The organism is Mesorhizobium sp. WSM4828 (assembly GCF_055811175.1).
The window spans coordinates 112,072-167,674 of the sequence record NZ_JBVVQK010000006.1 but is presented as its reverse complement, the minus strand read 5'-3'; the positions used below and the strand labels follow the sequence as shown (position 1 = coordinate 167,674).

The window sequence follows — 55,603 nt, the reverse complement described above, 5'->3', positions numbered from 1 at the left end:
CAGCACGTACGTTAATGTGCACTACAGATTGTCGCTATAGGTGAGCGCCATGAGTGCTAGTGCGATAGAATTCTTGCAGGACTGGATCCACGAAAACGTTCATGTGCCGCCGCCTCCGATCAAGCTTGAAAAGGAGGCGGAAATCCTCGCCAAGGAATGCAAGGAAGAGGCTGCAGACGCCGGCGTACCCATCGAAGACATCGAGGAAGAGGTTGGCGACCTCAAGGATCTGCTCGTTGCCAAGCTTGAAGACGCAGCTGAGGACGAGGCCAGGCAACTCAATGGTAAGGGGCGCGACATGAATGGGACGGATGTAGCCAACGGGCCGGCGAGCCTGCAGAACAATCTGTGACTCAGGGCGGGCCGAACGAATGCGCCGCTGAGGGAGCCGCAATCTCCCAGGCTTTTCAGCGAGTCCGTACTGCAGCCGGTGCCGTGGGTTAGACTCCGCACGATCCACCCGGGCTCAAGGAATGACGTGGTCGCATAAACCTTTTCGCCGGACACGCGTTGTTGGGTTTCAAGCCAGGGAGATGACCATGCAGATGAAATCGGAAATCGCCGGCGAGGCCGCCAAGCAGCGGCACATCCAGCGCCGCATCGACGAGAGGGACAAGTCCAAGTCCAATGGCAAGCAAAAAGGTGCCATGCAGGCCGGTGCCCGCAAATATCCCGAGCCGCCCTTCCCCGAGCAGCACCAGCCGAAGCCGGGGCATGAATGGGCGATCGAGCCGGCGCCGCTTTACGATGCGCCGTACTATATCGGATCGAAAAAGCTCGATGGCAAAGTGGCCGTCATTACCGGCGGCGATTCGGGCATCGGCCGTGCGGTTGCCGTGCTCTATGCGCGTGAAGGCGCCGATGTGGCGATCGTCTACCTCTCGGAGGACAAGGACGCCGAAGAGACCAAAAGGGCCGTCGAAGCGGAAGGCCGGCGCTGCATCCTGATCAAGGCCGACGTCAGCGAACGCGACCACTGCCACAACGCGGTGGCTGAGATCGTACAGGAGTTTGGGCGGATCGACGTGCTGGTCAACAACGCCGCTTTCCAGATCCACTCCAGCGATTTCAGCGAGCTGACCGAGGAGCATTTCGACACGACGCTGAAGACCAACCTCTACGGCTATTTCCACATGGCGCAGGAGGCCGTGCCGCACATGAAACCCGGTTCGGCGATCATCAACACCGGTTCAGTGACCGGCATCGAGGGCTCGAAACAACTGGTCGATTACTCCATGACCAAGGGTGGCATTCATGCCTTCACCCGCGCGCTCTCGGGCAATCTTGTCGAGAAGGGCATAAGGGTCAACGCCGTGGCGCCAGGCCCGGTTTGGACGCCGCTCAACCCCTCGGACAAGGAAGCCGGCGATGTTTCGAAATTTGGCGCTGATACGCCGATGAAGCGGCCGGCGCAGCCGGAAGAGATCGCGCCGGCCTACGTGTTCCTCGCCTCGCCGCACTGCTCGAGCTACATCACCGGCGAGATATTGCCGATCGTGGGCGGCTACTGACGGCATGTATTTCATTGCCCTGGCCACTGACTACGACGGCACGCTGGCGCATGAAGGGGTCGTTGCCGAGAAGACGCTTGCGGCGCTTGAACGCTTCAAGAAGAGCGGCCGCAAACTCATTCTCGTCACCGGGCGCGAGCTGCCCGACCTCAAACGCGTCTTTCCCGAAGTCGCGATCTTCGACAAGGTGGTCGCGGAAAACGGGGCGCTGATCTACACGCCGGCCAGCGAGGAGGAGCGGACGATATCTCCGCCGCCCGCCCCCGAGTTCATCGCCAAACTCAGGAAACGCGGTGTCAAACCGCTTTCGGTCGGACGCTCGATCGTCGCAACCTGGGAACCGCATCAGGCTACCGCGCTCGAGGTCATCAAGAAATTGGGGCTGGAGCTGGAAATCATCTTCAACAAGGGTGCGGTGATGATCCTGCCCAGCGGCATCAACAAGGCGACGGGGCTGACAGCCGCGCTTCAGGACCTCAGATTGTCACCGCACAACGTCGTCGGTGTCGGCGACGCCGAAAACGACCATGCCTTCCTGCGCGCCTGCGGCTTCAGCGTCGCCGTCGACAACGCGCTGCCGGCAGTCAAGGATACTGCGGATCTCGTGACACGCGGCGCGCGCGGAAAAGGCGTCGAGGAACTGATCGCCAAGGTCGTCGAGCGCGATCGCGAGCTTGTGCCGAACCGCGACGGCATTGTGCTTGGCTCGGAGGACGGAAAGGACGTGTATCTGTCGCCAACCGATACGGTGCTGATCGCCGGCAGCTCCGGCATCGGCAAATCGACCCTGGCGACCGCACTGACGGAGCGCTTCGTCGAGAGAAAGTTCCAGTTCTGCATCTTCGATCCGGAAGGCGACTATGACGGCCTCGAAGGTGCCGTCCGGCTTGGCGACGGCTCCAACGCGCCGACGAAGACGCAACTGCTCGATCTCCTGGAGAAGCCGGACAACAATCTTGTCGTCAACGGCCTGGCGCTGCGCGTCAACGAGCGGCCGGACTTCTTTGCCGACCTGCTGCCGGGCCTTGGCAGTGTTCGCTTCCGCACGGCACGACCACACTGGCTGATCATCGACGAGGCGCATCACCTGTTGCCGAAGCGGCGCGACGACACGCCAATGGTGCTGGCCATGGAATTGCCGGGCACGATCCTGATCACGGTTCATCCGGACGCGATCTCAACCGAGGCATTGCGGCTGGTCACCGCCGTCATCGCACTCGGCCCCAAGGCGAAAAAGGTCATCAAGACGTTCTGTCGCGAGACCGGCACCGAACCGCCAAAGGACAAGGACCTGAACTCTCCAAAAGACGAGCGCGTGCTGTTCTGGCGGCCGCGGGGGCGCAAGAAGCCTTGCATGGTCGAGCCGATCGAACCGCGGCAGTCACTCAAGCGCCACAGCCGCAAATATGCCGAGGGCCAGCTCGACGAGAAGGGCAGCTTCTATTTCCGCGGCCCCGACAATGCGATGAACCTCCGCGCCCACAATCTGATGATTTTCGCCCAGATCGCCGAAGGTATCGACGACAAGACCTGGGAACATCATTTGCGCGCCGGCGACTATTCCGAATGGTTTCGCCAGCAGATCAGGGACAAGGAACTGGCGCGCGAAACCGCCGAAGCGGAGAAAGACGGCACACTTTCGGCGCAGGAGAGCCGCAACCACGTCCTCGACGCGGTGCGCCGCCGCTATACCGCGCCCGCGACCGCGCCGAAGGAATAGATGCAGACGGTGCCCAGCCGTGGAACCTCATCCGCCAAACGAGATTGTGTCCTATCGGGCGCCAGATTCATTCAATGCCGAATAATAGCCCCGGAAGGAGACGATGGATGAGCAGTGCCCGGGACGAGAATGGTCCCGTCTTTTCGGCGGAGCAGGCGCGGCAGGGCGAGATCATCCTGCGGACGCGGGCGCGCCGGATCATTTTCATCGCCGGCCTGGTGGGTCTCGTCTTGCTGGCATGGCTGGTGTGGTGGATTTGAATTCCTGACGGCTGGAGCGAAATCATGAAATCACAGCTTGTTGCCGAAAGCGCCGGACAGAGAACGTTCGTCGTTGTGCTTGATTCCGGCGAAGAGGCGTTTGCGCAGCTGACGTCATTTGCGGTCGACCGTGGCGTCGGCGGTGCGTCGCTGACCGCGCTCGGCGCTTTCGAAAGGGCAACCGTCGGCTGGTTCGACCCTGGAGAAAAGGCCTGCCGGAAAATCCCCATCCGGGAACAGTGCGAAGTGCTGAGCGCGATCGGCGATGTTGCCATCGGCGACGACGGCAGGCCCAGCCTGCACGTCCACGCAGTCCTTGGATTGAGTGACGGCACCACGAGGGGCGGTCATCTGCTGGACGGCATCGTGCGGCCGACGCTCGAGGTCACATTGGTGGAGACGCCTGGCCATCTGCGCCGCAGGCACCGTCCCGAACTCGGCGTCGCCCTGATCGACTTGGAGGCTTGATCCGACCCGATCACTTCGCTGATTTAACTGCGGCTTTCTCGGGGGCGCCTTCCCAACCGAAAACGCTGCGGCCGCCGAGCAGATGCGATTGCTCGAACTCCCCGGCGACGATTTCCTTCAGGCTTGGACCGGTGACATAGCGCTCCACCTGCCGCGACTGGTCGTCCAGCCGCCGCAACGCACCGATCTCTTCCTCACGGCCGAGCCTGGCCTTCTGGACAGCCGACTTCAGTACGCCGATGGTCTCGTCATAGACCTTCAGCGGCACGGGGAACGGGTGCCTGTCCTTGCCGCCATGCGCCAGCGAGAAACGCCCTGGATCGGAAAACCGGCACGGCGCGCCATGCACGACTTCGGCGACCAGCGCCAGCGCCCGCACCGTGCGTGCGCCGACATTGGGCACCAGGAGAAGCCCGGCGAAATCTGTCGGGCCGCGCTCGGCCGCCGCCGCGATGTTGCCGTGCAGGCGGCGCATGACGACATCGCTTTCGCGTACATCGTGGTGCGCCGGCATCACCAGATGCGGCAGCAGCTTTTGTGCCGGCTCCGACGCTGGCGCCGAACCTCGCTCCAAAGCGGCAAGCTCCCTCACGATGCGATCCGGTCCAAGATCGTGAAGAAGGTCCAGTTGTCCCTGGCGCGACGCTTCGGCGCGGCGGTCGGTCAGGTTGACAATCTCGCCCTGGTTGGCGCCCTCGATGGCAGCATGCGGCTGGTCGACAAAGCTCTTCAGGCCCTCGGACAGCCAGTGATAGCGGCGCGCCACCTTGCTGTCGCCGTTCATGCCTTGCTGCACGACCACCCACTTGGCGTCGTCGGTGACGATAAAGCCGTGCAGATAGAGATCGAAACCGTCCTGGACCGCGGCGCTGTCCACCTTGGCGACAAGCCGGCTGGCAGTCGCGAGGCCTTGCCCGTCGAGGCCGACACGCTCGCCGATCAGGGCAAGCTCATGCGGGGTCTTGCGCGAATGCGCGCCGCGGCCGCCGCAAACGTGGATGCCGAGCTCGCCGGAAAGCGGCGACAGGCCGCGCTTCAACGCTCCGACGACGCTGGTGGTGATGCCGGAAGAGTGCCAGTCCATCCCCATCACGGCGCCAAAGGACTGGAACCAGAACGGATGCGCCAGCCGGCGCAGCAGTTCATCGCGGCCGTAATGGTGGATGATCGCTTCGCACATGACCGCGCCAAGCCGCGTCATGCGGTCGCCGAGCCATTTCGGTACGTGCCCGCCGTGAAGTGGAAGATCAGCACTTCCCGATCGCTGTGCCACGCTCTTTTGCTTGCTCCTTGAGTCCTGCCTCGACAGATAGGTATCGAAAGCGGTGTGGAGAAGCGATGGCCTGATTCAGGCCGCGAGCCGCTAGAGCAATTCCAGGAAAAGTGTGAAACGGTTTTCCGTCCGGAATTGCGTCAAAACAAAGAGATAGAGCGGTTCGGCGTTTCCGTGAAACGATGAACCGCTCTATCGGGCAGGTTCGCTGAGGAGATCAAACTTCTGGATCTCGCAATGCTCGCCCACCGATTCCAGCAGATCCGTTGGCGGTGCGCCAGTGTCTGGCCGCCTCCAACTGATCTCGAACGAGAATACGGGGTCCTTGATATCCGGGCGCCTCTCTATCGCGACGAGGCGTGCCCGGTAGCCAAGCGGCCCGATCATCGTATCGAGTTCCTGTCGGGCTGCGGCCTTCCACGTCACCGCCAACTGGGCGTGGTGTTCGCGCGACATTCGAAGATCCACCCATTTCAGGACCAGCAAGGTGGCCAGCGTCAGCGCCGTGCCGGCCGCGCCCAAGCCGTATTGGCCACCACCGAAAGCCAATCCGATTGCCGTCATCACCCACAACGTGGCCGCCGTGGTGACGCCGCTGACAAGATTGCCGCGGCGAAGAATGGCGCCACCGCCGATAAAGCCGACGCCGGTCAGCACGCCCAGCGGAAAGCGCAAGACGTCCATCGATGCAAACGAATCCGGATGCTTGCCTACGGTCCCCAGCAGAATGCTGGCCTGGATCATTGCGATGGCGGCGGCCAACCCGACCAGCACAGTGGTGCGTAGCCCGGCCGCGTGCCCGCGCGCCTCCCGGTTGAGGCCTATCAACAGGCCGGCGAGCGCGGTCAGAAGCAGTCGTGCCGCGATGTCCTGCCAAACCGGAACAACGAGGACCATCGCGGTCACCCGTCAGGCCAAGCGCGGCTGGCCAGGAATAGCGCCATGGTCAAAGCGAACAAGGGCAAGAGCGTCTTCATCGCAAATTCTTTTCGTCGATAAGCAACAAACGATGCGCCTGGATTTTGGTTGCGCCGCCGACGATTCACCCCGGCGATGGGCAGCGGCGGAACAAAACCTTCGGCCTGCGGGTTGGTGGGTTCACGCCAACGAAGGATTTGCAGTCATGGTCCGCTTGCTGCTTGCCGGAGCCGTCGCTTATCTGGCCTATCGCATCACCATGGAGATCAGTGGGGCCGGCGAGGTCTATCCGCGGTCACCTTCACCCGACCAAACCGGCGGCAAGGCGCCGAAGCGGGAAAGTGGGGCGCAGAGGGATGGCCGACGGCGGTAGCGAATGCCTTAGCGGGGCGCGGACCAGCCATGACCGCATTTCCGTTGCCGCTCGACCTTCGTCCGATGGAAGCCAAAGCCGCCGACGCAATTCCTGGCGGCGACGGGCTTTGGCAGTACGAACCGAAATGGGACGGGTTTCGCTGCCTCGTGTTCAAGGGCGACGATGCCGTCGATCTGCGTGCAAAATCGGGCAAGCCGCTTGGCCGCTATTTTCCCGAACTGGTCGCGGTGCTGCGCGATGTGAGCTCGCGACGGTTTGTTGCCGACGGCGAGATCGTCATCGAGGTCGACGGATCGTCGTCATTCGAGGCCCTGCAAATGCGCCTTCATCCAGCCGAGAGCAGGATCCGCAAGTTGAGCCTGGAGACGCCTGCCATGCTGGTCCTGTTCGACATGCTGGCCGAACCCGGCGGCAGGATCATCATCGAAGAGCCTCTCACCACCAGGAGGCAGGTAATCGAGACCTTTGTCGCGTCGGCGGCACGGCCCGAACTGCACCTGTCCAGATATACGCACGACGCCGCCACCGCCGAGCGCTGGCTGCAGGGCGCCGGCCACGGCTCCACCGACGGTGTCGTTGCAAAAATGATCGCCGAGCCATACCGGCCCGGCGAGCGCGCCATGGTCAAGGTCAAGCGGCTACGCACCGCGGATTGCGTGGTCGGCGGCTTTCGCTGTCTCGCCGGCAGCAACGAAGTCGGATCCCTGCTGCTCGGGCTCTACAACAACGAAGGCAAGCTGGACCATGTCGGCTTCACCTCGACCATCGGCAAGGACGACAGGGCGGCGCTGACCACACGGCTGGAAAAACTGCGGGCCAAGCCGGGTTTTACCGGCAAGGCGCCGGGCGGACCAAGCCGCTGGAGCACGGAGCGCAGCGGACAATGGGAACCGATAAAGCCTGAACTGGTGGTCGAGGTTCGTTTCGACCATGTGACAGGCGACCGGTTCCGGCACGGAACCAAGCTGTTGCGCTGGCGGCCGGACAAGGAACCCCGGCAATGTACGTTCGAGCAGATCGAGTAAGTCCGTCCGAGGCTCCGCTTCAAGCTCTTGCTGCCCCGTAGTGCCGACGACGGCGGAACCAATGCAGAATTCGCTGGTTCGCCGCACTAGCCGAGCCTCGGCAATCCATTGCCGAGGCTCGGAGGCGATCTGCTAGATCAAGCGGCTTCTTGCATTGCGCGTTCGTTGACACCGCTTTCGCCGAGCTTGGAAAGCGCTTCGTCGGTCGCGACCTCTTCCTTGAGAGTTGCCCTGAGCAGTTCGACAACGTCGCTCTTGCCGAGTTCTTCCGCCCACGCGATCAAAGTGCCGTAGCGAGCGATCTCATAATGCTCGACAGCTTGCGCTGCACCGACAAGCCCGGCGTCGAGCGCGGGAGCACCGTTATACTCCTCGAGCACTTCCGAGCCCTCTTCGATGATGCCGTCGATCGCCGGACAGGTCTTGCCGCGGGCCGGCTTGCCGAATTTCTCGAACACCTCCTCGAGGCGGTCGACATGTCCTTCGGTTTCCATGCGGTGTTTCTCAAAGGCGGCGGTCACTTCTTCCGATTCCGCGCCCTTGGCCATTTTGGGCAGCGTTTTCAGTATCTTCTTCTCGGCGTAGTAGAGGTCTTTGAGCCCGTCGAGGAACAGATCCTCAAGGCCCTTGCTTGCCGCCTTCGCGGCCTTTTTCGTGGTCGCCATGATCCTCTCCCGAATGGTTGGTGCCGCCTCGCAAAGTAGAGGCGTCCCATAACCCTCCGACGGGAAACAAGTTCCCTGACGGTCCGGGAGCTTTGAAAATTTTTTCGGACCCGCTGTGTAGTGCCGCAACGGGCTTCGACCTGCCGCAGCAAGCGGCGAGGAAAGCGTCGTCAGCGCTCGCCGATATGCTCGACCAGGCGGGTATATTCGGCCTCGGCCAGGCCGTAGCCGCCATCGGCCAGTGCGACGAGACCATCGCGATCGCGGATGATAATTTCGCCGCGGCGGGACCGGATGAGCCCTCGACCCTCGAGCAGCTGGAGCGCGACCGTGACACCCGGACGCCTTACGCCGAGCATGATCGACAGGAATTCGTGAGTGATCGCCAGCCGGTCGCCGGCCACCCGATCGTCACACATGAGCAGCCAGCGCGCCAGCCGGTCTTCAAGTTTCGATCGCGCGTTGACCAGCGCGGTATAGCCGGTCTGGACATGCAGACATTGCACGTAGCGCAGCAAGAACAGCCGCAGCGTCGGGCTTTGCGTCAGCGCCGCCTTGAACGGCTCGGCGTCGATCCTGGCGGCCTCTCCCGCCAGCTGCACATAGCAATCATGGACCGTACGGTCGTCGCCCATTATCAGGGCCGAGCCGGTCATACCTTCCAAGCCGACCAGGCCAACTTCCGCATCGCTGCCGTTCGGCATTTTCGCAACCACCGAACCGATGCCGTCCTCGAGGAAATAAATGGCCTCGATCGGCGATCCGGACACTTCGAGCGATTGCCGTAACTCCAGCGAACAGCGCTCGATGTGCGGCTCGAGAGATGCGAAATCGTCGGCGCTCATCCGGCGCAACAGCTTGTTTCTGTATAGAGTTCTATCGGAAATTGCTGGATCAGACATAGCTGGGCCCAAAACAGGGCAAGAGCTTTTTTATCTCCCAGCCGTCCGCGCCCGGTATAACCTGCGGACGATAACGCTTATATAAGCACTCGAAGGTATGGAGCCTACTAAATAAAAAAATGAATCGATGCACGGCAGTTTCTCCTGCCGCTTGCCTACGAAAACATCCGACTGAAAGTTAGAGTTGGAAACGTACCAAAGACGGTTTGGTACGAAAACGACAATTGAGACCATCGGGCGCGAAAGAGCCCGTCGCGAGGGATGCAACGGGCTCCATTCGGGCGTCGTGGGCTACGCCCAGTGATCCAAATGAGGGGTGGGTTGGATCGCAGCAACAATGCAGATGCAAGGCAGTCGTTCCCAAACTGTCTGCTTGGTAATTTCCGTACATTGAGTTTGGACGAGAGCGGCGCTAATTGAATTGGAGTCGTCCACACAGACATGGCGAGTGGACGCTTGAAAGACGCTTCGCGCTTTCGCCCTTTTCAAGGGAGGATGGCATGTCGATGCAAGGTGCAGCAACCCCAGCCGAACTGACCGTGCTGAAAAAAGCGCTCGACGACTGCTGCCGCGAGTTGGGTGTTGCGGACGACAGTCCTGTCCGCGAGCGGTTGGCCGCCCGTATCATGTCGCTGTTCAACGAGGGTGTGCTCAGCGCCGATCTGAAAGAAGCGCTGGCCGCCGATCGCCAACACTAAGCTGCTGCTATGGTGGTGTCCTCGGTGCCGAAAGCTTCGGCACCGGGTCGCCCTTTTTAGCCAGGATCCTGGTTGGCCAAGGATCTTGGAAATCTTGTCTCGTCACGACAAAACGCCCGGCGCTTGTTACCAAGCGGCAGGCGTTTGGTTGTGAGCGTGACGCGCGTCGCGTTCGACCGGCCTCATGCGATGCGCTTTAGGTTCTTGTTTTATGCGTGTCGTTATCACAAAACCGCTGCACACCCTCGGGTCAAGCCCGAGGGCATGCTTTTGCGCGCCATGCATCAAATGCGCCCAAGCAGGACCAGGATAATGACGATAAGCAGCACCAGGCCGAGGCCGCCACCACCGTAATAGCCGGTGCCATAGAACGGTCCGCCGCCCAAGCCGCTGAAGCCGCCAAGCAAGGCAAGGACCAAGATAATGATGAGAATGGTTCCAAGGCCCATGATGTCTGCTCTCCTTGTTTGCGCTGCCGCCATTCGCATCAGCGCGTCGCATTGTACAAAGGTATGAACGTACAAAGGTATGAACTCACAAGGAGCATTCCTGTTCCGGCGGGACGTAAGGCGTACGCTCATGCGGCGAGCAAAATACCGGGCTGTGCCGTCAGAAAAGTCCACAGAAGCATGCCAGCCGAGAATGGCATGGCGGCCGCGTTGAACACCTGAGAACATGCTGAATTTCATGGGGAATTTGTCGGAACCTTCGCCCGCCCGAACGGTTGTTTTCGTAGTCGCAACGCGACGACCCTCGTAAAAAGGAGAAGCATCATGCTCACGAAAATTCTCGCAGCTTCGGCGCTTACGATCGGTCTGGCCACGTCAGCGATGGCCCAGAACGTCGGCGACCCCTCCGGAGCCGCTGCCGACGGGAGCGGGCGGACGGTCGTAGTGCCGGATAATGGCGGCCCTGACACCGGCACGGATTCGACCATCACCAACAGCATTCGCGATTTCTCAACGACGAATTCGAATGCCGACCGGAATTGCCCGCCGGGCCCGCAGGGGGCTATGCCCGATGCGACCGGCAAGGCTCCGGGCACGATGGCGCCGACGGTGAACGACAACCACTGCGGCAAGTAAGCGCCCGGTGATCACAGCCTCACGAGGCCGTGGAGCATAGGCTCCGCGGCCTCGTCAGTTTGCCGCAAAATCAGCCGCCTAGAGCAATTCCAGGAAAAGAGTGAAACGGTTTTCCGTCCGGAATTGCTTCAAAACAAAGCCATAGAGCGTTTCAGCGTTTCCGTGAAACGATGAACCGCTCTAACCGCCGCGGTGGTCGAAGCTGACCGCGATCTCCCGACCATCCAGCGCCCGGACGATGAAGCCAACCAGCTCCTCGTCGGTTTGCCGGAACCAGGGAAAGCGCTTGCGCAAATCGGCTATGACGACGGTGGTCGAGAGAATATCGCCCGAATGGTAGTCGGCCATGACGGTATGGACGGCTTTGTCGGTATCAATACCGATTCCAAGCGGCGACTTGATCTGCCCCACGGAAGCCTCCACCCATCTCTCCCGGCCAACGATAGCAAGACTGCGGCAAAGCGAAAGAGCTTGTACGATTCCGTACGATCCCGTGGCTTGCGTTACACTTTGCAGGACGCAGCCGGCGTCTTTTGTTTTGCGTTTCCAAACCCTTGTTTGGCGTCGCGGCGGCTCTGGCCGCCGCGATCAAGGCAACCTCGCCGCAGCTTCCGCGTTGAGCCATCGGAGGGATGACATCGGCCTCGGAGAACTCCCATGAAAACACTTCTATCCATCACTGCGGCAGCGCTGATGGCTGGCGCATCTTTGGCTGCTTTTGCTCAATCGGCGACGCTGACGCCTCTGACGACCGACACCATGAGCAAGGTTGACACCGCGACGTTCGTCAAGACCGTGCCCATCGCCAATACATTCGAAATCGAATCGAGCCGGCTTGCGCAGACGCAGGCGACTGCCGACGACGTGAAGGCATTCGCGGCGCAAATGGTCACGGACCACACCAAGGCCGGCGAGGACTTCAAGGCGGCGCTCAGCAGGGGTCAGACGACTTCGGCCACCGCGCCAGCCGGCCCGTCGCTGGACACCAAGCACCAGGCGCTGCTCGACCAACTCAAGGAGACCAGCGGGGACAGCTTCCAATCGAAATATATCGACATGCAGACCCAGGCACATAAGGAAGCGGTGGCGCTGTTTTCCGCCTACGCAAATTCCGGCGACGATCCGGCGATGAAGGAGTTTGCCAAGAAGACGCTGCCGGTGCTGCAAATGCACGAACGTCACGTGAAGGATCTCGCTGCCGCGCATCAATGAGGGCGAAGACCGTGCGGCTTCGCCAACGGAAACGCCCCGGCATGAATGAAGCGGCTGTCGTCGGGCCGGGAACAAAGCACCGAGAGTGCCGTTATTCACCCTTATTCCGCGGAATATCCAATGGAAGGCGGCATTCGCGAGGCCTCAAGGATAGTAGCGCCGGCTTTCGGCGCCGTCCTGGTCGCCGCTGTCACAGGCTGAAATCGCTTTCCGAACGGGACAGGCTGCCTACATGCGGTACGGCGAGATATTTGCAAATGTGACGGCACTTATGTTGCTGGCCTTGATGATTGGCGGCGTCTTCGTCCTGTTTGGAGAACCGCTGTGGCCGCGGCACTACGCGCGAATGGTGCTGGTTACGGATATCGATGGCATGACCACCGGGTCAGTCCGAACAAGCTGCGTGCCCGGTCCATGCCTGCCCGACGCCATCGATCACACCGTGCTTACTCCTCGCCCCGAGGACGGACCGTGATCTGCGATTTGCAGCACACGCGGAGCGAGGAGATGAGGAAAGGCCCGCCACGCGACCTGCGCGACGGACCCTTTGTTCAATCAAACCGTCTGGCCACAACTAGGTCAGGATAACCACGATCTTGTAGGTATTCGGGTCGACGATGACGATCCGGCCGTCGGCGAGCACGAAATACTCATAGCCTTCGTAAGCCGGAACGATCTTGACGATGCGCGCCGGCAGGCGATGCAGCCGGACCTTCTTTCGCGGAACCTCGACACCGACGGAGATGTCGAAATCGACGCTGGAAACGGGTTGGACGTTCGTTTCCTTGATGACCTGCGTGATCTCCGTCTTCTGTTCAACGGTCACATTGCTGATGGAAGCGGTCGAACTCTGGTCTTGCGTCTGCGTCGAGGCATTGCCCTGAGTCTGCTCGGTGGTCGTGGTCCCAGTCTTGCCCTGCGCCTGCTCCTCGGTCTTCATTTTTGTGTTGCCTTGGGCCTGCTCGGTAGTGGTGGTTCCGGCCTTACCTTGGGCTTGCTCGTCGGTCTTCATTTTGGTGCTGCCCGTGGCCTGCTGTTCAGTCGTAGCGCCAGCCTTGCCTTGGGCTTGCTCGTCGGTCTTCAGCTTCGGTTTGCCCTGCGCCTGTTGATCAGTCGCAGCGCCGGCCTTGCCTTGAGCCTGCTCGCCCATCTTGGCGCCGTTTGGGCAATTGGCGGTGCCGGCTGCACAATTGGCGCCGGACTGGTCGTCGGTCGACTGCTGCGTCTGGGCAAGTGCAGCCCCGCAGCTGACGCTGATTGCTAGCATGCTGGTGATCAGAACGCCTTTCATGAGAGATCTCCTTGGAAAATGCGTCCCTTCACCGCGTAAAACTGCGGCTAAAAAACTTTGTTCCAAATTTATGGAGCGAAGCGGCAAGCGATCCGAGTGGCGGAACAAGCTCCACCTGATGACGTTACCGGCCTATAGCGACCCCGCTGCGAACAGCATGACGCGGCGCAGCGCAGAGGTGGCTCACGACGAAAGGAGACGATCATGAGAATGCATCTTTCGGCAGCCGCGGCTGGGTTCTTGCTGCTTGCGGGTGTTGGCGCCGCTGCCGCTCAGGACGTGATCATCGAACCGCAGCAGGAGACGATCGTACGCGAGTATGTGAAAAAGCAGCCTCTGGCGTCCGTCCAGCTTCCCGGCGTGGAACTCAATGTCGGCTCGACCCTGCCCGATACCGTCGAGCTTCATGAAGTTCCCAACGTCAAATACCGCTACGTCGTCGTCGACAACCAGACCGTCCTGGTCGATCCGGGCACACGCAGGATCGTGAAGGTCATCCAGTGAGCAATGCGCGTCGTTTTTTGAAGGGACATGCGGCGCGTCCTGCATTGTCGACATCCCAAACTGCTGCCCGTGCTGGGCAATTCGAATGCAGAAAGGCCCGCCGTTCCGATGCATGGCGGGCCTCGTAGCGGAGACGACGTCCGGACAATTTCCGAACCAGGATCGGCTTAGAACGCATGATCCCAGCACGCCCTGTGCTCGCCAGGCCCGAAACTTTGAGAGAATATTCCTGGCTTGGCATTTCGCGGGAAATACGGTGCTTTGATCCGACGGTCAGCATTCCCGATGATGCCGGGAAGGCTTGGCACTCCGCCTTGGCCGCAACGACTTCAGAAACCGACGGGATAGATCATGTCTGGGAACACCAACACTTTGCGCTCATTTCTCTCCGCAAGTATAAACCGGCGCGCCGGTCTGGCTCTACTTTTCGCGTCGGCGGTTGCGATTGTCGGCCTTGCTGCGCCGTCGTTCGCCGAAGACAAGACGGCGGTCAAGGTCGGCATCATGAGCGGCGAGGACGAGGATGTCTGGCGCGTTGTCACCGCCCAGGCGGCGGAGAGGGGGCTGACGGTCGAGACCGTGGTGTTCAACGACTACACCCAGCCGAATGAAGCGCTCGAGCGTGGCGAAATCGACGCCAACGCCTTCCAGCACAAGCCCTATCTCGACAACCAGATCAAGACGCAGGGCTATCACATCGTCCCGGTCGGCTATACCGGGGTCTGGCCGATCGGCCTTTATTCCAAGAAGTACACGAAGATTGCCGACCTGCCCGAAGGCGCGGTCATTGGCGTGCCGAACGACCCGTCCAATGAGGGCCGCGCACTGCGCGTCCTGCAGAGCGAGGGCCTAATCAAGCTCAGGGAAGGCACCGGCATTCTGGCGACGACCACCGACATCGCTGAAAACCCGAAGAAATTGGTCGTCAAGGAGCTTGACGCTGGCATTGTCGGGCGCTCGGTGGAAGATCTTGACGGGGCCGTGGTCAACACGGATTGGGCGCTTAAGAGCGGCCTAACACCGGAGAACCGCATCGCCCAGGAGGCGGTGGCCGACAATCCCTACCGCAACTTCATCGCGGTCAAGGCCGGCAACGAAAACCAGCCCTGGGTGAAGACATTGGTCGCTTCCTATCAGAACGAAAAGGTGAAGGCCGAATTCGACCGGGTCTACAAGGGAACCGGCATCAGCGCCTATTGATGCCGAGCCCGACTGGGCGCTGAAGCCCGGCATGATCACGCGGTCCGCGCTGCAACGCGGACCGTGATCGCGTTTGCGGGACACCAAAACAGGAATTTTCATGAACCAGCATTTCGCCCCGGTCGCCGAAGCCGTGCATCCCGCCGACAGCCGTCCCGCGGGACCGGACGATGTCGTACGCCTCATCGAGCTGAAGCGCCGCTTTGGCGCAACAGCGGCGCTGGACGGCGTATCGCTCAGCGTGCGCCAGGGCGAGATCCTCGGCATCATCGGCCGCAGCGGCGCCGGCAAGTCGACGCTGATACGCTGCCTGAACGGCCTGGAGCGGCCGGATACAGGACAGGTCTTCATCGAAGGCCGCGACATCAGCCGGCTCGGCGAGCGCGAATTGCAGCCGCTGCGCCGGCGCATCGGCATGATCTTCCAGCATTTCAACCTGCTGTCCGCCAAGACGGTCGAAGACAATGTAGCGCTGCCGCTCAAGATCGAAGGCCGGCCCAGGGCCGAACGCCTGGCGCGCGCTGCCGAGCTGCTGGAGCTCGTCGGCCTGTCGGAGAAGGCGAAAGCCTATCCGGCGTCGCTTTCGGGCGGGCAGAAGCAGCGCGTCGGCATTGCCCGGGCGCTTGCGGCGCGCCCGGCGCTGCTGCTGTCGGACGAAGCGACCTCGGCGCTGGACCCGGAGACGACGCGCTCCATCCTTGCCTTGCTCAGAGACATCAACCGGCAGCTTGGCCTGACCATTCTTCTCATCACCCATGAGATGGAGGTGATCCGTTCGATCGCCGATCGTGTCGCGGTGATCGACGCCGGACAAATCGTCGAGCAAGGGCCGGTGTGGCCGGTGTTTGCCGACCCGAAGTCGGCGATCACACAAAGCCTGCTCGGCGGCATCAGGCCACAATTGCCGGCGGAGATCGCAAGCCGGCTAACGCAGAACGCCGGCGTGGAGGCGATCCTCAGGATCGACGTGGCGGGTGAGGCCGCGCGAAGCCCGCTTTTGTCCGATCTTGCCGCGGCGGTTCCCGGCTCGTTCCGCCTCGTGCATGGCGGCATCGATCACGTCCAGCAGCAGCCTGTCGGGACGCTGTTCGTGGCGGTCGCCGGCAGCAATGAAGCTCACCTGGCAGAGGTGATCGCGTTCTTGAGAGCCCGCCAGGCGCGGGTGGAGGTGCTTGGCTATGTCGCCGGTTCTGTTTGAACTTCTCGTCCGTTCGATCTGGGAAACGATCCTGATGACGGCCGCCTCCGGCCTCATCTCGCTGGTTTTCGGGCTGCCGCTCGGCCTGGCGCTGGTCGCCACCGACCGCGGCGGCATCGCCGAAAGCCTGTGGGTGAACCGTGCGCTCGGCGCGGTCATCAACGGTTTCCGCTCGGTGCCTTTCATCATCCTGCTGGTTGCGCTGATCCCGGTGACGCGGCTGATCGTCGGCACCTCGATCGGCACCTGGGCAGCGATCGTGCCGCTGTCGATCGCCGCGACGCCCTACTATGCGCGGATCGCCGAAGTGTCGCTGCGCGAGGTTGACCACGGGCTGATCGAAGCGGCGCGCGCCATGGGCGGCAACCGCTGGACGATCATCCGCGAGGTGCTGGTGCCGGAAGCGCTGCCCGGCATCGTCGCCGGCTTCACGGTGACGCTGGTGACGCTGATCGGCGCCTCGGCCATGGCCGGCGCCATCGGCGCCGGCGGGCTCGGCGACCTCGCCATCCGCTACGGCTACCAACGCTTCGAGACGTCAGTCATGATCGCCGTGGTCATCGTCCTGATCGTCCTGGTCTGCGGCATCCAGTGGGCCGGCGACCGGCTGGTCGCAAGGCTGGATCACAGGGCATAGCTGTGCGCAGCGGTCTGGGCGATATGCCAGCACCAGGTGAGACCCTCACTGCCGGTCCGGCTCCTCCACCCCGCTCAGCGCCGCCAAGCCTTGTAGAGGCGGCTCTCCGGTTTGCAAATATAGCTGGATCAGTTGCTCGTCCTCTGCGCTTTTATAGGCTAACGGAATACCTCTGATTTGAGCGGGCATGTCCCAATCGAGCGGCCGATCCTCCGACGCGAACCACTTGCAGCGCCGAACCTCCACCCAATGCCGGCGAATTGACAAACAATTGCCGAGGCCGTCGTCTTCGTAGCCGAACTCCACTCCACAGCACGAACATATGATGTAGCTGGGTTCTTTGCCGTTCTCGCCCCATGGCAGATCGGGAGATTGATCGAGGCCGCAGACACGGCATTTGAATTTGTCTTGTGGATTCATTTGATCCCGAACATGTCCCTGGCTTGCTCGGCGGTATAGTACCCTAGCCTGACATCCCGAGCGACCAATTGCGGATCGCGCTGCCACGGGTCACCGTAGCCGCCGCCGCCCGGCGTGCCGACGCGTACGCGATCGCCTGCTTTCAACGCGATGTCCTGCTCCTTGGACAGATGCGGCGGCACATGTTCCTTGCCGTCGCGGAACACGGTCACCGTGTTGACCGCGCCGTCCTTGCCGCCGAGCGCGCCCTGTGGGCCGAAGCGGCCATGGTCCATGACGAAGGAGGCGCGGGCGTCGCCGCGCAGGATCTCGACCTCATAGGCAAGCCCGAAACCGCCGCGATGCTTGCCGGCGCCGCCCGAGCCTTCGCGCAGGGCGTAGTGGCGGTAGAGCACCGGGAAGGCCTGCTCCATGATTTCGACCGGTGGCGACTTGGAAATGCCGATGGTCGAGCAGCCATTGGTCAGGCCGTCGTGACCGGCATTGCCGCCATAGCCGCCGCCGGAGATCTGGTACATGACATAATCGCGGCCGCGGGCCGGATCGTTGCCGCCGAGTGCGAAATTGCCGCTGGAGCCGGCCGGAGCCGCCGTCACTTTGTCCGGCAGCGCCTGCACCATCGCCGCGAACACCGCCTCGGCAATGCGCTGCGAAACCTCGGCCGCGCAGCCCGACACCGGCCGCGGATATTTGGCGTCGAGGAAAGTGCCTTCCGGCCGCTTGACGATCAGCGGCTCGAAGGCGCCGGCGCTAATCGGCACATCGGGGAAAATATGGCGCATTGCGAGATAGACCGAGGACAAGGTCGTCGCCAGCACGCTGTTCATCGGCCCGGCACAAGGCTTCGACGAGCCCGAGAAGTCGAAGCTGAGCGTGTCGCCCTGTTTCTCCACAGCAAGCGCGATGGTCAGCGGCTCGTTCACCACCCCGTCGGAATCGACGAAGGCTTCGGAGCTGTAAATGCCATCGGGAATGGCCGATATGTTGGCGCGCATCTGTTCAGCGGCGCGGCGCCGCAATTCGGCGATCGCATCGACAACCGTTTCATTTCCGTAACGATCTAGAATGCCGTTGAGCCGGTCCTGGCCGATCAGCAGTGCTGCTGCCTGCGCCCGGATGTCCCCGATGCGCTGGTCGGCAACCCTGATGTTCGAGCAGATGATGGCGTAGATTTCGCGATCGAGCACGCCCTTCTTGAACAGCTTCACCGGCGGCAGCCGCAAACCTTCCTGCTCGACCGCCGTTGCCGAGGCGGAGAAGCCGCCCGGCACCGAACCGCCGATGTCGGGCCAGTGGCCGGTGTTCGACAGCCAACAGAATATTTTGCCGCCGCGATAGACCGGCATGGCGAAGCGCACATCCATCAGATGGGTGCCGCCGAGATAGGGATCGTTGACGATGTAGATATCGCCTGGCTCGGGCGGCAGGCAGCGGCCGTCGGCGATCATCTCGATCACCGTTTTGGTCGAATACTGCATGACGCCGACGAACACCGGCAGGCCTTGGCTGCCTTGCGCGATCAGCGAACCATCGAGCGCCGAATAGATACCGTCGGAGCGGTCATTGGCCTCGGCGATGACAGGCGAGAACGCGGCGCGCGAAAACGTCAGGTCCATTTCGTCGCAGACCTGCTGCAGGGCCGCCTGGATGACCGAAAGGGTGATGGCGTCGAGTTTTTCCATCTCAGGCCTCACCGATATCGATGATGATGTTGCCATCGGCATCCGATCGTGCCCGGTCGCCGGGCTCGAGCACGGTGGTCGCGTCCATCTGTTCGAGGATCGCTGGCCCCGCGATGACGGCGTCGAGCGGCAACTTTTCCCTGCTGTAGACCGGCGTGTCGTACCAGCGCCCGCCATACCAGACCGGCCGGATTTCGCGCCGCGCCTCGTCGAGCGTCTTGGCGCGGCTAGCCGGGTCGATCAGCCGGGACAGATCGATCGCCGCCCGCACGCCGGTGACCGAGGTGTTGAGGTTGACCAGATTGGCGCGGATTTCCGGCAACTCGACCTTGAAGCGCGCGAAATAGGCCTTCTCGAACAGTTGCTGCAGTACCTCGCGCGTCACCGCAGACGACGGCAGCGGCACGTTGATGATATGCGTCTGGCCGACGAACTGCATGTCGGCGGAATGCGTGACGCGGATCGTTTCCGGCTTCACCGCTTCCTTGCCGATCAGCTCTTCGCCTTCGTTTCGGTGCCGTTCCAATGTCGCGTGAAGCTGGGTTTCATCGAGACTGGCCACCGGCTGGTTGACCGTGTTGACGAAGTCGTGCCTGAGGTCGGCGACGACGCAGCCGAGCGCATTAGTGATGCCCGGCCGCGCCGGCACCAGCACCTTGGGCAGGCCGAGCTCGCGCGCCAGTGCCGTCGCATGCAGCGGCCCGGCGCCGCCGAAGGCGAACAGCGCGAAATCGCGCGGGTCGTGGCCGCGTGATACCGAAACCATGCGGATGGCGCCGGCCATCTTCACGTTGCCGAGCCGCAGCACCGCACCCGCGGCCTCGACGCCGGACAGGCCGGTGGCGCGGCCGATCCTGTCCTCGAATATGCCTGTGACGCGTTCGACGGTGACCGGGTTTTCCACCGCCAGCAGCTTTTTCGGCGCTAGCCTGCCGAGCACCAGATTGGCGTCGGTGATGGTCGGCTCCAAGCCGCCGCGTCCGTAGCAGATTGGCCCGGGATTGGCGCCGGCGCTTTCCGGGCCGATCTGGATCAGGCCGGCCGCGTCGACGCGGGCGATCGAGCCGCCGCCGGCGCCGACCGTATGCACCGCCACCATCGGCACATGGATCGGCATCGCATATTCGATCTCGATCTCGTTCGACACCGCCGGCTCGGCATTGCGGATCAGCGCCACGTCGGTCGAAGTACCGCCCATGTCGTAGGTGACCAGGTTTTCGAAGCCGGCGCGCTTGCCGGTGTAGGCGGCGGCAATGACGCCGGAGGCGGGTCCCGACATGACGGTCTTGGCCGACTCACGTGTGACAAAGCGGGCCGAGATCATGCCGCCGTTGCCGTTCATGATCAGGAAGTCGCGGGCGTAGCCCTTTGACGCCAGCTCCTTGCGCAGCCGTTCGACGTAGCGTTCGAGGATGGGCTGCACCGAGGCATTGACCGACGCGGTCACCCCGCGCTCGAATTCGCGCGCTTCCGAAAGCAGGGCGTGGCCTGTCGTGATGTAGCCGTTCGGCCAAAGCTCGGCGGCGATCTCGGCGGCGCGCCGCTCGTGCGCCGGATTGGCATAGGAATGCAGGAAATGGATGACGAGGGATTCGCAGCCGGCTTCGATCAGTTCTGAAATCGCTGCCCGCATCTCGGCCTCGTCGAGCGGGACGCGCACCGCGCCCGAGGCTTCGACCCGCTCCGACACTTCGAGCCGCAGATTGCGCGGAATGATCGGCACGAAGGTGCCTGTCATGCCGTAGGCTTGCGGCCGTGTCCGCCGGCCAAGCTCGATGACGTCGCGAAAGCCGCGCGTGGTGATCATGCCGGTCTTTGCCAGCCGGCGCTCCAGCACCGCGTTGGTCGTGGTCGTCGTGCCGTGCACGATAAGGTCGATGCCGTCGATCGGAAAGCCGGTGGCACCAAGCGCAGCAACGACGCCGAAAGCCTGGTTGTCGACCGTGGTCGGGGTCTTGGCGATATGCACCCGGCCACCGTTACGGCCGTCGATCAGAAGCAGGTCGGTAAAGGTGCCGCCGACATCGATGCCGGCGACGACACTGCCCGCCGAATCCAGAGCTTGCGCCGAAAAATTCTGTTCCATTGTCGAAACCCGAAATGCCCGAACTGCTTACATGCCTCAGTTTGGAAAGCTGTTTTACGGCGGCGTCTTGACGCAAATATCGTTTGTATACTAATAAATTCCGGACACAAGAGCTTACCGCTTCGGAGTGTGCAAACGGCACGCTGGAACCTGACCGGTTCGGGCGCGCAGGTGAAGATTTGGCGCGGGCGCTGAGCCGGCCCGGAAGGTTAGGTTTGATGAACACCACATCCGCGTTCAACACTGCCGGCGCCCGGCCGTTGCAGTTCCCGATACCGGCCAATGTCTATGCCGAAACCGTCGTCTCGGTGAAGCACTATACCGACCGGCTGTTTTCGTTCCGCATCACCCGGCCGCAGTCGCTGCGCTTCCGCTCCGGCGAGTTCGTCATGATCGGCCTGCCAAATGCCGAGAAGCCGGTGTTCCGCGCCTATTCGATCGCCAGCCCTGCCTGGGACGACGAACTCGAGTTCTTCTCGATCAAAGTGCCGGACGGCCCGCTCACTTCGGAGCTGCAGAAGATCCAGATCGGCGACACCGTCATCATGCGGCAGAAGTCGACCGGCACGCTGGTGGTCGACGCGCTGACGCCGGCCAAGCGCCTGTTCATGATCTCGACCGGCACCGGCATTGCGCCCTTCGCCAGCCTGCTGCGCGATCCCGACACCTATGAGAAGTTCGAGCAGGTGGTCCTGACCCATACCTGCCGCGACAATGCTGAACTCACCTACGGCCAGGAGTTGGTGGCGGCGCTGGAGAACGATCCGCTGATCGGCGAGCTGACCGGTGGCCGCGTCACGCTCTACAATTCAACGACGCGTGAGACCTCCGAGCGCATGGGCCGCATCACCGCGCTGATCGGCTCGGGCAAATTCTACACCGATCTCGGCATCGACAAGCTCGATCCCGAGACCGACCGCATCATGATCTGCGGCTCGATGCATATGCTGAAGGACGTCAAGGAGCTGGCTGAAAGCCACGGCTTCCAGGAAGGCTCGCTGCATCATCCGGCAAGCTTCGTCGTCGAGCGCGCCTTCGTCGGCTAGAGCCGCGGCAATTCAGCCACTGGTTTGCGACCCCGATTTTGATCATACGGTCAAAAATCGGCTGCCTTGACTGCCTTTTTCCGCTATGACCGCTTGAAGGACTCGTGAAGCGCTGCTTCACGGTCTATCTTCGGCATAAGTCGCTGAACAAGGGGCAGGAGATGAGCAGCACAATTCGCGAAACCGATCTCGGCACGTCCAAGATCACGCCGCTGCCGGCGCGGCCCGCCGCCAATGCGCCGATGCCGCAGGCCCATGGCATTGCTCGTAATCCCGGCATGAGGCTCGATCTCGGCTTCATGGAATCGATGCGCAGCGTCAACCGCTCGGCGCTGGAACGCCGCGTCGCCAGCCTGACCAAAAGACGCTCGATCAAGGCCGATAACCAGGCCGCCTGGCTGCTGCGCGCCGTCGCCTGCATGGACCTGACGACGCTGAACTCGAACGACACGGAAGAGCGCGTGCGCCGGCTCTGTGCCAAGGCGGTCAACCCGTTCCGCCGCGACATTGCCGAGGGGCTCGGCATTGCCAGTGAAAAGATCCGCCCGGCGGCGGTCTGCGTCTATCATCCCTTCGTCGCTACTGCCGTCGAGGCGCTGCGCGGCAGCGGCGTCCATGTCGCCGCCGTTTCCACGGCTTTCCCGCATGGCCTTGCACCGCTTTCGACACGTCTGCAGGAGATCGAAGCATCGGTCCGCGACGGCGCCGACGAGATCGACGTCGTCATCCCGCGCGGCCTGGTATTCGGGGCGAAATGGCAGGAGCTCTATAACGAGATTGTCTCGATGCGCGCCGCTTGCGGCGAGGCGCATCTGAAGGTGATCCTCGGCACCGGCGACCTCGCGACGCTGCGCAACGTCATGCTCGCCTCGATGGTGGCGATGATGGCGGGTGCAGATTTCATCAAGACCTCGACCGGCAAGGAAAGCGTCAACGCGACGCTGCCGGTCGGCCTTGCCATGGTGCGCGCCATCCGCGCCTATTTCGAGGAAACCGGCTATCTCATCGGCTTCAAGCCGGCCGGCGGCATTTCCACGGCAAAAGCCTCGCTCGATTGGCTGGTGCTGATGAAAGAAGAACTGGGCCGGCCGTGGCTGGAGCCGGAGCTGTTCCGCTTCGGAGCATCGAGCCTTTTGACCGACATCGAGCGCCAGCTCGAGCATCATCTGACCGGCCACTACTCGGCCAATCATCGCCACGCGATGGCGTGATTCGGAGCGCTTCATGAACATTCTCGAACGCTATCACGCCATGGATTACGGGCCGGCGCCGGAAGCCCGCAACGAGGCCGATGGGTGGCTTGCCGCGCGGGATTTCGGCAAAGCGCTGTTCATCGGCGGCGACTGGAAGGCAGCCAGCGGAGGCAAAACCTTCGACACCAGCGAACCGTCCTCGGGAAAGCTGCTGGCCAAGGTGTCGGACGCTGGTGCCGCCGATATCGACGCGGCGGTTTCGGCCGCCACAAAAGCGCTGCCGAAATGGAGCGCCAGCACCGGCTACAGCCGAGCCAAAGTGCTCTATGCCATCGGCCGCGCCATGCAACGTCACCAACGGCTGTTCGCCGTGCTTGAGACAATCGACAATGGCAAGCCGATCCGCGAAAGCCGCGACATCGACGTGCCGCTGGCCATCCGCCATTTCATCCATCATGCCGGCTGGGCGCAGGCGCTGGACAGGGATTTTCCCGGCCATAAGGGCGTCGGCGTCGTCGGCCAGATCATCCCGTGGAATTTCCCGCTCTTGATGCTCGCCTGGAAGATCGCGCCGGCGCTCGCCGCGGGCTGCACCGTGGTGCTCAAACCCGCGGAATTCACGCCGCTCACCGCGATCCTCTTTGCCGAGATCTGCCGACGCGCCGGCGTGCCGAAAGGCGTCGTCAACATCGTCCAGGGCGGGCCGGAGGCGGGCGCGGCCATCGTCAACCATCCCGGCGTCCAGAAGATCGCCTTCACCGGTTCGTCCGAGGTCGGCAAGATCATCCGCAAGGCCACGGCCGGCTCGGGCAAGAAACTGTCGCTGGAGCTTGGCGGCAAGTCGGCCTTTATCGTTTTCGAGGATGCCGACCTCGACAGCGCAGTCGAAGGTCTGGTCGACGGCATCTGGTTCAACCAGGGCCAAGTGTGCTGTGCCGGCTCGCGCCTTCTGGTGCAGGAAGGCATCGCCGACGCCTTCATCGCCAAGGTCAAGACGCGGATGAGCCGGCTGCGGGTCGGCAGCCCGCTCGACAAGAACACCGATATCGGCCCGCTGGTCGACTTGACCCAGCTCGATCGCGTCAAGGGCCTGATCGCAGAAGGCGCCAAGCAGGGCGCGATCTGCTGGCAGCCGGACTCAGCGTTGCCCGCCTCGGGCTATTACCATCTGCCAACGCTGGCGACAGGTGTTTCGCCGGCTAACATTCTGGCACAGGAAGAGGTGTTCGGGCCGGTGCTGGCCACCATGACCTTCCGCAACACCGAGGAAGCGATCGAGCTCGCCAACAACACACGCTATGGCTTGGCCGCTTCAGTGTGGAGCGAGAACATCAATCTTGCCCTGCACGTCGCGCCGCAGCTGAAGGCCGGCGTCGTTTGGGTCAACGGCACCAATATGTTCGACGCCGCCTGCGGCTTCGGCGGCTATCGCGAGAGCGGCTTTGGCCGCGAAGGCGGGCGCGAGGGCATGTTCGAATATCTCTCGGCAAAACTGCCGCTTGGCCCGATCATCAAACCGGCAACGTCTTCGGCCCAACCGGTCGAGCAGGTGGAAGGTGGCGCCATCGACCGCACGGCAAAGCTGTTCATCGGCGGCAAACAGGTCCGGCCGGACGGAAATTATTCCTTCGCCGTCGCCACCGCCAAGGGCAAGCTTGCGGGCGACGTCGGGCTCGGCAACCGCAAGGATATCCGTGACGCCATCGCGGCCGCGCGCGCCTGCAAGGCCTGGCCGGAGGCGACCGCCTACAACCGCAGCCAGGTGCTCTACTACCTGGCCGAAAACCTTTCCGGCCGCGCCGACGAGTTTGCAGCCCGTTTGATCCAGCTCACCGGCGCGACCGCCAAGGCGGCGCGTGACGAGGTCGAGCTGTCGATCGAGCGCCTGTTCCTCTATGCCGGCTTGGCCGACAAATTCGAGGGCCGCGTCCACCAGCCGCCAGCCCGCGCCGTCACACTGGCACTGCACGAACCGGTCGGCGTCGTCGGTATCGTCGCGCCGGACAATGCGCCTTTGCTCGGCCTGATCTCGCTGGTGGCGCCTGCGCTCGCCATGGGCAACACCGTGGTCGCCGTGCCGTCCGAAAGATATCCGCTGCTTGCCACCGACCTCTACCAGGTCATCGAATATTCCGACGTTCCGGCCGGCGCCATCAATATCGTCACCGGCCGTAGCGCCGAGCTTGCCGGCGTATTGGCCAAGCATGACGATGTCGACGGGCTCTGGGTATTCGCCGATGCCGAGACTTGCGCCAAGGCCGAGGCCGAGTCCATCGGTAATCTCAAACGCGTCTGGACCGGCAACGGCCACAGCCTCGACTGGGCGTCAAACGAAGCAGCCGGCGATGCCCTGCTGCGCCGTGTGATCGAGGTCAAGAACGTCTGGGTGCCCTACGGCGACTGAGTGTCCGGGAGGGACGTCCGGGCTTGACGCGCCAAAAAATGTTCTTTACCGAGAAAAAACATTTGGCTGGCAGGCGAATTTCGAAACAGGCGGGATGGTAGTGCCCGTCTGGCACATTGCGCCCCGGCCTTGTGCCGGTAAAAAGCCGAACGACCACAGACGGGCGAGGAGAAAAGCATGGCGGATCTGACAGGCAAAATCGTTGTCGTCACGGCGGCGGCGCAAGGCATCGGCCGGGCGAGCGCGCTGGCGTTCGCCAAGGCCGGCGCCGTCGTCCATGCCACCGACATCAACGAGGTGGTGCTCGCCGATCTCGGCAAGACGCCCGGTATCAAGACCCGCAAGCTCGACGTGCTGAACGACGAGGCGGTGAACGCTGCTTTTGCCGAGATCGGCGCCGTCGACGTGCTGTTCAATTGCGCCGGCTTCGTCCATTCCGGCTCGATCCTCGAGATGAAGGACGGCGATCTCGACTTTGCCTATGATCTCAATGTTCGCTCGATGATCCGCACCATCCGCGCCGTGCTGCCCGGCATGCTGGAGCGCGGCGACGGCTCGATCATCAACATGGCGTCGCTGGCCAGTTCGACCAAGGGCGTGCCGAACCGCTTCGTCTATGGCCTGACCAAGGCAGCCGTCATCGGCCTGACCAAGTCGGTCGCCGCCGACTATGTCGGCAAGGGCATACGCTGCAATGCGATCTGCCCGGGTACGGTCGAAAGCCCGTCGCTGCAGGACCGCATGCATGCGCAGGGCGACTACGACGCAGCCCGCGCCGCCTTCATCGCCCGCCAGCCGATGGGCCGCCTCGGCACGCCAGAGGAAATCGCCGATCTCGCCGTCTATCTGGCCGGCGCCACCTATACGTCGGGGCAGGCTTATAATATCGACGGTGGCTGGTCGATCTAGGAGTCTGAAAATCCTATTCCGCCGGGCGCCTGACGCGGCGTCTGTGCTTGCCTAGGCTCACGTACTTTAAGTACGCTCCGCTCCGGTTCTCGAAACCCACGCCATTCGCCGCAGCGGAGCGAGTTTGCAAACGGCCTCTGGTCGCAACTGGGAGAAAACTGCATGAAACTGCTGCGCTATGGCGAGGCGGGGAGCGAACGCCCCGGCCTGCTCGATGCCGATGGAACGATCCGCGACCTCTCCGCCCATGTCACCGACATTGCCGGCAAGGCGCTTGACCCGGCATCGCTCGAGACATTATCGAAGCTCGATGTGAAATCGCTGCCGGCGGTTTCCGGCAAGCCGCGCATCGGCGCCTGCGTCGCCGGCACCGGCAAATTCATCTGCATCGGCCTCAACTATTCCGACCACGCCGCCGAAACCGGCGCCACCGTGCCGCCGGAGCCGATCATCTTCATGAAGGCAAGCTCGGCTATTGTCGGGCCTAACGACGACGTGCTGATCCCGCGCGGCTCGGTCAAGACCGATTGGGAAGTCGAGCTCGGCGTGGTCATCGGCAAGACCGCTAAATATGTCACCGAGGCCGAGGCGCTGGACTATGTCGCCGGTTACTGCATCGCGCATGACGTCTCCGAGCGCGCCTTCCAGGCCGAGCGCCAGGGCCAGTGGACCAAGGGCAAGTCCTGCGACACGTTCGGGCCGATCGGTCCGTGGCTGGTGACAAAGGACGAGGTCAAGGACCCGCAGAACATCCCGATGTGGCTGACGGTCAACGGCAAGACGATGCAGAACGGCTCGACCAAGACCATGGTCTTCGGCGTCGCTTATCTCGTCTCCTATCTCAGCCAGTTCATGTCGCTGCACCCCGGCGACATCATCTCGACCGGCACGCCGCCCGGCGTCGGCCTCGGCATGAAGCCGCCGGTGTTCCTGAAGCCCGGCGATGTGGTCGAGCTCGGTATCGAAGGGCTGGGTATCCAGAAGCAGACGTTCAAGGCGGATTTGTAGGCGCTCTTCCTTCTCCCCTTGTGGGAGAAGGTGTCGCCGAAGGCGACGGATGAGGGGTGTTCCAGCTTGGCACCGACGGCGATCCTTCCAACACCCCTCAACCGTCTTGGCGCTGCGCGCCAATCCACCTTCTCCCACAAGGGGAGAAGGAAGAGGGGCGCTACTTCATCACCTTCCCATCGGCTCCAAACCGGTATGTCTTCGCCGGATCCGGCGTCGCATAGAGCGTGGCACCAGGTTCGGCGTTATAGACGCCAAAAATGCGCACGGTGATCAAGCCGGCCTTCTCGCAGTCGAGATAGAGATTGGTGTCGGCGCCAAGGTGCTCGGCATGGACGACCGTGCCTTTCCAGGCGCCGGATTTGGGATCCACCGTCAAATGTTCGGGACGGACGCCGATGGTCTTTGCCGTTTCGCCAAGCCTGGCACCGTCGACGAAATTCATCTTTGGTGAGCCGATAAAGCCGGCCACGAACTCGTTAGCCGGCGAATTGTATAGCTCCATCGGGCCGCCGATCTGCTCGATCCTGCCCGCATTGAGGACGACGATCTTGTCGGCCAGCGTCATCGCCTCGACCTGGTCGTGGGTGACATAGATCATCGTGGCCTTCAGCCGGCGATGCAATTGCGCGATCTCCAGTCTGGTGTTGACGCGCAGCGCGGCATCGAGGTTCGACAATGGCTCGTCGAACAGAAAAAGCTTGGGCTCACGCACCACGGCGCGGCCGATGGCGACACGTTGGCGCTGGCCGCCGGACAATTCGGCCGGCCGCCTTTCGAGATAGGGCTCCAGCGACAGCATCGAGGAAGCGATGCCGATGCGGCGGTCGATCTCCGCCGCCGGCGTGCCGGCCTGCTTGAGGCCGAGACCCATATTGTTCTTCACCGTCAGATGCGGGTAAAGCGCATAGGTCTGGAACACCATGGCGATGCCGCGCTTGGCCGGCGGCGTTGCGGAGACGTCGTGGCCGTCGATGACCACGCGGCCTGAGGTCGAGTCCTCCAGCCCGGCAATAACCCTCAGCAGCGTCGATTTCCCGCAGCCGGATGGACCGACGAAGACGACGAACTCGCCATCCGTCACCTCGAGGTTGATACCCTTCAGCACCTCGACCGGCCCGAAGGCCTTTTTCACGTTCTCGATGTTCAGCGAGCCCACGGCTTAGTCCCTGTTCTAGAGTTTCACGGCGAGGCCGCTGCGCACGCTCTCGTCGGCTGCAAGGCAGACGGCGAGCGACTTCACCGCGTCGTCCATGTGGCGGGTCAAGTCCAGATCCTCGCGGATCGCCTTCAGCACAAACGCCTGTTCCAGGTCGCAGAGGTCCTGATGGCCGGGCTCGCCTTGCATTGACAGCATCTCGTCCGGCTTGGCGAACTTGCCGTCCGCGCCGGTCGCAGCGCTGTGCAGGCGGATGGTCGAGGTCTTGGTGTGGGTGTCGATGTCGTCGGACCTGGCGCCCTCCTTCATGACGATCGACACGCAGCCATTGGGCGAGATCACGTCTTTCACGAAGAAAGCCGTCTCCGAAATCATCGGCCCCCAGCCGGCCTCGTACCAGCCGACCGAACCGTCGTCGAACAGCACCTGCAGGTGCCCGTAATTGTACATCGACGGTGCGATCTCGTCGCTCAGCCGCAGCCCCATGCCGCGCACCTCGACCGGCCTGGCGTCGGTGATCTGCAGCATCACGTCGAGATAATGCACGCCGCAATCGACGATCGGCGACGTCGTTTGCATCAGCTGCTTATGCGTCTCCCAGGTATGGCCGGAGGATTGCTGGTTGAGGTTCATGCGGAACACGTAAGGGCCGCCGAGCTTCCGCGCCTCGGCGATCAGCCTGATCCAGGACGGGTGGTGGCGCAGGATGTAGCCGATCACCAGTTTCTTGCCGTTGGCCTTGGCTGCCGCGACGACGCGTTCCGCATCGGCGACCGTCGTTGCCAGCGGCTTTTCGACGAAGACATGGCAGCCGGCCTCGAATGCCCTGACCGCATAATCGGCATGGCTGTCGGAATAGGTGGCTATGCAAGCGACATCGGGCTTTTCGTCACGCAGCGCCTCGTCGAATGAACGCCGGATGGCGTAGGTCGAAAGCCCTTCCGCCAGCGGCACATCGGAGCGGTTGACCAGTGCGGCGATCTGGAATCCCGGATTGGTGTGATAGGCCAGCGCATGGCTACGCCCCATATTGCCGAGGCCGGCGACGACAACGCGAAGGGGCTGGTCCATTTCAGTTTGCCTTTTGTAGAGCGCAGGCTTTCAGGTCCATCCTAATACTCGATCCATACTCACTGGCGATCTGCAGAGCAGCCTTTTCGCTTTCACAACGTGCCAGAAGTCCGAACCCGTATGTATCGACACCCTCTTTGATCAGAGAAGACCTCCGGTCGTCCGGCAACGGACGATCCAGATCCAGCGCCTCGGTGAATGCCTTGGATTGCTCGCTAACCATCAGGGAGTTGACCCGCCAGATGATATGACAGTTGTATTCCTTCGGCCGACGCTCGATCCCGAACCGAGTCAGCCAGACAGCTGCATTGAGATAGAACTGCGGTCCCCAGGAAGACTTCTGAAGGTTGAGCACGCAGACCGTTTCCGGCCATTCGCGATAATAGTTTGTTTGGCGAACGCCGCGGAATCCATAGCGGCTTGCCGACTCGGTGAGGCCTCGAATGATCGCGTCCCGACCCTCACTCACTTGACCGCTCCCGAAGTGATGCCGCGGATCAGCTGCCGCGAAAAAATGACGTAGAGGATCAGCACCGGCATGATCGCCAGCGAAAGTGCGGCCAGGATGGCATTCCAGTTGGTGACGAACTGGCCGAGGAACAATTGCGCGCCCAGCGTCACCGTCTTGGTTTCCTCCGACGGCGCCAGGATCAACGGGAACCATAGATCGTTCCAGATCGGGATCATGGTGAAGACCGCGACCGTCGCCATCGATGGGCGCACAAGCGGCAGCACCAGCCGGAAAAAGATGGTGTATTCGGACAGGCCATCGATCCTGCCCGCATTCTTCAGATCGTCGGAGACCTGCTTCATGAATTCCGACAGGATGAAGACGGCGAGCGGCAGACCTTGCGCCGTGTAGACCAGGATCAGCGCCGTCAGTGTGTTGACCAGTCCGCTCGCCACCATCAGCTGCAGGATGGCGACGGTGCCGAGGCGGATCGGGATCATGATGCCGAGCGCGAGGTAAAGCCCCATCAGCGAATTGCCTCGGAAGCGGTATTCCGACAGCGCAAAGGCAGCCATGGCGCCGAACAAAAGCACGAAGAACAGCGAGGCGACGGTGACGACGAGGCTGTTCTGGAAATAGTGGATGAAATCGCCTTGGCCGATTACCGTGGTGTAGCCGATCAGGTCGAAGGTCCCTGGCGTCGGCGGCGTCAGCGGCGCGCCGAAGATACCGGCGCGTGATTTGAACGAATTCATTATCACGAGGATCACCGGAAACAGCGCGATCGCCGTGTAGGTCAGAAGGATCGCGTGGGCGCCTATGGTGCGGGGCAGCGAGCGGGTTGCGGTGCTCATGGTCACGCTCCCCTAAAACTGGTAGCGACGCAAGCGCGTCTGCACGAGGAACAGATAGACGCAGACGCCGCCGAGGATGATCAGGAACATCATGGTGGCGATCGCCGCGCCCATGTTGGGATCGCCGACCTGCAGCTGGAAGCCGAAGAAGGCGCGGTAGAGAAAGGTGCCGAGAATATCGGTCGAATAGTTCGGCCCGGCCAGCGCGCCTTGCGCGGTGTAGATCAGGTCGAAAGCGTTGAAATTGCCGACGAAGGTCAGGATCGAGATGATGCCGATCGACGGCAGGATGAGCGGCAGCTTGATCTTCCAGAATTGCGCCATGCCGGTGATCCCGTCGCATTCGGCCGCTTCGATCACCTCTTCGGGGATGGACAGCAATGCCGCATAGATCAGCATCATCGGGATGCCGACGAACTGCCAGACTGAAATCAGGCTGAGCGCGGTCAGCGCGTATTGCGCCTTGCCGAGCCAAGGCGTGAACAGGCTTTTCAGGCCGACAAGGTCCATCATATGCGGCGCCACGCCCCATAGCGGCGACAGGATCAGCTTCCAGGCGAAGCCGACGATGACGAAGGACAGGATCGTCGGCACGAAGATCGCCGTGCGGTAGAAGGCGGAAAACCGCAGCCTGGGGCTGGACAGAAGTGCTGCCAAAAGGACGCCGATCGGGTTCTGCACCAGCATATGGATGATGAAGAACCAGACATTGTTCCTGAGCGCGTTCCAGAAATTGACCGACCAGTTGGGATCACCGAACAGCATGCGGAAATTTTCCAGTCCGACGAAGACCTGCGACTGGTTGATGTTGCGGAACAAGGAAAGCTGCAGCGTGCCGGCCAGCGGCAGGATCATGATCGCCGTATAGACCAGCAACGCCGGCGCCAGGAAAACGCCGATATGCCAGCGGAACGGTCTTTTCGGTGCTGCGGCCATGCGTTCGGTCCCCGCCGATCAGGTCTTGCTATTGCCGTCAAAGGGCACGGCGCCTCCCTCCCCCTCGAGGGGAGGGTGCCTCGCGAAGCGAGGCGGGTGGGGTCGGCCGAGGCAGCGCGCCATCGTCGTTCGACCGCGCCTTTCAGCAACGATCAAGCCGCGGCCTGCCTCGACCGACCCCCTCTGTCGCCTTCGGCGACATCTCCCCCTCGAGGGGGGAGACAACGCTTCGCCGCGCTCTTACTTCGCCGGCTTGTACCAGCTGTCGAGGCCGTCCTGCAGCTTCTTGGCGGCAGCCTCCGGCGTGTCGGTGCCGTTGATGACGTTGGCCGATTCAACCCAAGTCTCGTTTTCGAGATTCGGCGTGCCGCGCGACAGGATCTGGTAGGTCGAGCGGATCGTCGACTTGCACTTGCCGCGCCAGGAGACGAATTCCTGGGCCAGCGGGTCTTCCATCTTCACCGGGGTGTTGTTCAGGCTGAAGAAGCCCGGCAGCGCGTTGGCGTAGATGGTGGCGAAATCCGGCGAGGCCACCCAGGACAGGAAGGTCTTGGCCGCATCCGCATTCTTCGAAGCCGCATTGAGACCCATGCCGATGTCGGTGTGGTCGGAGATGTAGCAGGTGTCGCCGGCCTTCTGCACCGGCGGCGGGAAGGCACCCATCTTGAACTGCGCCTGCGTGTTGAACAGGCCGATCTCCCACGAGCCGGCCGGGTAGATGGCGGCGCGGCCGAGCGTGAACAGGTTCTGGCTGTCCGGATAAGTCTGCGCCTCGAAGCCGTCGCCGAGATAGTCCTTCCACTTGGCCAGCTCCTTGAAGGGCTCGACCCACTGCGGATCGGTGAGCTTCTGCTCGCCCTTGATCAGCGCCAGGCGGCCTTCCTCGCCCTTCCAGTAGTTCGGGCCGATGTTCTGGTAGCCCATGGTCGCCGCTTCCCAGAGGTCCTTGGTGCCCATCGCCATCGGGATGTAGGTGCCGTCGGCCTTGATCTTGTCGAGCGCGGGGTAGAACTCCTCATTGGTCGTCGGCACCTTGATGCCGAGCTTGTCGAAGGCGTCCTTGTTGTAGATGAAGCCATGGATGACCGATGCCATCGGCACGCAGAAGCTCACCTTGCCGTCGTCGGTCTGCCAGGCCGCCTTGGCCACTGGCGAGAAGTTCTCCATGCCGGGCAGCGTCGAGATATCGGCAAGATTGCCCTTCTTGAACAGTTCCAGCGATTTGTCGAACGGGCGGCAGGTGATCAGGTCGCCGGCCGAGCCGGCGGCGAGCTTGGCACCGAGGGCGGCGTCATATTCGGTTGGCGCCGACGGCGCGAACACCACCTTGATGCCCGGGTTCTTGGCTTCGAAGGCCGGGATCAGCTTGTCCTTCCAGATGGCAAGGTCGTCGCCGCGCCAGCTTTCGATGTTGAGCGTTACGTCGTCGGCATAAGCCACCCCGGCGGAGCCGAGAATGCTGGTGCCGAAAAGAAGTGCCGTCAGTAGCTTCGTTGTCATGCTCAGTCTCCCTGTTGACCTTTTTCAGGTTCGGTTTTGATGAGAACAGAGGCATTGCGCCCCTTGCTCCCCTCGATCGCGGAAAGGGCTGGCCGCAGCTTGTGGCCGGTCCCTTCCAATATCTTCTCGGCCGCATCGGCGCTGGCGGCGCCGGCGGCGAGCAGAATGGCGGTCTTGACGACACCGCCGCTCTTTTCGAGCAGGCGCGCCGCCTCGTCCTTGTCGCGCCCGCTGACGGCGGCCACGATGCGTGCGGCGCGGTCGCGCAGCTTGATGTTGTCGGCCATCAGGTTGACCATGTAGCCGTCGTGGACATGGCCGAGATGGATAGCGGCCAGCGTCGACAGCATGTTGAGCGCGATCTTCTGGGCGGTGCCTGCGCCCATGCGCGTCGAGCCGGCGATCAGCTCCGGCGGCGTTTCGAGCAGGACGGCGATGTCGGCCAGCCGCAGCAGCGGCGCATCCCTGTTGTTGGCGATGGCAATGGTCGCCGCACCGCGGCGCCTGGCGTCCTCGATCGCCCTGACAGCATAAGGTGTCGAGCCGCTGGCCGAGACGGCGATCAGGCAGTCGCCCTTGCCGATGCGGGCAGCGGCGACCGATACCGAAGCTTCCTCGGTGTCGTCCTCCGGCCCGCCGGCCAGTGTCTTGAAGGCCTCGTCGCCGCCGGCGATCAGGATGGCGATACGGTCGCGCTGGATGCCGAAAGTGCCCGGCAGCTCAAGCGCATCGGCCAGTGCCATCAGGCCCGAACTGCCGGCAGCCGCATAGGCGAGCTTGCCGCCGCTTTTCAGTCTGCTTGCGATGATTTCGGCCGCCGCGGCAATGGCAGGAATGGCGCCATGCACGGCCTTGGCGGCCTCGATCTGTGCGTTGGCCAAAGAGGAAAGGACGGCTTCGGGGGCCTGGATATCCAGTCCCTCGGCATTCTGGTGAAGCGCTTCGGTGCGCGTTTCGGCCATCCGCTTTCCTCCAATCGAGAAAACCATACCAAAAAAATACCACTTGTCCACACGCATTAAATGAAATCCTTGCGGCGGTGCGGGCTTGCGAACGAAATTGGCTGATTTTCCAACAAACTACGCCTTAACTTTTTTGAAACGGAAATTAATCCCTTGGCTATTGGTATTTTATTGGTATTATCCGCCCGGAGGAGAAATCGCGTGAAATTCGTGCTCGGCATCGATGGCGGCGGCACCAGCTGCAGGGCGGCCCTTGCAACGGTCGACGGCATCGTCCTCGGCCGCGCCAAAAGCGGTGCCGCCAACATCCGCACCGATCTCACCGGCGCCAGGACGAATATCGTCGACGCGGCGCAGCAAGCCTTTGTCGCCGCGGGCAGAGATCCGGGACTGATCGCGCAAACTCCGGCCATTCTCGGCCTAGCCGGAGCCAATGTCGGCACCTACCGGCAGCAGCTCGAAGCGATCCTGCCGTTCCGCATCAGCCGTGTCGAGACCGACGCCGAGATCGCGCTGGAAGGCGCGGTTGGCTCCGGCGACGGCGCCATGGCCATACTAGGCACCGGCACCGCCTATATGGCACGCAAACAAGGCAAGTCGCGCGCCATCGGCGGCTGGGGGTTCCAGGTCGGTGACCAGGGCAGCGGCGCCCGCATCGGCCGCGACCTGCTCGAACAGACGCTGCTCGCCTATGACGGCATCCGCCAGGGATCGCCGCTGACGCAGGCCATGCTCGCCATCTTCCGCAACAATCCCGAGGATGTGGTCGAATTCACCACCAATGCCAAGCCCGGAGACTTCGGCGGCTTCGCGCCCAAGGTGTTCGAACATGCCGAAAAAGGCGACGTCGTCGCTATCTCGATCCTCGACAAGGCGGTCGCCGATGTCGAGGCAGCGCTTGGCGTGCTCGACCTCGGTGGCGACGATCCGCTCTGCCTGCTCGGCGGGCTGGCGCCGCTTTACGCGCCGCGCCTGTCGGCCCGCTATCGGGCGCTGCTGAAACCGCCGCTCGACGACGCGCTGGGCGGCGCGGTGCAGATGGCGGTTCGGATTTTCGCCAACACGGCGGAGACAGCGCGATGAGCGAAGCCGCCGACCAGATATTCGCGGCGCTGAGACAATCGTCGCAGAGCGGCGCGCCGCTCTATCTGCAGCTCAGGAAAAGCATCGAGGATGCGGTCAAACGCGGGCTGATCGGACCGGGCGATGCGCTGCCTTCCGAGCGCGACATCGCCAGCAAGGCCGATATTTCGCGCGTCACCGTGCGCAAGGCGGTGCAGGACCTGGTCAAGGGCGGCATCCTCGTCCAGCGCCATGGTTCCGGTACTTTCGTGGCGCCACGCATGGAGCGCGTCGAGCAGTCGCTGTCGATGCTGACCTCGTTTACCGAAGACATGGCGCGGCGCGGCATGGCTGTGCGTTCGGCCTGGCTCGACCGCGGCCTCTATCCGCCGTCGCCCGACGAGATGATGGTGCTCGGCCTGGCGTCGAACGAATTGGTGGCGCGCGTGGCGCGCCTTCGCATCGCCAACGACACGCCGCTGGCGATCGAGCGCGCCTCGCTATCGACAAGCGTGCTGCCCGATCCGGCGGCGATCGGTTCGTCGCTCTACGCGGCGCTGGAAAAGACCGGCAACAGGCCGGTGCGGGCGGTGCAGCGCATTTCCGCAACCAATCTTGGCGATAGCGACGCGCATCTGCTGGAAGTGCCGCCGGGCATTGCCGGCCTGCATATCGAGCGTATCTCCTATCTGGCGAGCGGCAAGGTGATCGAGTTCACCCGCTCCATCTACAGGGGCGACGCTTATGATTTCGTCGCCGAACTCCGGCTGAGCGGGCCGGGCGAAGAGGGCCGGCCATGAGCGCAACAACGACCCATATGCGGCGCGAGATCGAGGAGATCCCGGAGGCCACCGCCCGCCTGCTTGACGGCTCGGCCGCGGTGCTGACGGAGGCCGGACGCGGCATTCGCGAGCGCGACCCGAATTTCGTCGTCACCGTGGCGCGCGGCTCGTCCGACCATGCCGCGACCTTCATGAAATATGCCGTGGAGCTGACCGCGGGCCTGGCGGTTGCATCGGTCGGCCCGTCGATCGCCTCGATCTATGGCGCCAAGCTCAAGCTGGGCGGCTCGGCCTGCCTGGCCATCTCGCAGTCCGGCAAGAGCCCGGACATTGTTGCAATGGCGCAAGCGGCGCGGGCCGGCGGGTCGCTGACCGTCGCCATCACCAACACCGCCGATTCGCCGCTCGCGCGAGCCTCGGATTACGCCATCGATATCTTGGCCGGACCGGAGCTCAGCGTCGCGGCGACCAAGACCTTCGTCAATTCGGCGGTCGCCGGCCTCGCCTTGATGGCGCACAGCACCGGCGACGACAAGTTGCTCGCCGCACTCGCCCGCCTGCCGGAGCATTTTCGCAAGGCGATCGCTTGCGACTGGATGGCGCTGGCTGGGGCACTCGAGACGCAAAAATCGCTGTTCATCCTTGGCCGTGGCCCGTCGGCGGCGATCGCCAACGAGGCGGCGCTGAAATTCAAGGAAACCTGCGCCATGCATGCCGAGGCCTATAGCGCCGCCGAAGTCATGCACGGCCCGCTGGCGCTGGTCGGTACCGGCTTCCCGGTCCTGGCACTTGCCGCTCGCGATGCATCCGAACCGTCGGTGGCCGATGCCGCCGATAGCCTGGCCGGCAAGGGCGCCGCCGTCTTTGTGACGTCGGACAAGGCAAAGAGCGCGCGGCCGCTGCCGCATGTCGCCACCGGTCATCCGTTGACCGACCCGCTAACGCTGATCGTGTCGTTCTATGGTTTCGTCGAGGCCTTTGCCCGCCATCGCGGCCTCGACCCCGACACGCCGCCTAATCTGCGCAAGGTGACCGAAACCCTATGAGCGACCGTTTTGCCCTGACTGGCGCCCGGATTTTCGATGGCGACGACTGGCACGACGATGCGGCGCTTGTCGTGCGCGACGGCCTCGTCGAGGCCATTGTTGCCGCCGGCGCCATTCCATCCAATGTTGCGCGTATCGAGACCGGCGGCATGCTGGCGCCTGGCTTCGTCGATCTGCAGGTCAATGGCGGCGGCGGCGTCATGCTCAACGATCATCCCGACGTCGCCTCGATCGAGACCATCTGCCGGGCGCACGCGCCCTTCGGCACGGCGGCGCTGTTGCCGACGCTGATCACCGACACGTCCGACATTACCGCCGCGGCGGTTGCCGCCGGAGCCGCAGCGGCACAGAGGAAGGTGCCGGGCTTCCTGGGCCTGCATCTCGAAGGGCCGCATCTGTCGATCGCCCGCAAGGGCGCGCATGACCCGGCCCTGATCCGGCCGATGCTAGTTGCCGACCAGGCGATGCTGATCGCCGCACGGAAAAACCTGCCGGTGCTGCTGACGACGGTGGCGCCCGAATCCGTCGAGCCCCGTCAGGTGTCGGCGCTCAGCAAGGCCGGCATTGTCGTCAGCATCGGCCATTCCGATGCCGGCTATGCCACGGCTCGCACCTTTGCCGAGGCCGGCGCAACGGTGGTCACCCATCTGTTCAACGCGATGAGCCAGATCGGCAATCGCGAGCCGGGGCTGGCGGGCGCGGCAATCCATACCGGCACATTCTATGCCGGGATCATCGCCGACGGTATCCATGTCGATCCGGCCACCATGGCCATCGCCTTGCGCGCCAAGCAGGGGCCGGGCAAGATCCTGCTCGTCACCGACGCCATGGCGACGATCGGTACCGACATGACCTCGTTCACGCTGAACGGCCGCACTATCCACCGCAAGGATGGCAGGCTGACACTTGCCGACGGCACGCTGGCGGGCGCGGATCTCGACATGATTTCCGCGGTGCGCTTCGTGCACCGGGTCGTCGGCCTCGACCTCGACGAAGCCTTGCGCATGGCCTCGCTCTATCCGGCGCAAGCGATCGGTCAGTCGCACCGGCTCGGGCGCTTCGCCAAAGGCACCGCCGCCAACATCGTTTCGCTGTCGGACGATCTGGACGTGAAAAGCGTCTGGATCGACGGCGCCAAGGTTTTTGCAGCCAACACTATCCCTCCGGCTTAGCCGGCTTTGGACGTATAGAGGTCCTTGTATGCTTCGCGCAGCAGGTTCTTCTGCACCTTGCCCATCGTGTTGCGCGGCAGTTCGTCGACGAAGACCACCCGCTTCGGATGCTTGTACCTGGCGAGGCGCCCGGCGATGGCCTCGATGATCCCTGCGGCGCTGATGGCCGAGCCCGGCGCCCGTACCACGACAGCGGTGACGCCTTCGCCGAAATCCGGATGGGCAACGCCGATGACAGCGCTCTCGGCGACACCAGGCAGCGCGTCGATCTCGCTCTCGACTTCCTTTGGGTAGATATTATAGCCGCCGGAAATGATCAGGTCCTTGCCGCGGCCGACGATGTGGACATAGCCGTCGGCATCGATCAGCCCGAGATCGCCGGTGATGAAGAAACCATCGTCACGGAATTCGGCCCTGGTCTTTTCGGGCATGCGCCAGTAGCCGCAAAAGACGTTCGGGCCCTTGACCTCGATCATGCCGACCTCGCCCCGGGCAAGTGTTTCGCCGCCATCGGGATCGGCGATGCGCAGGGAGACGCCGGGCAGGGGAAACCCGACCGTGCCGGCACGCCGCTCGCCATCATAGGGGTTCGACGTGTTCATGTTGGTCTCGGTCATGCCGTAGCGCTCGAGGATGGCGTGGCCGGTGCGCTCGCGCCAGGCTCTGTGCGTCTCGGCCAAAAGCGGCGCCGAGCCGGAAATGAACAGGCGGATGTTTTTCGCCGCTTGCCGGTTCAAACCGTCCTGCTGCAGCAGGCGGACGTAGAATGTCGGCACGCCCATCAGGACGGTGGCGCGCGGCAGCAGCGAGACGATGCGGGCCGGGTCGAATTTGGTTTCGAACAGCATCGAGGCGCCGGCCATCAGGACGACATTGGTGGCGACGAAAAGGCCATGCGTGTGGAAAACCGGCAGCGCGTGAATCAGCACGTCTGCGGCAGTGAAGCGCCAGAGGTCGACCAGCACCCGCGCATTCGAGGCGAGGTTTTCGTGGCTGAGCATGGCGCCTTTCGAACGGCCTGTGGTCCCGGACGTGTAGAGGATCGCAGCAAGGTCGTCCGGTCCGCGCGCCACATCGTGGAAGTCCACGGCCGCCTCAGAGGCGCGGTCGGTCAACGAACCCTCGCCCTTGCTGCCGAGTGTCGCGACCGCAGCGCCCGAGGCCTGCGCCAAAGCGCCGATCTCAGTCACTCGCGCCGGGTCGCAGACGATCAGTCGTGGCTCGGCATCCCTGAAGAAATAGTCGAGCTCGGCCAGCGTATAGGCGGTGTTGAGCGGCAGGAAGATCGCGCCGGCACGCAGGCAGGCGAGATAGAGGAAAATGGCCTCGGGGCTCTTCTCGACCTGAACGGCGACGCGGTCGCCGGCTTCGACGCCCAGCTGCGACAGCGCATGTGCCAGTTGAGCGGAGCGCGCCAGCATTTCGCCATAGCTGATCGAGCGCCCATCCTCTGCCTCCATCAAAAGGCGTTCGGGCGCGGGCACCCGGGCACGGAAAGCATCGAACAGATGGTTGCTCATGTTTCCCCCGAGCCGCGGTTTCCGGGCCAGGCGGCAGCGGTCAGCCGGCCGCCTTGTCCGCCGCTGCCCTGATTGCCTCGATATTTGCCCGATAGGCCTCGACGCTGCCGCCCTTGAAAATGGCCGCACCGGCGACCAGCACGCTGGCGCCGGCGGCAGTGACCAGGGGCGCCGTTTCAGGCGAAATGCCGCCGTCGATCTCGATCCGGATCTGCCTGGCACCGATCAGCGCCTTCACCCGCTTCACCTTGTCGACGATCGCCGGAATGAAAGCCTGGCCGCCGAAGCCAGGATTGACCGTCATGATCAGGACCAGATCAAGCCGGTCGAGCACGTATTCGATCATCGTTTCCGGTGTCGCCGGGTTGAGCGACACACCGGCCTTCTTGCCAAGGTTTTTGATCGTCTGCAGCGAGCGATCGAGATGCGGCCCGGCTTCGGCATGCACCGTGATGCCGTCGCAGCCGGCCTCGGCGAAGGCGGCCAGATAGGGGTCGGCGGGGGCGATCATCAGATGGCAGTCGAAGAAGGCCTTGGTGCGATTGCGGATCGCCTTGATCACCGGTGGCCCGAACGTGATGTTCGGGACGAAATGCCCGTCCATGACGTCGAGATGGATCCAGTCGGCGCCGGCCGCCGCCACCGCCTCGACCTCGTCGCCGAGCTTCGAGAAATCGGAAGCCAGCACCGATGGCGCGATCAGGGTTTTTTTGCTCATGGTGCGGCCTTCCTGAACGCCTCAGTTTACAGACCCTCTGTATCGACTGCCTAGACCATGAGTGCGGAAAGTGGAAGCCGGTTTGTCCTTCCGCCGACGCCACGGCTTCAGGTTTGCGCTGCCCTTTCATCTGCCCGCCAAAGAAAAAACCCGCCGGACCGCTCCGGCGGGTTTGGGTGACGCGAACCATCACCGTTTGAAGTTCCGTGCGCGATCCTATTGCTCGAGCTGCGGCTTGCGCCTTGGCACGACCTGCTGAAGAACCTTTGGATTCAGCAGCAGGTTCGGGTTGCGGATCGGCTGGCACTGGCCATTGATCGGCCGCGCGCCAGGTGCGCATTCCAGCCGTGGTTTGCGGCAGGCGCCGTCGCGCAGCTCTGTCCCACGCGGGCAGACGCAGACGCCACGCTTGTTGTGGACCTGACCAGGTATCGGGCACTCCACCACAACAGGCTTCTTGCGCCTGCAGGCATTGCCTTGCACTTCCGTGCCCTTCGGGCAGACGCAATCGCCGTTGGCATCGTGGATCTGGCCACGGATCGTGCACTGCTCGGGCTTTGGCCGGATTGGCCGGCAGGCATTGCCTCTGACTTCGGTGCCCCGCGGGCAGACGCAATCGCCAGCGGCGTCGTGGATCTGGCCACGGATCGTGCACTGCTCGGGCCTTGGCTGGATTGGCCGGCAGGCATTGCCTCTGATTTCCGTACCCCTCGGGCAGACGCAATCGCCAACAGCGTTGCGGATCTGGCCAGGAATGGTGCACTGCTCAAGCTTCGGCTGGATTGGCCGGCAGGCACTACCCCTGACTTCGGTGCCCCGCGGGCAGACGCAATCGCCGGCAGCGTCGTGGATCTGGCCGCGGATCGTGCACTGCTCGGGCTTGGGCTCTTTCCCCACGCAAGCGCCGTTTTCCAGTTCGGTTCCGCGCGGGCAGACGCAGTGTCCGTCTTCGGTACGGATCTGGCCTTTGAGCAGAACGCAAGGTCTTGGCTTCGGCACGATGACCGTGCCGCCGCCGGACGAGCATTGGCCGTTGCGGAAGGTGGTGCCTGGCGGGCAGACGCAGTTGCCGGCGTCGTTCATGACGAAGCCTGCCGAGCATTCCTTCTTCACCTCATTCCTGATGGTGAAGGGATGACAGGCATAGGCCTTGCCGCGATCGCCCTGCACGTTGGCCGCACCGCGGGACAACACGTCGCCCGCGCCTTGCACCGGCGTGTTCGGAGAAAGCACGCCGACGCAGTTCTGGCCATTGACCGTGCCCTGCAGAGTGGCCAGGCGGCCGTCGTCGGGAATGGTCACGATCACATTGTGCACGTGGCTTTCCCCGGCGCCAAGCGTCAAGTTGGCGATGCAGGATAGCGGCAAGGTTGCCGGCTCCGGCGAGCAGCCAAAGGGCGGATCGATCGAGGTGATCGCAACGCCTTCCAGCCGGCCGAGGCCTTCGACGCCGATGGCATCGCCGATGCGAACCGGACCGGAGAAGGCGCTCGCGCCATCGTTCGTGATGGTGATCTCGAACGAGCAGGGTTGGCCGGGCTGGCATTCGGCGTCGCCGGTCTTCTCGACGCGGATGATCGAGGCGCCGCCGCCCTTGGCGCAGGCCCGGCCGATCGGATAGACGATGTCATCCCCCGGAGCCGGGCCGTAGGAGCCGCGTGCGCAGTTTTCGAATTCGCCACCCGCGGCAACCGTCACGTCGAAATGCCGGCTGGTTCCAGGCGTCATGACGGCGCCGGGAATCTGGCAGGACAGCGCATTGGCCGGAACCGGTCCGCAGGCCCATTCCGCGCCGTCTGGGGTGACGGTCTGGATCTGGACCGGCGCCCCGCCGGCTATCAGCGTTGCGGCATCGTTGACCCGCACCGGACCGGTCGGGGCAGCGGTGCCCAGGCTGATGACGGCAATACGGCAGGAAACGACCGCAGCGCCGGCCAGCGAACCATTGCACACCTTGGTGATGCGCAGGGCTGGCTGGCCGCCATTCGGATGACGGATGCGTTCCTTGGCGCAGGCCCTGTTGTTGGTGATGTCGTTCTCACCGGGAATGGCCTTCACCTCGGCGCAGTTCTCGACGGTATCGGGCCGGTAATTGGCCGGCATCACCGCCCTGACGAAGATCGGCGTCGAGGCGCCAGGCAACAGCACGATGCCGGCATTGTCGCAGCGGAACTGGCCGGGGCCGTTCGGTCCGCATGTCCATGGCGGCGTCGGGCCGAAGGTCGAGGATGCCGGCACGCCGCCCGGATAGGTATCGACGACCGTCAGCGGCCCGTTATAGGGGACGCTGCCATTGTTGATAATGTCGATCACGAAGGTGCAGACGCCATCGGCCGAACAGAATTCGGTGCGGGCGCGCTTCTTCAGGATCAGGTCGACCTTCTTCTCCACCGGCGGCCGGCAATCGCGGTCACGATCGCCACGCCGGCAGACCGGGATCGAAGCACAGCCGCGATCGTTTTGCTGGTTGCCGAAAAGCGGCTTGCCGCTGGCCCCGTAATTATAGGTGGCGCAGTTGCGCAAGACGCTGCCTCGCCAGCCTGCGGCCGGCTTGAAGCCGAGCTCGAGGTCGACAGAGGCACCCGGATTGAGCGTGGTTACCGGATGAGTACAAATCATCGGGGTGGTTCCAGGCGCGCAGACCCAGGGCGGGTTCGGCCCTGAATCGAGGATGGAGCCGGCCGGCGGGGTGACTTCGTCGAGCACGATCTTGCCGTGGTAGGGTGCATCGCCGACATTGGTGACCCTGATGGTGAAGTCGCAGCCGCCGTCCATCGTGCAACGTTGCACGTCGGCGCGCTTTTCGACTTTCAGATCCGGTTCCTTGTCCTTCGGCGGGCAGCGCTGATCACGCGGGATGACGATGTCGATGGTCTGCGTGCAGCACAGGCCCCAGCCCTCCTTCGGGCCGGCATAGGTTTCGATGCCGGTGACGATGATGTGGATAACGTCGCCGGGTGAAGCGCCGACGATCTTCCAATTGAGCACACCGCCGCCGGCCGGCACCAATTGCGTGTCGGGAATGATGGTGATGCCGGGTGTCGTCGTCGAAAGCTGCACCCATTTGCCGGCCATTTCTGGGCCGACCGGCATGTGGTAGATGAAGGCGCCGCCGCCGGGCACGCAATCAACCGTGCCGCGCTCCACCTTGAAGCATTCCTTGCCGGGAGGTGGAGGCGGCGGGTTGCACCTGGTGACGTCGATCTTGATCGAGGTCTTTACACCCGTGAGGTAATTGCCGTCGTCCGGCTTGCCCGGGTCCTGCGACGGGATTTCGATGCCGGCGCCGCGTTCGCGGCTCACCTTGACCATGCCCTGGTTGTGAACGATCGTCGGCGACGGAAACGCCGCATGATCGATGTTGGCGGTGATCTGGAACGTGATGACGCGCTCGTTCGCAGCGCCGACGCCGTCGAGATCGCCGGCGGAAATCCGGAAATCGGACACCGTCGCGGTATCGTCCGGGCCAGCCGAACTGCTGATCGCAGCGCCGGGCAGCGGTCCGCCCGACGCATCGGTGCCGTCGCCGGTCACATGTACGCCGACGATGCGCAGGCCGTGCGGGAGCTGGTCCCTGAAATCGAGCCTGACCTTTTTCAGCATGGCCGCGACGCCCGGGCTGGCAAAACCCTGCGGATTGCCGCGCAAGCCAAAGCTCAGCGAGTATACGACATAGTCGCAGCCTCGCTGGGTGCCTTTCTTGGTGAAGAAGGGCACGATCCGGCCCGGCTCTGGATTGACGATACGAGGATTGTCGAAATCGAGCTTGGTATCGGGAATGACTGTGACCGAACCGGCAGGCTTGACCTTGGCCGGAGCAAGGTCTTCAGCGAAGCCTTGCAGCGGGCTCAGCATGGCGACCGCGATACCGGCCGCCATCAGCCAGCGCGCGCCGCGCCTGGCGAGTGACAGGGGTTTCATGATGGTCTCCATGACGAATGATTGTTTGCCGGTTGATTGGCTGCTCGTCGCAGGCGGGAAAAGTGCAAGATTGCTCATCTTCCCCTCCTCACGGTTCGCAGCTGACGGCTGGGGTTCTGAGCGGCAAGGTCATCTTGCAGCAAGGGTAGTAGCCAGCCTTGTCGCGGTCGGACTGCCTGTAGAAGCAGAGCCCGACATCGACCCTGTCGCCAGGATAATGGCCGGTGATGCCGATCGTGAATGGCGCGCCGGGTGCATGCGACAGAGGTGACGTCACCCCGACGCCAGGCGTCCTGGACAGAGCCTTGATCGAATCGCCGCCGAAGCCGGCATGGTCATTGAGATAGAGATCGGCCTCGAGGCCGGAGGGCGTGCAGAAATACCTGACATCCTCGACGTCGAGGCAAGGAGGCAGATTGCCGGGAGGCGGGAAGTCCGGCGGATAGAACGGTGGCAGATAGCCGCCCGGCACCTGCTCGTAATAGCCGGCACGGCCTTCGCAGGGGCGCCAGACCTCGACGTCGCCGACATGGCCCTCGACTTCCGGGTCTTCGAAATAAGTGTCGAAGTCGACGAACCACGAGCCGAAAGGCGGCACGTTGGCCGGCTTGACCAGCGCCGTCGGCGTGATCTGCACGCCGTGCACGGCAAGCGGCCCGCCGGCAGCGAGTTGTTCGGCAAGCTCCGGGTTGTCGCGTAACTTGTCGCCGGTATCGACCAGCGTGTCGGTGCAGACGCCGCTATCGAGATTGCCTTCGGCATCGTAGCCATATTGCAGGTCGAGGCCGCCGGCCGACTGCCGGTTGTCTTGCGGGAAGCCGACCGCATATTCCTGCGGCACTTCCACCCAGGCCGATTCGGTCGCCGGATCGTCCGGATTTTCGCGCCAGTAGCGCATGACCTCACCCTTGCCGGAATCGGCGAACTGGCTGTAGTCGTAGCGGTTCTCCGCCGGGCCGCGCTGGGCCAGGTACATGAAGCCCTTGTTGTCGAAGGCGATGTCGGTGACCGCGTAATCCTTGTCGGCCTTGACCGTCAGTTCCCAGCGCGGGTCGCCGGCGAAACTGCCGTCGCCGGCAATGCCCACCGACCAGATCTCCGCCTTTTCCCCGACCGAGTAGTAGAGCCGGCCGCCACGATAGGCGACCGACCAGACGCGGCGCTCGTCCTGTGTGTAGCCCCAGCTGTCGGGGTCCTCGCTGTCGAAGGCAGCACCCTGGATGTCCATCACCGAGCCGTCGTCGGCAACGGCGGCAAGCCCGTGCGCCGGGCGGCCGGCTATGCCGTGGTCGAACGTGTCGAGCAGCGCGCCATTGGCGTCGATGCGGTGGATGAGACCGGTGTCGAGATCGCTGGCGAAGAACTGGCGGTGGATATTGTCGAAAGTGACGTCGCCGATGCCGGGGCCGCTATTGGCGTCGATATCGGCGAATCTCGAGACAGCGCCCGTGATGCCGTCGATCTTCCAGATCGTTCCGGGGCCGCCGCCGTTCTCGGTGCCGAACTGGCCCTCCATGAAGACCGCGTCAGCCGAGCCGCGGCGCTGCCGCTCCGATCGGCCATCGGCATCGCCGTCTGGTGTGACGATGCGGATGCCGTTCAGCGACGTGGCGCCGGCATAGAGGTTTGGAATGGCCGAGGGAACGCCGTCGCGCACGCCGTCGTCATAGGCGATGCCGAACACCTGGCCGATTTGTCCGGCCGTGACCTCGAACGGTGGCGGGGTGAATACCAATTGGCCAGACGCCGGCCCGCCCAGCCTTGAGACGTCGAAGACGCGCAAGGTCGCGCGCGCCGTGTCGATGAAGGTTTCGTCGACGGGATCGACGCCCGGTGGCAGGCCTTCCTCAAAATTGGGGATGATGGTGCCGGAGAATCCGGTCATTGCCATCGAGCCGGGATAGATGATCCGGGTTTCCTGAGCCTGGGCCGAGCCGCAGAGCCAGAGCCCAGCGGCGAGCGCCAAGACCGACAATCCGCTGGCAGCCTGGCCGCTGGCAGCCTGGATGGCGCGGCGCAAACGGCCGGCGCGAGAGCGCACCAACGCGCCGTGGTCGCAAGACATGGATCTCCCCCCACAGGTCATGGGAGAAACATCCGGTCCCGGCGCGCAAATCAGGGCAAGGCGCGGCGTTCCAGCACGTTCATCCCTGATCGAATTGTCTGCTTTCCTCAACGTCACGATACGCTTGCGTCCGCGCAGGGTCAACGGAACCAGCGAAAAGCCCAGCGCATCGACCCGGTCCCGAAGGCGATAGTCGCGCTGAGCTCCTGCTGTTCCCGTAGACCATGGAGCCTCTGGATCTGCGGTCATGGGGTTTTCCTTTCCGGGGCCGCACGACGCGGCACCTGAGCGTCAGTCGCGGGGCGAGGCGAAAAGGTTCATGGGCCGGGGGCCGGGCCGGCTGGATCACCGCCGGAAAATACCGGCCTGCCGGTCCCGAATCCGATCAACCGCGATGAATGGTGAACGCCTTGCGCAGAATGCTTGCGCGTCACGCAGCCTGTTCTTATATACGCGCCAAGCCGTCCAGCGCCGAATGCCGGTTGCCGGAGCGGAATTTCTTGTGAACAGGGGCTTTCGTCGGAACGCCTGTACGGGTCCTGAGAGCCTGCTTAGCGGAGAGATTAGAACAATGGCAAAAGTAATCGGTATCGATCTGGGAACAACCAACTCCTGTGTCGCCATCATGGATGGCAAGGAATCCAAGGTCATCGAGAATGCGGAAGGCGCCCGCACAACCCCTTCCATCGTCGCCATCAACAGCGACGGCGAGCGCCTCGTCGGCCAGCCGGCCAAGCGCCAGGCGGTTACCAATCCTGAAAACACCATTTTCGCGGTCAAGCGCCTGATCGGCCGCCGCTACGACGATCCGGTGACGGAGAAGGACAAGAAGCTTGTCCCCTACAAGATCGTCAAGGGCGACAATGGCGACGCCTGGGTCGAGGCCGGCGGCAAGAAGCAGTCGCCCAGCCAGATCTCGGCGATGATCCTGCAGAAGATGAAGGAAACGGCGGAGGCCTATCTCGGCGAGAAGGTCGAGAAGGCGGTCATCACCGTTCCGGCCTATTTCAACGACGCCCAGCGCCAGGCGACCAAGGATGCCGGCAAGATCGCCGGCCTCGAAGTGCTGCGCATCATCAACGAGCCGACGGCGGCCGCGCTTGCCTATGGTCTCGACAAGAAGGAAGGCAAGACGATTGCCGTCTATGACCTTGGCGGCGGCACGTTCGATATTTCGGTGCTCGAAATCGGCGACGGCGTGTTCGAGGTGAAGTCGACCAATGGCGACACCTTCCTCGGCGGCGAGGATTTCGACATGCGTCTGGTCGAATATCTGGCGGCCGAGTTCAAGAAGGAACAGGGCATCGACCTGCGGAACGACAAGCTCGCCCTGCAGCGCCTCAAGGAAGCGGCTGAAAAGGCCAAGATCGAGCTGTCGTCCACCACGCAGACCGAAATCAACCTGCCCTTCATTACCGCCGATGCCACCGGCCCCAAGCATCTGACGCTGAAGCTGACGCGGGCGAAGTTCGAGAGCCTGGTCGAGGATCTCGTCCAGCGCACGATCGATCCATGCAAGGCGGCGCTCAAGGATGCCGGCCTGAAGGCCGGCGAAATCGACGAAGTCGTCCTGGTCGGCGGCATGACCCGCATGCCCAAGATCCAGGAGATCGTGAAGCAGTTCTTCGGCAAGGAGCCGCACAAGGGCGTCAACCCGGATGAGGTCGTCGCATTGGGCGCCGCCATCCAGGCCGGCGTGCTGCAGGGCGACGTCAAGGACGTGCTGCTGCTCGACGTGACGCCGCTGTCGCTCGGCATCGAGACGCTGGGCGGCGTGTTCACGCGGCTGATCGAACGCAACACGACGATCCCGACGAAGAAGAGCCAGGTGTTCTCCACGGCCGAGGATTCGCAGTCGGCGGTGACCATTCGCGTCTTCCAGGGCGAGCGTGAAATGGCCGCCGACAATAAGGCGCTCGGCCAGTTCGATCTGGTCGGCATCCCGCCGGCGCCGCGCGGCGTGCCGCAGATCGAGGTCACCTTCGACATCGACGCCAACGGCATCGTCAACGTCTCGGCCAAGGACAAGGGCACCGGCAAGGAGCACCAGATCCGCATCCAGGCGTCTGGCGGCCTTTCGGATGCCGACATCGAGAAGATGGTCAAGGACGCCGAGGCCAATGCCGAAGCCGACAAGAAGCGGCGCGCGCTGGTCGAGGCCCGCAACCAGGCCGAGGCGCTGGTGCATTCCTCGGAGAAATCGCTGAAGGAATATGGCGAGAAGGTTTCCGAGGCCGACCGCACGGCGATTGCCGATGCGATCGCGGCGCTGAAGACCGCTGCCGAAGGCGACGATGTGACCGAGATCGAGGCCAAGACGCAGACGCTCGCCGAAGTCTCGATGAAGCTCGGCCAGGCCATGTACGAGGCTTCGCAGAAGGAAGCCGCCGAGGCCGACGCCAAGGCTGATGCCGCTAAGGACAGTGACGTCGTCGATGCCGATTTCGAGGAAATCGACGAAGACGACGAGAAGAAGAAGTCGGCCTGAACCGCCTGACGGTACAGGTAAGGAAAAAGCCCGGCGCGCAGCCGGGCTTTTTTGCAACCCTTTACCGGAAAAACGCGGAACTGCCCGAAAAAATGCGGACAAAGCCTCGTAGACACTGGCATCCCGGCTCCATCACACCTAAATCGGAACAGCGTGCCGGCAAACGACGCAACGATGCTTCAAGACGTTGAATATCCGGACTGCGGGAGAACATGAAAGCTGATTTTTACGAAACGCTGGGCGTGCAAAAGGGCGCCGACGAGAAGGAGCTCAAGAGCGCTTTTCGCAAGCTCGCCATGCAGTTCCATCCCGACCGCAACCCAGGCGACCATGCCTGCGAGCACAAGTTCAAGGAAATCAACGAAGCTTACGAGACACTGAAGGACCCGCAGAAGCGCGCCGCCTATGATCGCTTCGGCCACGCCGCCTTCGAGCACGGCGGTATGAATGGCGCGGCGCAAGGCTTTGGCGCTGGCGGCTTCGCCGACATTTTCGAGGACATTTTCGGCGACATGATGGGCGGGCGCCAGCGCCGCTCGTCCGGCGGCCGCGAGCGCGGCGCCGACCTGCGCTACAATATGGAAATTACGCTGGAAGAGGCATTTTCCGGCAAGACCGCGCAAATTCGCGTGCCGGCCTCGATCTCCTGTTCGGAATGCTCGGGCAGCGGCGCCAAGCCCGGCACCCAGCCCGTCACCTGCTCGATGTGCAACGGCCACGGCAAGGTGCGCGCCACGCAAGGCTTCTTCTCGATCGAGCGCACGTGCCCGCAATGCCAGGGGCGCGGCCAGACCATCAAGGATCCGTGCCCGAAATGCGCCGGCCAGGGCCGTGTCACCGAGGAGCGCTCGCTGTCGGTAAACATCCCTGCCGGCATCGAGGATGGCACCCGCATCCGGCTGGCCAATGAGGGCGAGGCCGGCCTGCGCGGCGGCCCGTCGGGCGATCTCTACATCTTCCTCGCGGTCAAGCCGCACGAATTCTTCCAGCGCGACGGCGCCGATCTTTATTGCAAGGTGCCGATCTCGATGACGACGGCAGCGCTTGGCGGCTCGTTCGAGGTGACGACACTGGACGGTACCCAGACGAAGGTGAAGGTGCCGGAAGGCACTCAGAACGGTCGCCAGTTCCGCCTCAAGGGCAAGGGCATGCCGGTGCTGCGCCAGCCCAATATCGGCGACCTGTACATCCAGACCGTGGTTGAGACGCCGCAGAACCTTTCGCGCCGTCAGCGCGAATTGCTGGAGGAATTCGAGCAGCTTTCCTCAAAGGACAATTCGCCTCAGTCGAGCGGATTTTTCGCACGCATGAAGGACTTTTTCGAAACGTTCGGCGAGCACTGAAGCTGATCCCTGGAAACGCTTCCCGAGCGTGATCAACACCTTATCCGGGGATTCGCCTTGTCTTGCACCTCGTAACTGCTAAGTAGCATGCGAGGGAGCGTTGAGGAGGACTTTCGATGACGCGTAGTCCCGGACTGCGAAAGACGCTGGCAGAAAAGTTCGACGACGAGTTGAAGTTCTTCAAGGGCTGGATCGACAAGCCGAAGGCGGTCGGTTCGATCGTCCCGACCAGTTCCATCACCGCGGGCAAGATGGCCTCGATCGTCGATCCGACATCCGGCCTGCCGGTGCTCGAGGTCGGGCCCGGCACAGGCGTCATCACGCGCGCCATCCTCGCCCAGGGCATAAAGCCTGAAAACCTCTACGCGGTCGAATATTCCACTGATTTCGTGCGCCATCTGCGCCAGCTTTATCCAGGCGTCAACGTCATCGAGGGCGACGCCTTCAATCTCGACGCGACGCTCGGCGACAAGCGCGACCTGATCTTCGATTCGGTGATATCGGGTGTGCCGCTGCTCAATTTTCCGGTCGCGCAGCGCATCGCCTATGTCGAGAGCCTGCTCGACCGCATCCCGGCAGGCCGGCCGATCGTGCAGCTGACTTACGGGCCGCTGTCGCCGATCCCGCCCGGCCGCGGCGACTATACGGTCGAGCATTTCCATTTCGTCATCCGCAACATTCCGCCGACGCAGCTGTGGATCTACCGGCGCGGGGCCGCTTGAATTGAAGCGTTGGGTTTGAATAGCATTTGTCATATACCCATCGGGTGACAAGGCAGACCCATGGCTGTGATCCCGAAAATTCTTGTCTTCGCCGGTTCGGTGCGCAACGGCGCCTATAGCGGCAGGACCGCCGACGTGGCGCAGAAGGAACTTGCCATGCAGGGCGCCGAGGTGACCCGCATCTCGCTTGCCGACTATCCACTGCCGATCCTCGACCAGGATTTGGAAAAGGACGAAGGTATTCCCGAAAACGCCGTCAAGCTCGGCCGGATGATCGCCGCCCATGACGGGCTGCTGATCGCGACGCCCGAATATAACGGCTCCATTCCGCCGCTGCTCAAGAACACCATCGACTGGGTGAGCCAGCTGCGCAAGGATGGCGGCCGGACGTTCAGGCCGTTTGCCGGCAAGGTCGCCGGCCTCTGCTCGTCTTCCAACGGACCCTTCGCCGGGATACGCTGCATCAACCATCTGCGCGCCGTGCTGGTGCGCTGCCGGATGGAGGTGGTGACACCGGAGTGTTCGGTGCCGGAGGGCGGCAACGCCTTCGACGACGAGGGCAACTTCAGGGATGAGAGACTACACCAATCGATGGAGCACCTATGCCGCACGCTGATCGAAACCTCGCGCATGCTGTCGACGCGGATCGAGGCATGATCCCGGACGCCGCGCACGCCGACACAATGCAGGAAAGGCTGATCGTCGGCCTCGACCTGCCGACGCTGAAGGAAGCCGAGAAGGCGGTGCGCGAGCTCGACGGGATCGTCTCCTTCTACAAGATCGGCTACCAGCTCGCCTTTGCCGGCGGGCTCGACTTCGCCCGCGAGCTGGCCAGCGGCGGCACCAGGATCTTCCTCGACATGAAGCTGCTCGACATCGACAACGCGGTAGCCAAGGGGGTCGACAACATCGTCAAAATGGGCATGAGCATGCTGACCATCCATGCCTATCCGAAGACGATGAAGGCGGCGGTCGAGGCTGCGAAGGGCAGCGACCTTTGCCTGCTGGGGGTCACTGTGCTGACCTCGATGGACGAGCAGGACGTGATCGACGCCGGCTATGAGTATGATCCGCATACGCTGGTGCTGAGGCGCTCCGAGCAGGCGCTGCATGCCGGCATGGGAGGCATCGTCTGCTCGGCCGAGGAAGCGGAGGCGGTGCGCCGCATCGTCGGCCCCGACCTGGCCGTCGTGACGCCGGGAATCCGGCCGAAGGGCAGCGACCATGGCGACCAGAAACGCGTGGTGACGCCGGCGCAGGCGATCCGCAACGGCTCCAGCCACCTCGTCGTCGGCCGGCCGATCGTCGGCGCGGCCGACAGGCGGGCGGCAGCGGAAGCCATCCTCGATGAAATGCGCTCGGCCTAAGGACCAATTCCGAAACTCTACTCCGGCGGCCGTCTGGCGGCGTTTTCTCCGCTTCCGGTGCTCACGTACTTTGAGTACGCTCCGCTCCGGTTCTCGAAAACACCCCCAGCCAACTCGCCGGAGCGACTTTCAAAATCGGTCCGTGCTCTGCCAAAGACCCGGAGAAAAGCCATGCCCAAGGGATACTGGATCGCTCGCGTCGATGTACGCGATGCGGAAGGCTACAAGGACTATGTCGCAGCTGCCAAGCTGGCCTTCGACCGCTTCGGCGCCAAGTTCCTGGCGCGCGGCGGCGCGCATGAGAAGGCAGAGGGGCCGGGCCGCGACCGCAACGTGATCATCGAGTTTCCGTCGCTTGCGGCGGCGCATGACTGCTACCACTCGCCCGAATACCAGCGCGCCGTCGCGATCCGCCAGAAGGTGGCTGACGGCGAAATCGTGCTGGTCGAGGGGATTTAGGCGAGAAGCCGGTTCATCGCGGTTTCAGCCATCGCATCGGCGAGGCTCAGGCCCCATTGCCGGCGACAGTAATCGCGGAAATCGAAGCAGGGCAGGCCGGGACAGACCTCGAACTCGATGAGGTGCACGCTGTCGTCGGCTTCGACCCGGAAGTCGATGGAAAAGACGTCCCGCAGGCCAAGCCCGATCATCAGGTTTCCGGCTATTCGACGAATAATTGCATCCGCTTGAGGCTGGCTGTCGGCGACCGGCAGCAGCGCCGGCACTGTGTATGTTCCCGACGCTTTCGCCACTGCGCCGGTATCGCCGTAAAGCGCCAGGCTGTCCTGCATGGTCTGGAAATCGCCGCTTGAATCGACAAAGGCGATGCCCAACGCCTCGACGCCGGTATCCGGCCTCAATCCGAGAAAACTGGCCCGCGCATTGCGCCCGGCGACATAGGGCTGGACGACGACATCGTCGCGATAGGCGGCGAAGACGCGCCGGCTAAGCTCCAGCGCATGGCCGAGATCGTCGCAGCGCGAATCCGGCCAGATGCCGATCTTGGCGCCGAGCCGGTTCGGCTTGACGAACCAGCCGCCGGACGAGGCCGGTGGCGCGACCAGCCAGGCACCGTCGCGGGCAAGGCCCGCCTGCGGCACCGGCAAGCCGAACGCGCCGAGCACGGCGCCGGACCGGAACTTGTCCTGACAGAGCGCGAACACCGCATCGTCGGCGCCGATCGCCTTCAGACCGTTCAGCCGTGCCAGAGCCGGTGCCGCGCCGCCGCGGAAATAGGCAATGCCGTCGGTCAGCGTCCAGACAAGCGTGGTCTTCGGAACTTCGCTGGCGAGAACGCTTGCGGCATTGTCGAGCGCCAGCGGCGCGAAGGTCAGGCCGCGCTTCTGGCAAGCGGCGGCAAGTGCGTCGAATTCAGCAGCGATGTCGGTCGATTGCGCCAGATAGGAGGCGATTTCGGCGGCGCGCTTCGGCACGTGATTATCGGCGACCAGCCGATCGAAGCAGGCCTTTTCCGGCTCATAAACCAGGATCAGTTTCGGCTTGCGGGTTGACATGGGTGGGACGGCTCCTGGCAGCACGATTGCCTACCATCGCACGGCGAACGCATTCGGCTTGCGCGGAACCGACGCCGATCGGACGCCTGCACGACAGCAAGTGCACCATGTTCTCGTTTGACCATGATCTTTCCCGAACCAAAGGTTCAGGATCATGGTCAGCCAATCAGCACGCGTGGCTCGAAGCGACCATTGACCGGAATGTCGAGCATAAACGTCATGCCGGCTTGCGGGTCGAGCAGGCGCTGCTTCTCGCTCTTGCCCGACCAGGCGGAGGTGACCGCGATCCGGTCGGCATTCCCGCCGACAAAAGCCGGACAGGACGGTTGCGTGACCGGCATCGCCACCGAACGGACAAGCTTGCCGTCGGGCCCATAGGCTTCGACGACGCTGCCGCCCCAGCAGGCGTTCCACAATATGCCGTCGCGGTCGAGCACCGAACCATCGATATAGCCCTTGGCCGAGCGGTGGTCGACGAAGACCTTCGGTTCGCCAACCGGCAGGCCGGTCACCGGATCGCAGCCGACGCGCATCAACAGGCCGGTGCTGGTATCGGTGTAATAGGCAACGGTCCCATCCTCGGAAAAGCAGATAGAATTGGGCACCGTGATATCCGCATAGAGCCGACGCAGCTCGCCCTTGAAGAACCAGTAGATCGAACCGGCGGCCTTCTCCTCGCCCTTGCCCATGGTGCCGACCCAGAGCGCGCCGCAAGGGTGAACGCGTGAATCGTTCGAGCGGGTGACCGCATTGTCGGCCTCGATCGGCGTGTGCAACGTCAGCTTGCCCGTCGCGACGTCGCGGACATGCAGGCCGGTCTCGGTGGCGATCAACTGGCGCCGGTCGTCGACGATGGCGACGGCGCTGGCCGTCTGACCGAGCTCGTGGATCTTGACTGCACCGCCGGACAGACGTTTTTCCAGGAGCTGGCCGTTGACGATGTCGAACCAGTAGAGCGTGTCGGTCGCAGGGTCATAGCTTGGCCCCTCGCCCAATTGGCAGACATGGTCGGAAAAAACCGAAACGATGCTCTCGCTCATCATGCCACTCCAAACGCCGCGTCCCAGGCCTGAACTGCGGCTTTCGCCCGTGCTGCCACTTCGTCGACGCTCATGCCCGGCTTGAACAGACTGGAGCCCAGACCGAAGACGCTGACGCCGGCTGCCTTGTAGCCGGCAAAATCCTTGTCCGAAACGCCGCCGACGGCGCCGACCAGCACGTTGGCCGGCAGCACCGCGCGCATCGCCGAAATGCCTGCC

Annotated in this window: 54 protein-coding genes (1 of these 54 cut by a window edge); 30 read left to right on the top strand and 24 right to left on the bottom strand. The window is 63.2% G+C overall.

Annotated elements, in window-relative coordinates; all coding sequences use genetic code 11:
* The first annotated feature begins 49 nt into the window (after nucleotides 1-49).
* The 5 genes from AC0L2X_RS09770 to AC0L2X_RS09750 all read left to right on the top strand — a co-directional run bounded on the left by AC0L2X_RS09770 (nucleotide 50) and on the right by AC0L2X_RS09750 (nucleotide 3,959).
* A complete protein-coding gene (locus AC0L2X_RS09770; RefSeq protein ID WP_352492136.1) occupies nucleotides 50-352 on the top strand; it encodes a hypothetical protein in 303 nt (100 codons plus the stop codon).
* A 187-nt stretch (nucleotides 353-539) separates the two neighbouring features.
* Nucleotides 540-1,511 carry an SDR family oxidoreductase gene (locus tag AC0L2X_RS09765; protein ID WP_352492135.1) on the top strand — a complete coding sequence of 324 codons (972 nt, stop codon included), beginning with the start codon at nucleotides 540-542 and terminating at the stop codon, nucleotides 1,509-1,511.
* Nucleotides 1,512-1,515: 4 nt separating this feature from the next.
* A complete protein-coding gene (locus AC0L2X_RS09760; protein ID WP_473599672.1) occupies nucleotides 1,516-3,231 on the top strand; it encodes an HAD family hydrolase in 1,716 nt (571 codons plus the stop codon).
* A 107-nt stretch (nucleotides 3,232-3,338) separates the two neighbouring features.
* Nucleotides 3,339-3,491, top strand: coding sequence for a peptide ABC transporter permease (locus AC0L2X_RS09755; RefSeq protein WP_473599671.1), 153 nt, complete (start codon nucleotides 3,339-3,341; stop codon nucleotides 3,489-3,491).
* A 24-nt stretch (nucleotides 3,492-3,515) separates the two neighbouring features.
* On the top strand, nucleotides 3,516-3,959 hold the full coding sequence (locus AC0L2X_RS09750; RefSeq protein ID WP_473599670.1) for a PPC domain-containing DNA-binding protein: 444 nt from the start codon (nucleotides 3,516-3,518) through the stop codon (nucleotides 3,957-3,959).
* A 10-nt stretch (nucleotides 3,960-3,969) separates the two neighbouring features.
* Here AC0L2X_RS09750 and AC0L2X_RS09745 read toward each other — a convergent pair whose 3' ends face one another.
* On the bottom strand, nucleotides 3,970-5,232 hold the full coding sequence (locus AC0L2X_RS09745) for a DUF763 domain-containing protein (protein ID WP_473599669.1): 1,263 nt from the start codon (nucleotides 5,230-5,232) through the stop codon (nucleotides 3,970-3,972).
* A 192-nt stretch (nucleotides 5,233-5,424) separates the two neighbouring features.
* The gene (locus AC0L2X_RS09740) at nucleotides 5,425-6,129 is read right to left on the bottom strand and encodes an MgtC/SapB family protein (RefSeq protein WP_352492130.1); all 705 of its coding nucleotides are present in this window, start codon (nucleotides 6,127-6,129) and stop codon (nucleotides 5,425-5,427) included.
* A gap of 226 nt (nucleotides 6,130-6,355) precedes the next feature.
* Between AC0L2X_RS09740 and AC0L2X_RS09735 the strand changes: the two genes are divergently transcribed.
* Together AC0L2X_RS09735 and AC0L2X_RS09730 are read left to right on the top strand one after the other, a co-directional pair.
* Nucleotides 6,356-6,523, top strand: a complete 168-nt coding sequence (locus tag AC0L2X_RS09735) for a hypothetical protein (protein WP_473599668.1) — start codon at nucleotides 6,356-6,358, stop codon at nucleotides 6,521-6,523.
* Nucleotides 6,524-6,552: 29 nt separating this feature from the next.
* Nucleotides 6,553-7,551 carry an ATP-dependent DNA ligase gene (locus AC0L2X_RS09730; protein WP_473599667.1) on the top strand — a complete coding sequence of 333 codons (999 nt, stop codon included), beginning with the start codon at nucleotides 6,553-6,555 and terminating at the stop codon, nucleotides 7,549-7,551.
* Nucleotides 7,552-7,688: 137 nt separating this feature from the next.
* Here AC0L2X_RS09730 and AC0L2X_RS09725 read toward each other — a convergent pair whose 3' ends face one another.
* Both AC0L2X_RS09725 and AC0L2X_RS09720 read right to left on the bottom strand, forming a co-directional pair.
* Nucleotides 7,689-8,216 carry a YciE/YciF ferroxidase family protein gene (locus tag AC0L2X_RS09725; RefSeq protein ID WP_292655403.1) on the bottom strand — a complete coding sequence of 176 codons (528 nt, stop codon included), beginning with the start codon at nucleotides 8,214-8,216 and terminating at the stop codon, nucleotides 7,689-7,691.
* A 170-nt stretch (nucleotides 8,217-8,386) separates the two neighbouring features.
* Nucleotides 8,387-9,061 (bottom strand): Crp/Fnr family transcriptional regulator, encoded by a 675-nt coding sequence (locus AC0L2X_RS09720; RefSeq protein WP_473599743.1) that lies wholly within the window; start codon nucleotides 9,059-9,061, stop codon nucleotides 8,387-8,389.
* A 557-nt stretch (nucleotides 9,062-9,618) separates the two neighbouring features.
* Here AC0L2X_RS09720 and AC0L2X_RS09715 point away from each other — a divergent pair.
* Entirely contained in the window at nucleotides 9,619-9,816 is a 198-nt protein-coding gene (locus AC0L2X_RS09715) for a hypothetical protein (RefSeq protein WP_352492126.1), read from the top strand.
* A 284-nt stretch (nucleotides 9,817-10,100) separates the two neighbouring features.
* On the opposite strand, the gene AC0L2X_RS09710 is transcribed toward AC0L2X_RS09715, so the two are convergent.
* Nucleotides 10,101-10,265, bottom strand: a complete 165-nt coding sequence (locus tag AC0L2X_RS09710; RefSeq protein WP_023677107.1) for a DUF3309 family protein — start codon at nucleotides 10,263-10,265, stop codon at nucleotides 10,101-10,103.
* Nucleotides 10,266-10,589: 324 nt separating this feature from the next.
* Here AC0L2X_RS09710 and AC0L2X_RS09705 point away from each other — a divergent pair, with 324 nt between their 5' ends.
* Nucleotides 10,590-10,901 (top strand): hypothetical protein, encoded by a 312-nt coding sequence (locus tag AC0L2X_RS09705; protein ID WP_352457800.1) that lies wholly within the window; start codon nucleotides 10,590-10,592, stop codon nucleotides 10,899-10,901.
* Between the two features lie 180 nt (nucleotides 10,902-11,081).
* Here AC0L2X_RS09705 and AC0L2X_RS09700 read toward each other — a convergent pair whose 3' ends face one another.
* On the bottom strand, nucleotides 11,082-11,312 hold the full coding sequence (locus tag AC0L2X_RS09700) for a hypothetical protein (RefSeq protein ID WP_473599666.1): 231 nt from the start codon (nucleotides 11,310-11,312) through the stop codon (nucleotides 11,082-11,084).
* 246 nt (nucleotides 11,313-11,558) lie between these two features.
* Between AC0L2X_RS09700 and AC0L2X_RS09695 the strand changes: the two genes are divergently transcribed.
* Together AC0L2X_RS09695 and AC0L2X_RS09690 are read left to right on the top strand one after the other, a co-directional pair.
* The gene (locus AC0L2X_RS09695; RefSeq protein ID WP_473599665.1) at nucleotides 11,559-12,113 is read left to right on the top strand and encodes a DUF4142 domain-containing protein; all 555 of its coding nucleotides are present in this window, start codon (nucleotides 11,559-11,561) and stop codon (nucleotides 12,111-12,113) included.
* 232 nt (nucleotides 12,114-12,345) lie between these two features.
* Entirely contained in the window at nucleotides 12,346-12,588 is a 243-nt protein-coding gene (locus AC0L2X_RS09690) for a polymerase (protein ID WP_473599664.1), read from the top strand.
* Nucleotides 12,589-12,687: 99 nt separating this feature from the next.
* Here AC0L2X_RS09690 and AC0L2X_RS09685 read toward each other — a convergent pair whose 3' ends face one another.
* Nucleotides 12,688-13,404: a DUF1236 domain-containing protein gene (locus tag AC0L2X_RS09685; RefSeq protein WP_473599742.1), complete on the bottom strand. Its 717-nt coding sequence runs from the start codon at nucleotides 13,402-13,404 to the stop codon at nucleotides 12,688-12,690.
* A gap of 204 nt (nucleotides 13,405-13,608) precedes the next feature.
* Between AC0L2X_RS09685 and AC0L2X_RS09680 the strand changes: the two genes are divergently transcribed.
* The 4 genes from AC0L2X_RS09680 to AC0L2X_RS09665 all read left to right on the top strand — a co-directional run bounded on the left by AC0L2X_RS09680 (nucleotide 13,609) and on the right by AC0L2X_RS09665 (nucleotide 16,943).
* Nucleotides 13,609-13,908, top strand: a complete 300-nt coding sequence (locus tag AC0L2X_RS09680) for a DUF1236 domain-containing protein (protein WP_352492122.1) — start codon at nucleotides 13,609-13,611, stop codon at nucleotides 13,906-13,908.
* Nucleotides 13,909-14,259: 351 nt separating this feature from the next.
* Complete coding sequence (locus AC0L2X_RS09675) at nucleotides 14,260-15,108, top strand: MetQ/NlpA family lipoprotein (protein WP_473599663.1); 849 nt, start codon at nucleotides 14,260-14,262, stop codon at nucleotides 15,106-15,108.
* A 100-nt stretch (nucleotides 15,109-15,208) separates the two neighbouring features.
* The gene (locus AC0L2X_RS09670; protein ID WP_473599662.1) at nucleotides 15,209-16,306 is read left to right on the top strand and encodes a methionine ABC transporter ATP-binding protein; all 1,098 of its coding nucleotides are present in this window, start codon (nucleotides 15,209-15,211) and stop codon (nucleotides 16,304-16,306) included.
* Nucleotides 16,287-16,943, top strand: a complete 657-nt coding sequence (locus tag AC0L2X_RS09665) for a methionine ABC transporter permease (RefSeq protein ID WP_473599661.1) — start codon at nucleotides 16,287-16,289, stop codon at nucleotides 16,941-16,943. Before AC0L2X_RS09670 ends, AC0L2X_RS09665 begins: the two co-directional genes overlap by 20 nt.
* 45 nt (nucleotides 16,944-16,988) lie before the next feature.
* Here AC0L2X_RS09665 and AC0L2X_RS09660 read toward each other — a convergent pair whose 3' ends face one another.
* From AC0L2X_RS09660 to AC0L2X_RS09650, 3 genes are read right to left on the bottom strand one after another with little or no spacing between them, the layout of a single operon-like run.
* On the bottom strand, nucleotides 16,989-17,363 hold the full coding sequence (locus AC0L2X_RS09660) for a hypothetical protein (RefSeq protein WP_473599660.1): 375 nt from the start codon (nucleotides 17,361-17,363) through the stop codon (nucleotides 16,989-16,991).
* Nucleotides 17,360-19,045: a hydantoinase B/oxoprolinase family protein gene (locus AC0L2X_RS09655; protein ID WP_473599659.1), complete on the bottom strand. Its 1,686-nt coding sequence runs from the start codon at nucleotides 19,043-19,045 to the stop codon at nucleotides 17,360-17,362. The genes AC0L2X_RS09660 and AC0L2X_RS09655 overlap by 4 nt, the downstream gene beginning before the upstream one ends.
* Nucleotide 19,046: 1 nt before the next feature.
* On the bottom strand, nucleotides 19,047-21,131 hold the full coding sequence (locus AC0L2X_RS09650) for a hydantoinase/oxoprolinase family protein (RefSeq protein ID WP_473599658.1): 2,085 nt from the start codon (nucleotides 21,129-21,131) through the stop codon (nucleotides 19,047-19,049).
* A 218-nt stretch (nucleotides 21,132-21,349) separates the two neighbouring features.
* On the opposite strand from AC0L2X_RS09650, the gene AC0L2X_RS09645 reads away from it, so the two are divergent.
* The 5 genes from AC0L2X_RS09645 (at nucleotide 21,350) to AC0L2X_RS09625 (ending at nucleotide 27,691) form a co-directional block, all read left to right on the top strand.
* Nucleotides 21,350-22,177 (top strand): ferredoxin--NADP reductase, encoded by an 828-nt coding sequence (locus AC0L2X_RS09645; RefSeq protein ID WP_473554082.1) that lies wholly within the window; start codon nucleotides 21,350-21,352, stop codon nucleotides 22,175-22,177.
* 161 nt (nucleotides 22,178-22,338) lie between these two features.
* Complete coding sequence (gene deoC, locus AC0L2X_RS09640; protein WP_473599657.1) at nucleotides 22,339-23,388, top strand: deoxyribose-phosphate aldolase; 1,050 nt, start codon at nucleotides 22,339-22,341, stop codon at nucleotides 23,386-23,388.
* 13 nt (nucleotides 23,389-23,401) lie between these two features.
* Nucleotides 23,402-25,774 (top strand): aldehyde dehydrogenase family protein, encoded by a 2,373-nt coding sequence (locus tag AC0L2X_RS09635; protein WP_473599656.1) that lies wholly within the window; start codon nucleotides 23,402-23,404, stop codon nucleotides 25,772-25,774.
* A 177-nt stretch (nucleotides 25,775-25,951) separates the two neighbouring features.
* Nucleotides 25,952-26,683 (top strand): SDR family oxidoreductase, encoded by a 732-nt coding sequence (locus AC0L2X_RS09630; RefSeq protein WP_473599655.1) that lies wholly within the window; start codon nucleotides 25,952-25,954, stop codon nucleotides 26,681-26,683.
* A 162-nt stretch (nucleotides 26,684-26,845) separates the two neighbouring features.
* Entirely contained in the window at nucleotides 26,846-27,691 is an 846-nt protein-coding gene (locus AC0L2X_RS09625; protein WP_473599654.1) for a fumarylacetoacetate hydrolase family protein, read from the top strand.
* A gap of 160 nt (nucleotides 27,692-27,851) precedes the next feature.
* Here AC0L2X_RS09625 and AC0L2X_RS09620 read toward each other — a convergent pair whose 3' ends face one another.
* From AC0L2X_RS09620 to AC0L2X_RS09590, 7 genes are all read right to left on the bottom strand, one after another.
* Nucleotides 27,852-28,850, bottom strand: coding sequence for an ABC transporter ATP-binding protein (locus AC0L2X_RS09620; protein ID WP_473599653.1), 999 nt, complete (start codon nucleotides 28,848-28,850; stop codon nucleotides 27,852-27,854).
* A gap of 15 nt (nucleotides 28,851-28,865) precedes the next feature.
* Nucleotides 28,866-29,921 carry a Gfo/Idh/MocA family protein gene (locus tag AC0L2X_RS09615; protein WP_473599652.1) on the bottom strand — a complete coding sequence of 352 codons (1,056 nt, stop codon included), beginning with the start codon at nucleotides 29,919-29,921 and terminating at the stop codon, nucleotides 28,866-28,868.
* Nucleotide 29,922: 1 nt separating this feature from the next.
* Complete coding sequence (locus tag AC0L2X_RS09610; protein WP_473599651.1) at nucleotides 29,923-30,390, bottom strand: DUF4304 domain-containing protein; 468 nt, start codon at nucleotides 30,388-30,390, stop codon at nucleotides 29,923-29,925.
* Complete coding sequence (locus AC0L2X_RS09605; protein ID WP_023718923.1) at nucleotides 30,387-31,226, bottom strand: carbohydrate ABC transporter permease; 840 nt, start codon at nucleotides 31,224-31,226, stop codon at nucleotides 30,387-30,389. Before AC0L2X_RS09605 ends, AC0L2X_RS09610 begins: the two co-directional genes overlap by 4 nt.
* 12 nt (nucleotides 31,227-31,238) lie before the next feature.
* Complete coding sequence (locus tag AC0L2X_RS09600) at nucleotides 31,239-32,162, bottom strand: carbohydrate ABC transporter permease (RefSeq protein ID WP_023718922.1); 924 nt, start codon at nucleotides 32,160-32,162, stop codon at nucleotides 31,239-31,241.
* Nucleotides 32,163-32,402: 240 nt separating this feature from the next.
* A complete protein-coding gene (locus tag AC0L2X_RS09595; protein WP_473599650.1) occupies nucleotides 32,403-33,662 on the bottom strand; it encodes an ABC transporter substrate-binding protein in 1,260 nt (419 codons plus the stop codon).
* A gap of 2 nt (nucleotides 33,663-33,664) precedes the next feature.
* Nucleotides 33,665-34,624: an N-acetylmuramic acid 6-phosphate etherase gene (locus tag AC0L2X_RS09590; RefSeq protein WP_473599649.1), complete on the bottom strand. Its 960-nt coding sequence runs from the start codon at nucleotides 34,622-34,624 to the stop codon at nucleotides 33,665-33,667.
* Nucleotides 34,625-34,825: 201 nt separating this feature from the next.
* Between AC0L2X_RS09590 and AC0L2X_RS09585 the strand changes: the two genes are divergently transcribed.
* From AC0L2X_RS09585 to nagA, 4 genes are read left to right on the top strand one after another with little or no spacing between them, the layout of a single operon-like run.
* Entirely contained in the window at nucleotides 34,826-35,707 is an 882-nt protein-coding gene (locus AC0L2X_RS09585) for a glucosamine kinase nucleotide-binding domain-containing protein (protein WP_473599648.1), read from the top strand.
* The gene (locus AC0L2X_RS09580) at nucleotides 35,704-36,486 is read left to right on the top strand and encodes a GntR family transcriptional regulator (RefSeq protein WP_352663873.1); all 783 of its coding nucleotides are present in this window, start codon (nucleotides 35,704-35,706) and stop codon (nucleotides 36,484-36,486) included. The genes AC0L2X_RS09585 and AC0L2X_RS09580 overlap by 4 nt, the downstream gene beginning before the upstream one ends.
* A complete protein-coding gene (locus AC0L2X_RS09575) occupies nucleotides 36,483-37,514 on the top strand; it encodes an SIS domain-containing protein (protein ID WP_352491134.1) in 1,032 nt (343 codons plus the stop codon). The genes AC0L2X_RS09580 and AC0L2X_RS09575 overlap by 4 nt, the downstream gene beginning before the upstream one ends.
* Entirely contained in the window at nucleotides 37,511-38,686 is a 1,176-nt protein-coding gene (gene nagA, locus AC0L2X_RS09570) for an N-acetylglucosamine-6-phosphate deacetylase (protein ID WP_352491135.1), read from the top strand. Before AC0L2X_RS09575 ends, nagA begins: the two co-directional genes overlap by 4 nt.
* Here nagA and AC0L2X_RS09565 read toward each other — a convergent pair.
* From AC0L2X_RS09565 to AC0L2X_RS09550, 4 genes are all read right to left on the bottom strand, one after another.
* On the bottom strand, nucleotides 38,683-40,206 hold the full coding sequence (locus AC0L2X_RS09565; protein WP_352491136.1) for a malonate--CoA ligase: 1,524 nt from the start codon (nucleotides 40,204-40,206) through the stop codon (nucleotides 38,683-38,685). The genes nagA and AC0L2X_RS09565 overlap by 4 nt on opposite strands.
* A gap of 40 nt (nucleotides 40,207-40,246) precedes the next feature.
* Nucleotides 40,247-40,924 carry a ribulose-phosphate 3-epimerase gene (gene rpe / locus AC0L2X_RS09560; protein ID WP_352491137.1) on the bottom strand — a complete coding sequence of 226 codons (678 nt, stop codon included), beginning with the start codon at nucleotides 40,922-40,924 and terminating at the stop codon, nucleotides 40,247-40,249.
* A 216-nt stretch (nucleotides 40,925-41,140) separates the two neighbouring features.
* Nucleotides 41,141-44,923 carry a DUF7929 domain-containing protein gene (locus tag AC0L2X_RS09555; RefSeq protein WP_352491138.1) on the bottom strand — a complete coding sequence of 1,261 codons (3,783 nt, stop codon included), beginning with the start codon at nucleotides 44,921-44,923 and terminating at the stop codon, nucleotides 41,141-41,143.
* Between the two features lie 10 nt (nucleotides 44,924-44,933).
* The gene (locus AC0L2X_RS09550) at nucleotides 44,934-47,159 is read right to left on the bottom strand and encodes a hypothetical protein (RefSeq protein ID WP_352491139.1); all 2,226 of its coding nucleotides are present in this window, start codon (nucleotides 47,157-47,159) and stop codon (nucleotides 44,934-44,936) included.
* Between the two features lie 322 nt (nucleotides 47,160-47,481).
* Here AC0L2X_RS09550 and dnaK point away from each other — a divergent pair, with 322 nt between their 5' ends.
* The 6 genes from dnaK (at nucleotide 47,482) to AC0L2X_RS09520 (ending at nucleotide 53,289) form a co-directional block, all read left to right on the top strand.
* Complete coding sequence (gene dnaK, locus AC0L2X_RS09545) at nucleotides 47,482-49,398, top strand: molecular chaperone DnaK (protein WP_023679851.1); 1,917 nt, start codon at nucleotides 47,482-47,484, stop codon at nucleotides 49,396-49,398.
* Nucleotides 49,399-49,610: 212 nt separating this feature from the next.
* Nucleotides 49,611-50,741, top strand: a complete 1,131-nt coding sequence (gene dnaJ / locus AC0L2X_RS09540) for a molecular chaperone DnaJ (protein ID WP_352663889.1) — start codon at nucleotides 49,611-49,613, stop codon at nucleotides 50,739-50,741.
* 116 nt (nucleotides 50,742-50,857) lie between these two features.
* Nucleotides 50,858-51,463 carry a phospholipid N-methyltransferase PmtA gene (gene pmtA / locus AC0L2X_RS09535; RefSeq protein ID WP_023679853.1) on the top strand — a complete coding sequence of 202 codons (606 nt, stop codon included), beginning with the start codon at nucleotides 50,858-50,860 and terminating at the stop codon, nucleotides 51,461-51,463.
* Nucleotides 51,464-51,523: 60 nt separating this feature from the next.
* Entirely contained in the window at nucleotides 51,524-52,120 is a 597-nt protein-coding gene (locus AC0L2X_RS09530) for an NADPH-dependent FMN reductase (RefSeq protein WP_352491142.1), read from the top strand.
* Entirely contained in the window at nucleotides 52,117-52,830 is a 714-nt protein-coding gene (gene pyrF / locus AC0L2X_RS09525) for an orotidine-5'-phosphate decarboxylase (RefSeq protein WP_352491143.1), read from the top strand. Before AC0L2X_RS09530 ends, pyrF begins: the two co-directional genes overlap by 4 nt.
* A gap of 171 nt (nucleotides 52,831-53,001) precedes the next feature.
* On the top strand, nucleotides 53,002-53,289 hold the full coding sequence (locus tag AC0L2X_RS09520; RefSeq protein WP_023718908.1) for a DUF1330 domain-containing protein: 288 nt from the start codon (nucleotides 53,002-53,004) through the stop codon (nucleotides 53,287-53,289).
* On the opposite strand, the gene AC0L2X_RS09515 is transcribed toward AC0L2X_RS09520, so the two are convergent.
* The 3 genes from AC0L2X_RS09515 to AC0L2X_RS09505 all read right to left on the bottom strand — a co-directional run.
* Nucleotides 53,286-54,344 (bottom strand): D-alanine--D-alanine ligase family protein, encoded by a 1,059-nt coding sequence (locus tag AC0L2X_RS09515; protein ID WP_473599647.1) that lies wholly within the window; start codon nucleotides 54,342-54,344, stop codon nucleotides 53,286-53,288. The two genes, AC0L2X_RS09520 and AC0L2X_RS09515, sit on opposite strands and share 4 nt — an antisense overlap.
* Nucleotides 54,345-54,502: 158 nt before the next feature.
* Complete coding sequence (locus AC0L2X_RS09510; protein WP_473599646.1) at nucleotides 54,503-55,384, bottom strand: SMP-30/gluconolactonase/LRE family protein; 882 nt, start codon at nucleotides 55,382-55,384, stop codon at nucleotides 54,503-54,505.
* Nucleotides 55,384-55,603, bottom strand: partial view of a 2-dehydro-3-deoxy-6-phosphogalactonate aldolase gene (locus AC0L2X_RS09505; RefSeq protein ID WP_473554054.1) — the final stretch only. It continues 419 nt past the right edge of the window; only the last 220 of its 639 coding nucleotides appear in the window; its start codon lies off the right edge, out of view; the stop codon is at nucleotides 55,384-55,386. Before AC0L2X_RS09505 ends, AC0L2X_RS09510 begins: the two co-directional genes overlap by 1 nt.

Coding starts and splice junctions, on each gene's coding strand:
- AC0L2X_RS09770 (WP_352492136.1), top strand. CDS start 50: ATGAGTGCTAGTGCGATAGAATTCTTGCAGGACTGGATCCACGAAAAC.
- AC0L2X_RS09765 (WP_352492135.1), top strand. CDS start 540: ATGCAGATGAAATCGGAAATCGCCGGCGAGGCCGCCAAGCAGCGGCAC.
- AC0L2X_RS09760 (WP_473599672.1), top strand. CDS start 1,516: ATGTATTTCATTGCCCTGGCCACTGACTACGACGGCACGCTGGCGCAT.
- AC0L2X_RS09755 (WP_473599671.1), top strand. CDS start 3,339: ATGAGCAGTGCCCGGGACGAGAATGGTCCCGTCTTTTCGGCGGAGCAG.
- AC0L2X_RS09750 (WP_473599670.1), top strand. CDS start 3,516: ATGAAATCACAGCTTGTTGCCGAAAGCGCCGGACAGAGAACGTTCGTC.
- AC0L2X_RS09740 (WP_352492130.1), bottom strand. CDS start 6,129: ATGGTCCTCGTTGTTCCGGTTTGGCAGGACATCGCGGCACGACTGCTT.
- AC0L2X_RS09735 (WP_473599668.1), top strand. CDS start 6,356: ATGGTCCGCTTGCTGCTTGCCGGAGCCGTCGCTTATCTGGCCTATCGC.
- AC0L2X_RS09730 (WP_473599667.1), top strand. CDS start 6,553: ATGACCGCATTTCCGTTGCCGCTCGACCTTCGTCCGATGGAAGCCAAA.
- AC0L2X_RS09725 (WP_292655403.1), bottom strand. CDS start 8,216: ATGGCGACCACGAAAAAGGCCGCGAAGGCGGCAAGCAAGGGCCTTGAG.
- AC0L2X_RS09720 (WP_473599743.1), bottom strand. CDS start 9,061: ATGAGCGCCGACGATTTCGCATCTCTCGAGCCGCACATCGAGCGCTGT.
- AC0L2X_RS09715 (WP_352492126.1), top strand. CDS start 9,619: ATGTCGATGCAAGGTGCAGCAACCCCAGCCGAACTGACCGTGCTGAAA.
- AC0L2X_RS09710 (WP_023677107.1), bottom strand. CDS start 10,265: ATGGGCCTTGGAACCATTCTCATCATTATCTTGGTCCTTGCCTTGCTT.
- AC0L2X_RS09705 (WP_352457800.1), top strand. CDS start 10,590: ATGCTCACGAAAATTCTCGCAGCTTCGGCGCTTACGATCGGTCTGGCC.
- AC0L2X_RS09695 (WP_473599665.1), top strand. CDS start 11,559: ATGAAAACACTTCTATCCATCACTGCGGCAGCGCTGATGGCTGGCGCA.
- AC0L2X_RS09690 (WP_473599664.1), top strand. CDS start 12,346: ATGCGGTACGGCGAGATATTTGCAAATGTGACGGCACTTATGTTGCTG.
- AC0L2X_RS09685 (WP_473599742.1), bottom strand. CDS start 13,404: ATGAAAGGCGTTCTGATCACCAGCATGCTAGCAATCAGCGTCAGCTGC.
- AC0L2X_RS09680 (WP_352492122.1), top strand. CDS start 13,609: ATGAGAATGCATCTTTCGGCAGCCGCGGCTGGGTTCTTGCTGCTTGCG.
- AC0L2X_RS09675 (WP_473599663.1), top strand. CDS start 14,260: ATGTCTGGGAACACCAACACTTTGCGCTCATTTCTCTCCGCAAGTATA.
- AC0L2X_RS09670 (WP_473599662.1), top strand. CDS start 15,209: ATGAACCAGCATTTCGCCCCGGTCGCCGAAGCCGTGCATCCCGCCGAC.
- AC0L2X_RS09665 (WP_473599661.1), top strand. CDS start 16,287: ATGTCGCCGGTTCTGTTTGAACTTCTCGTCCGTTCGATCTGGGAAACG.
- AC0L2X_RS09660 (WP_473599660.1), bottom strand. CDS start 17,363: ATGAATCCACAAGACAAATTCAAATGCCGTGTCTGCGGCCTCGATCAA.
- AC0L2X_RS09655 (WP_473599659.1), bottom strand. CDS start 19,045: ATGGAAAAACTCGACGCCATCACCCTTTCGGTCATCCAGGCGGCCCTG.
- AC0L2X_RS09650 (WP_473599658.1), bottom strand. CDS start 21,131: ATGGAACAGAATTTTTCGGCGCAAGCTCTGGATTCGGCGGGCAGTGTC.
- AC0L2X_RS09645 (WP_473554082.1), top strand. CDS start 21,350: ATGAACACCACATCCGCGTTCAACACTGCCGGCGCCCGGCCGTTGCAG.
- deoC (WP_473599657.1), top strand. CDS start 22,339: ATGAGCAGCACAATTCGCGAAACCGATCTCGGCACGTCCAAGATCACG.
- AC0L2X_RS09635 (WP_473599656.1), top strand. CDS start 23,402: ATGAACATTCTCGAACGCTATCACGCCATGGATTACGGGCCGGCGCCG.
- AC0L2X_RS09630 (WP_473599655.1), top strand. CDS start 25,952: ATGGCGGATCTGACAGGCAAAATCGTTGTCGTCACGGCGGCGGCGCAA.
- AC0L2X_RS09625 (WP_473599654.1), top strand. CDS start 26,846: ATGAAACTGCTGCGCTATGGCGAGGCGGGGAGCGAACGCCCCGGCCTG.
- AC0L2X_RS09615 (WP_473599652.1), bottom strand. CDS start 29,921: ATGGACCAGCCCCTTCGCGTTGTCGTCGCCGGCCTCGGCAATATGGGG.
- AC0L2X_RS09605 (WP_023718923.1), bottom strand. CDS start 31,226: ATGAGCACCGCAACCCGCTCGCTGCCCCGCACCATAGGCGCCCACGCG.
- AC0L2X_RS09600 (WP_023718922.1), bottom strand. CDS start 32,162: ATGGCCGCAGCACCGAAAAGACCGTTCCGCTGGCATATCGGCGTTTTC.
- AC0L2X_RS09595 (WP_473599650.1), bottom strand. CDS start 33,662: ATGACAACGAAGCTACTGACGGCACTTCTTTTCGGCACCAGCATTCTC.
- AC0L2X_RS09590 (WP_473599649.1), bottom strand. CDS start 34,624: ATGGCCGAAACGCGCACCGAAGCGCTTCACCAGAATGCCGAGGGACTG.
- AC0L2X_RS09580 (WP_352663873.1), top strand. CDS start 35,704: ATGAGCGAAGCCGCCGACCAGATATTCGCGGCGCTGAGACAATCGTCG.
- AC0L2X_RS09575 (WP_352491134.1), top strand. CDS start 36,483: ATGAGCGCAACAACGACCCATATGCGGCGCGAGATCGAGGAGATCCCG.
- nagA (WP_352491135.1), top strand. CDS start 37,511: ATGAGCGACCGTTTTGCCCTGACTGGCGCCCGGATTTTCGATGGCGAC.
- AC0L2X_RS09565 (WP_352491136.1), bottom strand. CDS start 40,206: ATGAGCAACCATCTGTTCGATGCTTTCCGTGCCCGGGTGCCCGCGCCC.
- rpe (WP_352491137.1), bottom strand. CDS start 40,924: ATGAGCAAAAAAACCCTGATCGCGCCATCGGTGCTGGCTTCCGATTTC.
- AC0L2X_RS09555 (WP_352491138.1), bottom strand. CDS start 44,923: ATGAGCAATCTTGCACTTTTCCCGCCTGCGACGAGCAGCCAATCAACC.
- AC0L2X_RS09550 (WP_352491139.1), bottom strand. CDS start 47,159: ATGACCGCAGATCCAGAGGCTCCATGGTCTACGGGAACAGCAGGAGCT.
- dnaK (WP_023679851.1), top strand. CDS start 47,482: ATGGCAAAAGTAATCGGTATCGATCTGGGAACAACCAACTCCTGTGTC.
- dnaJ (WP_352663889.1), top strand. CDS start 49,611: ATGAAAGCTGATTTTTACGAAACGCTGGGCGTGCAAAAGGGCGCCGAC.
- pmtA (WP_023679853.1), top strand. CDS start 50,858: ATGACGCGTAGTCCCGGACTGCGAAAGACGCTGGCAGAAAAGTTCGAC.
- AC0L2X_RS09530 (WP_352491142.1), top strand. CDS start 51,524: ATGGCTGTGATCCCGAAAATTCTTGTCTTCGCCGGTTCGGTGCGCAAC.
- pyrF (WP_352491143.1), top strand. CDS start 52,117: ATGATCCCGGACGCCGCGCACGCCGACACAATGCAGGAAAGGCTGATC.
- AC0L2X_RS09520 (WP_023718908.1), top strand. CDS start 53,002: ATGCCCAAGGGATACTGGATCGCTCGCGTCGATGTACGCGATGCGGAA.
- AC0L2X_RS09515 (WP_473599647.1), bottom strand. CDS start 54,344: ATGTCAACCCGCAAGCCGAAACTGATCCTGGTTTATGAGCCGGAAAAG.
- AC0L2X_RS09510 (WP_473599646.1), bottom strand. CDS start 55,384: ATGAGCGAGAGCATCGTTTCGGTTTTTTCCGACCATGTCTGCCAATTG.